Genomic DNA, 56,493 nt, shown 5'->3' on the forward strand with positions numbered 1-56,493 from the left:
GCCGCGGCTTCTTCTTGCCCATGGACTCCATGATGAACATCCTCCCGGAGCACAAGCTCCTGATCTCGGATGTCCGTCAAAACGGGGCAGGCCCAATACGCCCTTCGCCGTACTCCACGTGGCGAACTCGGTCGCCGTTAAGAAGGTCGCACCATCTCATAGTTGGCCTCCTTTTACAGGTAGTCGTGCAGGTAGCGGGCCCTGCCACCGACAGGGGAAGCGGCGGCAGGGCCGGACCCGGGCGACCTTTGCGTGCGCCACGGGCGTTGGAAGGCGTGACCGACGCGGACGTGAGGATCACACGTCGGCCTCGCCGGTCTTAGAGAGGGCGCCGGCCGATCGTGGCCACAGTCGAGTCTTCGTCGACGTCGAACGGGTCGGGATCCAGCCATCGGATCTCCGACGCGCCCAAGTGGCCGTGAACCTCGAGCAGGTCACCCACGCCCGGCCAGAAGGTCAGCGACGGGTTGCGCCCAAGCCATTTGACGGCGACCCATTGCTGCCCGTCCTGGTTCGGCGGGAACTCCACCAGCAAGGCGACGACCCCCGTACCGCTCACTCCCGATGGATCGCGATACCGATACAGCTCTCCGCGGCGCATCAATCCCGTCTCCTTCATGAGTTCCGGTGACGGCTCGACGACCCCGTCGAGCGTGTCTCAAGACTCTCGTTCGGGACCAGGACAGGAGAACCGTGTCTACGGACATTTACGGACATTTCGTGTTACGGTCTAAACGGACATATACCGACATCTACCCATAAGTAGGGGTCTGAGTGAACGAAGTTCTCCGGCGCGCGATGTACGACGCGAACCTCACCGACCTGGATCTGTCGGCACAGCTGGAGGTCGATCCGAAGACGGTGCGGAACTGGATGCACGGCCGGATCCCGCACCGCCGGACGCGTGACGCACTGACCCGACTTCTCGGGGTCGACGAGGACGTGATCTGGCCACGATCCTTGCGGGCCGAGAACGTCCACCCGGCCGAGGTCGCCGGCGTCTACCCACGACGTACCTCGATCAGTTCGCTCAACTGGCTGTCGTTCTACGAGGCGGCCACATCGGAGATAGGCATCCTCGCGTACAGCGCGCTCTTCCTCGCGGAGGACGCCCGCGTAGTACGCCTGCTGATCGAGAAGAGTCGCACGGTCCGAATCCGCATTGCGCTCGGCGCTCCGGAGAGCATGAACGTCGTCGAGCGGGGCGCTGAGGAAGAGATCGGTGAGGCGATGTCCGCGAAGATCCGGAACTCGCTCGCTCTCCTTCGACCGCTCCTGATCCAGGACGGAGTCAAACTGCGGCTTCACGACACGGTGCTCTACAACTCGATGTACCGCTCTGACGACCAATTGCTCGTCAATCAGCACGCGTACGGGATTCCCGCCGCTCAGTCGCCCGTTTTCCACTATCGGCAGTCCGTCGACAGTGAGATGTTCGACTCGTACCTGACCAGCTTCGAAGCAGTCTGGTCGCGAGGCCAGGACCGTTCCGTTATCTGACCAGACTGTCGCTCGGCCGCGCTGTCGTCGTACCGTCGGACGGATGATCACTGCGGCAGAGGCAACAGCTCTCGCTTGTCGGTTGCTCGCCGACGAGCTTCCTCGGCGATGGGCGCACACGCAGGGGGTGGCCGCCCGCGCACGCGATCTCGCGACGATCCTCGGCGATCAGGCGGAGCGTGTTGAGGTCGCTGCCGTGCTGCATGACATCGGCTACTCCTCCGTGGTGCGTTCTACAGGTTTCCATCCGCTCGACGGGGCTCGCTACCTGCGCGACGTACTCCACGCAGAGCCGATGCTCTGCCGGCTCGTTGCGCATCACACCGGCGCCCTGGTCGAGGCGGAGGAGCGTGGCATTGTCGAGCTCGCGGAAGAGTTCGCGTTACCCGACGTGCATCTGCTCGAGGCGTTGACGTACTGCGACTTGACGGCGGGCGTGGACGGTTGCCAGGTCGACGTCGAGGAGCGGCTGCGAGAGATCCTCACGCGCTATCCGCGCGAGCACGTCGTGCACCGTTCCGTTGTGCGATCCAGTCCGGCGCTACGTTCGGCGGTTCTCAACGTGGAACATCGCCTCTGCGCTTAATCGAAGTACAGCGTCGCGCCTGGCTCGAGGTAGTGGGCGATGCGGCGGCGCATCGTAGCGTTCATCTGCAGCTTCTCGAGTTCTGCCTGCGGGACCCAGCGGACCCGCGTGCTCTCGCTACTCGGTGTCGGGACGCCGCCAGTAGCCCGACCACGAAGAAGGATCGAGAACTCCTGGCGGGCCTCACCGTTGCTGGTGTACAAGATGATGTGCTTGGGGTCGGTGTAGATGCCGAGGACATCCAGGATCTCCGCATCGATGCCGGTCTCTTCCTTGGTTTCACGTACACCGGCTCGCGACATCGACTCGCCGAGGTCGATCGCGCCGCCGGGCAACGCCCAGTTGCCGTTGTCGGAGCGCTCGATCATCAGGATCTCGCCGGCTTCGTTCTCGATGACGACGTTGACCGACGGGACCATGCTGTTCGCTGCGGGCGCGTTCGGATCGTCGTAGTAGTCGATTCGCCCGGCCATCACGACTCCGTCATCGGCGTCGCGTCGTCCCAGACGCGGTCGAAGCTGTCCAGATAGTGTCGCGCAAGTTCTCCGCCGGGAATCTTGCGAAGGTGCCACACCGGTGCCTGTGCCGCGGGCAGGCCGTAGATGTGGGTGTTGACGAACAGTCTGTCGTCTGCCCGGTAGATCGAGTTGTAGAGCACGGTGCGGTGCAGTCGAAAGTCGATGCCCGGAGCATCCAGGAGGCCGCGGTACAGAACTTGTGCATTGCGGATCTTGGCGGCGAGAGCCTGACCAATGCCCTCCTCCTCGCCTCGTTCGACAACGTGTGCATCGTCTGGATCGCCCAGCAGGATTCGTATGCGGGCGCCGCCTTTGGCCTTCTTGCGAAGGATTCGCTGCAGGCCGCTGTCTTCAGCGAGGAACAGACCGGCGTAGACGAGGATGCCGATCTCGGCGTTGCCGGACTCGAAGAGCTGTCGCCAATCGTCGGCGGTGACATCCGCTCGGTGTGGATAGATGCGCACGAGCTCGCTCTCAGCCAGCGCTGCTGCTCGATCCCGCGTCAGGGTGTCCGGCCACAGGTACGACTCGTCGCGCCCCAGGCGGATCGCCAAGCGATGGCGGTTACGTGGGAACGGGACGATCTCGCCGCCGACCCACCGTTCGACGGACTTGACGTTGACTCCGAGCTCCTCTGCCAGTGCATGATGGGTCAGGCCCTGTTCGACCATGGCGGCTCGGAGTCGTTCGTTAGGCACGGGATCTAACTTAAGACATTTCAGGACATTTTGAGGCCAACCAAGACGTCCCGGAGATGTCTTCTTTTGTCGTGACGCTGTCCGGGTCCAAGCCGCGATGCTTGGCGGCATGACGAGTAGGCGTTGTCATCCACTCATTGCGCAAGGCCATGGCTGACCGTAAGCGGCAGCCGAACGAGCTGCTCCGGAAGGCGCGGGGGAGCATGTCCCAGGGACGGCTCGCGGACTTGGTCAGCGCCGAGATCTACCACCTCACAGGTCGCGCGACGGTCGTCACTTCCAAGTCGATCTCCGACTGGGAGTGTGGTTGGTACACGTGGCCGTCCGCTGATGTCCGGCAAGCGCTGGGCCGCATACTCCACAAACCCGATCCCGCGGATCTGGGCTTCTTCAAGCGACGGCTGAGCCTGCGGCAGGCGCCGGCGCCGATGTCGCTTCTCGATCTGTTGCCTGGTCATCGACTGCCGGTAGAGGCGGACACTCTTCGGCTTCCTGCCGGCCGGTCGTACTCCGGTGTCGACGTGGCGGCGCACTACTGCGAGGTTGAGTTTCCGGGGGAGGGGTGGCTCATGGTCGACCCGGGCAAGGACGCCGCACTGAATCGCCCGGATCGTCGCTCGTTGGTGATCGTCTCTGATCGTGAGCAGCACTATTACGTCTCGGACGGACGAAGGTTCGTCGACGGTGTTGGCCGTCGGCAGGGTCCGCAGCCGATCTCGTCTGCTGCGATCGTCGATGACCTGACGGTGGGCATCATCTGGGCTGCCACAAACACTGACATCGCGCTGCTGGCCGACGACGCCAGATTGGTGAGCAGTCAGGAAAGGCTGGCGCGGTACGAGGGTCGTCGTACGTCGGATGTGCCGCTCAGCGAGGTGCCGGTGCTCAACGCGGTCGCCGGGCAGTGGGTAGGGTCGAGGTTCTGCGCTCGGCACATCACCCGGAATCTGAATCAGGTGTCGGGGCAACCGTTCTTCTGGACGCGTGAGCGGCGTGGTGAGGAGGCCGCATCCTGGCTCTTCTGGCGGCACAAGTTCGAGTATCTGCGACGTACATCGCGGTGGTTTCCGCGGATGCGGAGAGGTTTCTGCATCACGGAGGCGGATGTTGCGGAGTCGCCGATGCACGAGCGTGTGCTGCTGTTGCTGGCGATCGCGTTGATGGAGGCTTTCGGGATCACCGTCGAGCTGAGCTCGGAGCCCGAGCACGCGGCGGTGGAAGGATTCGTGCTGGGCGAGGAGGCGATCGTCGCCAATTGGCTGGGCGGTGCCGGGCTTTGGTACGTCGACGCGAGCGCGCCGCCGTCGCGTCGAGCGGTCTTGCGGGATGTCGCGCGCCAGGTCTCCGTGGAGTCGCTGGTCGCGGAGTCGACTCCGGAACGGCGACTTCGAGCGATCGCCAACTACTTGAACGTGCCATGGCCGTGGTTCCAGCGCAGGTGCGAGGAGCTGGCTGTGGCCGGTGTCGATGACATCGCCCACCCACGGAGTCGCCTACTGTCGACGCAAGGCCTGAACACCGCGATTCGCTACGTCGCATACATCGACACTCTCCGAGGAGCTGAGCTTGCGCGCCGCTGAACTGACGATGGGCCGGACCTTCGCGGTCCACTTCGACCACGGTGACGACTTCTACCCGGCGCTGGCCGGCTTCTGTGCGCAGTACGGCGTGCGGCAGGGCTTCATCCCGATGTTCATCGCGGGCATGCGCGACGTCCAACTCGTCGGCACCTGCGAGAAGCTGCAAGAGCCGGACGCGCCGGTGTGGAGCGCCGTACACCTCGAGAACGTCGAGGCGATCGGCGGTGGCTCGCTGGCGTACGACGAAGATTCAGGAACTGTGCTGCCGCACATCCATGTGTCTGTTGGTCTGAAAGCGCACTCGGCTACCGCCCACACCAGCCATCTGCTCGGCGCGAAGGTCCAGTTCCTGACGGAGATGTATCTCGTCGAGGTGACTTCGCCAGCGTTCTCGCGCCCCCGGCAGCCCGATCTCTACAACGTTCCGCTGCTCGCCTTCGAGTAGTCCTGGATCCGCGAAGCCAGGTTCCACGGCGGTGATGCCGAGGCGAGTGTCGGAGTCATGAAGACGACTCGACGCCGCCGGAAGCATCGTGAATCGGCGACCTGACCCGAACGCCGTACCATCGATCGCAGAGCGGCAGCGCTTACTCGCGGTCAACCGTGCCGCGGCGATGTTCTACCGCCGACAGTTGCTCCAGGCAAAGACCGGGTGGCCGCGGAAGTACCTGACCCAGGGAGGCGCGCCCGAGGTCCTGGATCCAGGTTCGAGCTGGTCGATCGGACACGCACCCGATGCACGATCTCGCTTGACTGACGGCCTTCGCTCGCGGGGTTTCGACCTGGCAACCGTCCGGAACGCAGGCCTGGCGCTCCTGGATCCCGAAGGGCGCACGATCGACCGGTTCCGTGACCTGGTGATGTTGCCGGCGCGCAACGAGCAGTTGGAGACCGTCGGCTTCATCGGCGTTCGAGCGGACGCCGAGCCGTACTACGTATCGTCTCCCGCGAGTCAGGTTGGTCGCCGCGGAAGCGCGTTGGTTGGCGTCGCCGAACAGCTCGATCTGCTGTCCGAGGGCGCCATACCCGTCTTGGTCGACAGTCCTCTCGACGCACTTGCCATCGAGCGAGTCAGCCGACTAACTACGGGTCGCTGGGTCGGCATCCCCCTGTGCGAGACGCTCTTGTCGGCTCAACAAGCTGGCATCCTCGGGCGATACGCCGCCACCGAATCCGTCATCGTCGTCGTCGCAGACGGCAAAGCTGCTCAGCGCGCAGCCGACAGCGTGCTCGCCGATCTCAATCGGTTCTTCACCTGCGTATGGGCTGTCGAGCTGCCGACCGTCTCTCGAAAACGCGGCGACCTGCAAGCGCTACACGACAGTCTCCTGCTCACCCGGCCTCTTGCTGACTACCGGAGCCCGCAGCGCCGGAGGAAGCACCGACGCGACGAGGCTGATGTGGAGACACCTGATCGCGGGCCGGCGCTCTGACGAAAGTTGACCAGGCTCGACCGTTGAGCCTGCGTGATGCGTCCTCCTCGGCCCGCGTTGTTCCTTGAGGAGAGTGGCGATCTGCGTGATGTCGTCCGGTGAGAGCAGTTGCCCGTTGTCTTGCCGTTCTGTCATCAGGTAGACGCCGTCCCAGCGTGCAGCTCGGCGTAACGGCCTGCGGCGAGGCCAGCCCGTGGCTAGCCAGACCGGTATCCGCGGTGCCTGTACAGGGCTGGGCCGCAGCAGCGCCTCGTTGAGTTCGAAGTGGGTGCCGCTGTAGCTGAACGGTTCCCCGGTCCAGATCCCACTGATGATGTCGAGTCCTTCGTCGAGCAGTTCCGCACGAACCAGCGGATCCCACGGGTCCCCGAACGGCGTGAAGTCTTGCTCGGCGTTTCCGAGGCCGGCCGCGAAGATCAGCCGTCCGCCGCTGAACTGATCGAGCGTGGCTGCCTGCCTGGCAACTTCCCAGGGTCGCCGTCGTGGCAGCGGTGTGAGCAGGGATCCGATCGTCACATGCTCCGTCGCGAGCGCGGCCGCGGTCAGTGCGATCCATGGATCTGCGACCGGGTCCACCGAGCTGAAGATGTCCTGGACGAAGAACCCGTCCCAGCCGGCCCGCTCGGCCTCGCTCGCCAGCCGTCCCAGCAAACGTGGATCCGCATATGTCCCGTTGACCGGCACATCCAACCCGAACCGCATCGCGCTCCTCCTCTGACCCGACCTGTTGGCCCACATCGTGCCGCGTTGCCGTGCCGCGTGTGCTGGTTTGGCCATGAACGTGGTGTCCTGCTCGAAATCGGTGATGGCAACCAGCGCTCAGTCACCCTGCCACCACGCCTCGAGCAGCTCGCCGACCTGGCCGCGGACGCCGTCTGCGGAGCCGGAAGCCACAGACGAATAGCGCACGCTTCGAATATGTACTCGTTGCCAGTCAAACCGCGATGAGGAAATCAATGGCTCCTGTGGGTCGCTCGATGAATACTGCACACTTCGAATATGCACTGGTTGCCAGTCAAACAGGATGAAGGCGCCTCGTCCCTGGAACGCCTCCCCGTCGAAGGAGCCCTCACCGACCAAACCCGAGCCTTCGCCTCCATCACTTTCTGAGGTACGGGTACGGCGTGAGACGTATGCCGGTATCCGCGGCGATGACGGCCCGGTCGCCGAGCGGCTTGTCGAGGGTGACGACCGCGGTCGATGTCTTCCCGACGTCCGCACCGCCCGGGAGCAATGGACCGTGACTGCCACCGATGACGACCAAATCGTCGTACTCGACGACGTGGGCCCGGAGGTCGGTCTCATAGAGTCCGTGGCTCAACTCGAAACTGAGGGTCTTGCCGTCGACCCAGTCGAGAACGCCGACGCGGAGCAGACCCTGCTCGAGCCGGGCGAGACCGGGTAGCGGGTCGCGCCACTGCAGCGACTTGAGCACGCCCGCGGGGGCTGCGACGGCGACAACAGGTCTCGACAGGCCTCGCACCGTGAAGGACCAAGCCGGCACGGTCGCCCGGCCATGGCTGGTCTCCACGTCAGTCCTCGTCAACGAGCCGCCAGTGATCGTGAGCGTTTCGCAGCCCGGCATCCTCTTGCACATGTCGTTCGGCGGCCCGATCGCTTCGGTCAGAGCTTGCTGAGCTTCGAGCACCTGCATCGTCTCGTTCGACCCGTCCGCGAAATCGACCCGCGTCGTACCACCTTCCGCGAACTGGACCCCCTCCGCGAAGGCAACCCGCCCGGACAACCATGAGATCTTCTGCTGCCCGGTGTCGAAGCCGAGCCCCGGCGTCCGCGTCGAGTACAAGAAGATCCCGGTCACCGGCGCCGGAATCCCCGCCGCCCCCACGGCCCGCGCCACCACTCCCGCACGCTCCACAAATGCTTGTGTGGGCTGACCTCGCGGCACCAGATCACCGTCTGGTGTCTTCCACGCCGGGCGAGGAGCCGACGTGCTACTGGGCGCAGAGTCCGGAGCTGGCCCGGACCCACACCCGCCGAGGGCGAGCACCAGCACCACCCCCAACCGCACCTTCCCCACCATGGGGCCGAGTATCCGCTCCCCTTCTCGGCCCCTCAACCAGCGAGGGTCCTCAGGTGAGGTAGGTGGTACGGGTGCACGTGAGGGTATGGCTGTTGTGTAGGTGAGTAGGGCCGGCGCGGCACCCGCGATGCGGCGTGAAGCCAGAGCCGATTCGCACCGTTCGTGTGCCTGATTCCTGTCCCGCTGGTGGAACGGGGACAGGCGTTCCCGCTCCCGCCTGGCGAGAAGGCCGCCCCGAGAGGGTGGCGGCACACCATCGTCACCAGCCGCGATCAGCTGACAGCGTGGCCTGCCGGGCGAACATCGGTATCGCCTGTCGCGCGTCAGGGGTCGTCGGGATCGACCTGGACCGGCATACAACCGGTGTACCTGGGGGCGCGAACGCCGGCGTCGACGGCGGCACCCGGTTCGCCGAGCTCTGTCAGCGGTGGGGCCAGATCCGACCGATCACACTCGAGGGCCGCACAACGGGCGGCACCTGCTGTTCCGCGTGCCGCCCGGTCTCATCGTGCCGTCGGTGTCCGGCGGCACCTCGCGACTCGGCCCCGGCATCGACATCCGCGGAATGGGCCGAACCCTCGGCGGCTACCTCGCCGGGCCGGGGTCGGTCGTCGACTGCCGCGAGTACGTGATCGAGATTGAGGTCCCGATCACACGACTGCCCCGGTGGCTTGCCGCCTTGATCGGCCAGGCGGTCCCGATCGCGCCGGCGGCGAGCAGGCCGAGACAATGACATGTGACTCATCGCCTGGATCTCGACGCATCCGACGGCCCCTGGGTCGACACCCTCGTACGGCGGATCTACGTCGCCCGGTCCAGCGGCGACACCGCCGAAGCCCGACCGGCTGCTCGAATACGGCCGCGCCGAGGGCGGCGAGACGCTGGCGCGGATCGTCGACCAGCTCCTGGAGGCGCTCGACCAGCGCGACACCGCCGTACTGACCGGTGAGCCGATGGCGCCGTACGGCGTCAGCGCGGCCCCGGCCGGCGAGCTGATCTGCGACTTCTGCGCCGCGCTCGAGCCGGTCGTCTACTACGAGGTCACCGAGTTCAGCCTGATGGCACCGGGTGGGGAGTGGCTCAGCGGAGACCGGTTCTACGCGTGCCCGCCATGCCGCCGGTTCATCGACTCCGGCGACTGGAGAGGCTGCGAGCGTGGATCGGCCCAACCCATTTCGGGCTCGCGCACCGCATGATCCTGGTCGGATTCCGTAACCACCGCAGGGGCTCCGCGGTCGAGTTCCCGCCCGGCACCAACCCCGAAGCCGGCCGCTGGCCGTCGCGCCTCGATCAATCCGCTGCTGCTGGACGGCTGGGCAGATCTGAGCATCTGGGGGTACGACGCCGGCACAGGCCCTGAACCGCACCAATCACGCCGCCTGGCCCGAGCTTGATCGCACATCCCAGATCGCTCGCCGAAAGCCTGCGGATCAACCGAACTGGTCGATATCAGCCGGGGCGAGGTCGCTGCACGGCCGAACCAGACGGCGGCGCCATCGGCGGCCTGGAAGGCTTGCGTCGCGAGTGAGATCGGACTGTCCGCGACTCCAGGGCGACGCTGAGCGTACGCTCAGGCCAAGGGCTCAAATACTGCGGTAGACCAAGAGAGCTGATGACGAATCGCGCGCAGGACGGATCAGGCAACCCAGGGCGGGCTCCGAAGGAGCCGCGCTCGGGTCCGGTACCTCCCGGGATGCTGCCGACACCGTCGGAGCTGACAGCTGATGCTCTGAGCGATTGGATCGCGAAGAACCCGGATCCGGATGTCGGTGGTGTTCGGATTCTGCCGGACCTTAAGACGGTCATGGTGTATTGGAAAGGCGCACCGCCAGCCGGATTGCGGAACCTGGCGGTCACGCTCCCGATGCCCGTGACCTTCCAGGCATCGCCGTACTCGCTCGCCGACCTCGATCCGATTGCCCGGAAGGTGCTGGCCGACAACCGAGACGTCGTGAGCTCGACCGGCCCAAGCCACGACTACTCCGGCGTCAGTGTCACCTTGTGGTCAACAGCGCCGCTGAATGCCACGATCGCACGCCTCAACAAAGAAGCCAGCGTGCCGATCATCTTCGACAAAACCGCCGACCCCGTGGACCTGGCCGGCACCACCGACACCTCAGACAGCCACGCACTGGATGAGTGCGTTGAGCCCGCAAGGTGTGCAGATGTGCCTCGCTTCTTTGGGGGTGGCATGATCCGGGTCAGAGGCCTGACTCCAAGTTGGTCGAGGGTCTGCTCGACCGGTGTAGCTCTGTATGCCGGGACACACCAATACATGACCACTGCGGCACACTGCCTCCCCAGTGGCACATGGGTGAGCTATGACAACGGCGAGGTCCTAGGATCGGTAAACCAGAGCATTGGCCATTACAAACCGGACCCAGGCGACATCATGATTATCGAAACTCCTAACCTGTTTCGGATTTGGAACGGGGCATGGAACACCGACATCTCGCAGCCTGTGACGAAGATGAAGCGACCCGCGGAAGGCGTGTACGTCGCAGTGAGCGCCGGGGTGTCCGGAAACAATGCTCCACAACGGGTTGAATCGGTAGGTCGATACTGGTCGACGGAAACCGCGGAATCGGTCGGGCCAGGGTTCTTTGTTGAACCGCACGTTACCGATCGCATTTGGGGCTACGTACAGAAGGGCGATTCGGGATCACCGGTTATCCGCTCGGATTCGGCCGGGAACTTCGAAGTCCAGGGCTTCCTATCGAAAGGCCAGAACACAGTAGCAACCCCGACCAATTGCAGCCCACTCCGACATCCCGGATTCCCCCCAACCACTTCCCCGCCATCGTACTGCTACGGCGATTACTGGGCCGTCTACGCAGATATCGCAATCAACAGTTACGTCGGAGTGCATCTCAAAACCGTGAGCGATCAGGGGCCCTAACGAGCACCTCGCGGCGAATCCGTCGCATGATGTCTTCGACAACTTCCGGCCGGTGAGACGACCGGCCCGTACGTGACCCTCAAGGCGAAGGTCTACCCGGAGGTGTTGCGGCCGGTCATCGGGTTCACCGATCGGGCACAACCAACGGTTGCGCCGCTGCACAGCGAATCGCCGTACCGCGTACCGGCCGGCGACGCCGAGCCGATACCACAAGACCTGGGTACGCCGCCGTGCTCCACCGCCCCCGCGATAAACGGCCATCCCGCCTGCAAGTCCGCCGTACGGCTCGCGACCACGCTGTCTGAGCGTTCGAATTAGCCCATATCTGCTGGATTTTGAGCATTCGTCGACCACCGCCACGCCCCCGACACGCCCTGTGGATAAACGGTTTCGGTGGTGTCGGCGAACCGCCGTACTCTGATGAGCGGCCCACCGATTACGACGGGCTGTACGTGGACCAACGCCGAGCGCTGCCGGGTCCGTGTGCTCCCCTCGAAACACCATGGCAGCGGTAGGGGACCCAGGAAGTTGGGGTCCGACCGTGAGTGGTCGATACCCCTGGGGTGAAGTCCACGGGAGTGGACCGGGCGATGAATCCCCGCCCGAACCCGACAGTTAACTTCGCAGGCGTACGAGAGCTTCACCATGCCCAAGAACGGGTCCTCGGGTGGCTTCGTGCTGCCAACAGACAGCTCCGCCGCGCCCGCCGTGCCCCCCAGGCACCACGGAGCTTCTTCGCGCCCTCCAGCCCTCCGGACCGCTCCATGGGCCGCAGTACGGCGGCTCCCTCGCGCAGATGCACGCAGAGAAACCTCTATATACGCGTGGCGCGGGGGTAGGAAATGAAACGCGCCGTCCCGCAGCACGGCCGCGGCTCGTCGGCCGCGACGCTCCAGGAGTGGGTCCAGCTCGGGATCACCGAGGTCGTCGGCCTGGTCGACAAGCAGCTCGCCGTGCCCGCCCCCGAACTGCTGGCCCGGCTGCCCGAGCACGGCGTATCGAAGGACGACGGCAAGCGCCTCCAGCTGGACCCGCAGGTCCTGACCGAGGCCACTACGCAGCTACGCAACCTCGGAGTCATCGGCGAGTGGGACCACACCACCAAGGGCGGCCTGACGGTCCCGCTCTGGGTCCCCGGCGACTAGACCGGCCGCACGACCTACATCCAGCGCGCCTGCCGGCACAAAGGCATGCTCTACGCCCGCTACCGGCGCCTGGCCAGCAACAACATGGGCGAGGCTGGCAAAACGGTCCTGCGCCGCTCGCTCACCGAGGCCGGCCGCCACCTGATGCCGTGCGTCAGCGGGTTCGGCGAGTGCGGCGACCTGCTGGACGTCCCGCTGTTTGGGCCGCTCGACTCCGCCGCCACCTTGGTGATCACCGGCGCCAAGGGAGTGCCCGTGGTCTGCACGGTGCCGATGGAGATGAAGAACCGGCGCCTCACGATCTATCCGATCCACAAGGAGTGCCACCAGCTGCTGGCGAAGGCCGCCGTACTCCAGATCGAGCACCCCGACCACCCGATCGTCCCGGTGCTGGTCTGCCGCCGCGCGCACCCGCGGCTGTTCTGGATGGCCAAGGACCTCGGCTTCCTCGTCCACCAGACCGGCCGGCAATACACCCGCCTGCCCAAGGGAACCACCCCGGCCCACGTCGAAGTGCTGCGCACCGAACTCGGACTCACCGGCCTGACCGTTGTGAACGACAAGACGCCGCTGATCCGGACGTTCTTCGAGCAGACCCTGCCGAACCGGGCCCAGGCCACCGCCGCCCGGTGGAAGGCCACCGCGGCGTACGTGCTCCCGTACGCCGAACAGCTCCGGGTCGAAGGCCCGGACTCAACCCAGCGGGCGGACCTGATCCGGGAGCTACGGCAGGAAGCCGAGTGGGTCCTGGACAGCGCTGGCTGCAAGAACAACAACCTCGGCTGGTCCCTACCCGATCTGGAGGAAGTAGACGAATGAGCGACTTGCAACTGTGGGACGGCCTGATCGGCGCCCTGATCGGCGCGGCCGTCGGCGCGGTGCCGGCGGTCCTGGCGCTGCGGAGCTCGAGGAAGTCGAACGAGCTGACCGCCGCCGCGCACGAGACCGCCAAAGCCGCGACCGAGGAAGCCCGCCAAGCCACCGCGGCGATGGTCGCCAACGAGATCTCCGCAGCCGCGCTCGAGGAGGCCCGCCAGGCCAACGCGGCGGCCGTGGCGGCGAACGCGATCGCGGACAGCGCCCTGGAAGAGGCTCGGGCCGCACGCAAGATCCAGTACGACGAATGGCACCGGCAAGCAACCCCGAACATCATCCTCGAGCTGGGCCGTGAACGGCACGAACTCGGAGGACACGCGCTGAAATTCAGCTGCGACCGTGACATCGACTCAGGCGAGCTCACCCTTGCCGCCGGGTACGACGAGATGGCCATCACCGGCCTCGGAGCCAGCCCCGACGAGGAAGTCTTCAACTTCGGGCGATCGGTCACGCTGCCCCGCGGTCGAAGCCGGCACGACCGCTGTCAAAGGGATCTGGACCGGCGACCCCACCCGCGCCAACGGCCTCACCGTTCAGATCCGCTGCACGGTGACCATCGACGGCATCAGCTGGATGGTGGCCAAACCGGTGACCTTCCCGCGGATCGCGGCCGGAGCGTCGGCAGCCCTGCTGCCCCGTGATCCCGACGAACTCGACATCAGCACCGCTGGATTCTGAGACCTCGTTCGAAAGGTCAAGCGGCGATAACGATCGGCGGCAGTGCGCCTGAGACCTAAGCGCGTGGCGAGGAGGGCGGGAAGACTCGTTCTGTGGCCTACACCAGGTGTCAACTGTGCGACACGCCGCCGGACCGTGGATCGTTATCGGCGCGTGACTCCTCGTTAACCCCGTGGATGGGCGTGTCGGGCTGCGCGGTTTGCGATTCCCGGGTTCTCTTGCCTTAAGAACAACAAGCGGCTCCTCGGGGGCAACCGAGGAGCCGCTCAAATCACCCACTTGACGGGCGGGTTCACATGAAGAGTACGACTGATGCCGGCCGTTCGCTGGGACGTCGGCGCTCCGGAGGCACAGGAGTGCCGAGATGACCGCGCAGCCCGACGCGGCTGTGCAGTCCGTTCCAGCGCAGCCCGACGCTCCCGCGCAGATCAGCAAGGCGGGATGGGTCGGCCGGGTCGCCGGCGCCGCCAGTCTGCTCGGCGGCGGAACCGTCGTCGGCGTCTTCCACCCGATGGCGGGAGTTGCGGTGCTGGCGTGCGGGGCCGTCTTGACGACCCTCATCGTCATCACGGCGCTGTACGGGAACCGGACCCGGAGCCGGCGCGCGTTCCGTCTGCTCCGTCTGCTCAGGGGAACGGCTGAGCCACCGGCACCGCCGCGGGACCGGCGCGGAGCCAAGCGCTCGAAACACGCGAAGCACAAGGCGTGAACGGCCCCGCCTCCCACCATTGGGGCTCCACCCCGGTCCGGGTCTCCTGTTGACGCAGGGGCCCGGACCTCGTTATAGCCCCGGCCAGCGAGCCTGCCCGTCCCATCGATAACGGCTGTTACAGAGGGCTACATCCAGGTAGGTAGCCTTAGCCCCTCGGTGGAGTCTCCAGGAAGTCCCTGCGGCGCGATGCCACCCGGCGCAAGTACTGCCGTGGACAGGTCCACCTCGCTGCCGGAGAACCTTGCGTCGTTGAAGCTAACGGTGCCGCCGGCGAACGTTGCATCGTCGAACTTGAGTGAGCCGCCGGCGAACTTCGCGTCGGCGAAGTTGACCGCGCCGCCATTGAACGTCGCGCTGAAGAAGTCGACTATGCCGCCGGAGAGGGTTGTGCCGCTGAAGTACATGCTGCCGCCGGAGAACGTTGCGGTGCCGAGACTGATGAGGCTGCCGGAGAAGGTCGCGCCGCCGAAGTCGACTTCTCCGCCGGAGAACTCTGCGCCGAGGAAGTCGACGGCGCCGCTCGAGAACTCCGCGCTGGGGAAATACACGGTGCCGCCGGAGAATTTTGCGCCGGTGAAGGTGACGGTCTGGCGTCGTCTGGCGGGGATGTCGGAGAACTCCGCGAGGGTGAAGTCCACGACGCCGCCCGAGAAGATTGCATCGCTGAAGTCGACGGTGCCGCCCAAGAACCTCGCGTCGCGGAAGGTGACGTGAGTGCCGCGAGAGAACTCCGCGCCGCTGAAGTCGCCACTGTCGAAGACAGCCCCGGTGAAGTCGAAGCGGTACCCATTCCAGGTGGGTGGAGCATTGAGTTGCTCTTGTTCCTCGTGTTGCAAGTGTTCGTTGATGAGCCGGATGACGGTGTGTCGGACTTCCCTCTCTCCGTGGCGCCCCCCAGCTCCGTCGGCCGTAACCCTGGCACGCCGCCGCTTGACCGATGGATAAGGTCCGGTCTCGTCGGTGTCCGGGGCGTAGGGCAGGCGGAGGTACGCGCAGAGTACGTCGATGCACTGTTGTCGCTGCTCGTCCCAGTCGTCTGCGAGTCGCGCCATCGCGTAGATGCCGGCGAGCCTGACGGACGCTTGGTCGTGGCCGATGAGTTCGGCGGCGTCCTGGTAGCGGCTGCTGAACAGCCGCCGGTCGTCACGGAAACTGGCCGACTCGTCGACGCGCGCGCGGCGGTATCCAACGATTAGAGCGACGGCCGCGCCCACGCCTGCCGCCAGCCCGAGAGCGATCTTGACCATGTCGGCGAGCAGTTTCTGCTGGGCCTCTGTGGCCGCTTCGGGATGCGGATCGATGTCAAGCAGCCAGGCAAGGATCATGTAGAGCGCGACGGCGCCGGCTACCGCGGCGACGACAGCCACGGAAGCCCACAAGACCAGAGATCCCATGACCGGCGTCCGTGCCCGGTCGCGGCGTGGTCGTCCTCGCGCCTGATCGCCTGAGGTCGGCATAGTTTCCCCTCCCACAGCGCCATCCACGGTGACCGCGGCATTCCCGAATCCACCGTGCCGGGGGCCGCGACGCCATGTCTACTTGCGGCGTCGGGCCACTTCGAGGATCTGGAGAAGTGGTACTGCCGGTTGTTACAACACGGGAACAGGCTGACGAGGTTTGGCTCGGTGTGGGTGGCAACTTTCAGCGCAACCTGCTGCATCGAACTGTGTGAGGAGCAACCTGGGGCGTGGGCTGGGGGTCCTCGGTTCCTGATCGGCAGCGCGAGCCCATCTCGCTCGTGCTGAACCACACGGCCAGAGGGGGCTGAGGACATGTATCTGACCACGGGTGATTTCGAGAGTGGTCTCGGGGAGTGGCGAGCGCTCAACTACGCGGAGGACGTCAAGGCGCAGTCTGTTGAGGATCCTGATGCGGCGAAGCAGGGCCGGCACCTCATGCGGGTCAGGACCACAAGGGTGGATGGTTCGGTGGCCCACGACGTGGTGGTGCCCAACTCCGTGGTGTTCGGGGTAACCGCGTACGGAGGCGATGGCAGTCCTGCAGATGTGCGAGTGGCCAACGTATTGGTCCCGTCGCTGCAGTTCTCCGTGTGGCTGCGGTCGAGGAGTCGCCGGCGCCACGTGAAGGGTGTGGCCGCGATCTGGAACCTGTACGCCGATCCGCCGCAGAACCGGACGACCGAGTTCAGCGTCGGTCCCGAGTGGACCCAGGTGTCGGTGGGGTGGGAGGACGCGCCGGTGCCGTATCTCCAGACGGACTCGCCGACCCCGCCGTTCGAGTGGAATCCGAACTTCCGGGTTGAGCTCTACCTCAAGACCATCAACCAGGACCTGGACGTCGACGCAGCGGTCATGATCTGAGGCGCGAGCCGGGCGGCGGGAACTGGTACCGGCGGGTGTTGGAGTACCGGGAGTCGCTGGACGCGGGCAACTGTGAGCGTAGGAGCGATCCGCACTAAATCGCTGGCGCCCTCCGCCGCCCACCTGCCAGGGTGCCGGACATGACCGAGGTTGTAGTACCGCTGACCGTTCTCGATCTGACCGAAGCGGACCTACCCGCCTGCGGCTGGTACGGGACACCGACGGACCTTGCGTACGTCGCCGAGGCGATCCAGCGTGCCCGCCGAGGCGAGGTCGAGTACCTGGCCGTCTGCCCGCCTTCTGGTCTGCCAGTAGCGGTCGGTGGGGTTGACTACACCAAACCGCCCGGTGGAGCGACGATCTGGCAACTGTCGGTCCAGGCGGAGCTGCGCTCATGTGGGATCGGCTCAGTCCTGATCGGCGCGTTGGAACATCGTGCTCGAAGCCGCGGCCTCGGCTGGGTCGAATTAGGCGTGGATGACAACATGTCGCGGCCCCGTGCGTTGTACGAGCGGCTGGGTTATGTGGTGAGCGGCAGCGAGATCGGCTCGTGGGACCAAGAGGCTGCGGACGGATCGACGACCCGCTACGAAGCGCGGATTACTCTGCTGCGCAAGCAACTGACCTAGGAGTTGGTCGTGCCTGAGGTCGGGCTGCCGGGATTCCCACGTCGGGTGGCGACGTATTCGGCGTAGGTCGTGGCTGCGCCGCGGGCATGACGCTCGATGGTCTTGGTGCTGTAGCCGAGGGCGTCGGCGATGATCGCGATCGGGGCGAGCTTGGCGAGCTCGTGCAGGGTCCCGAGTCGGGCAGCGCGGGGGCTGAACAGCCGGTGCAGGCGTTCTCTGAGTGAGGCCGCACGGATGTGCCGACCCGGGCCGTAGCCGGGGAAGACCCAGTTGCTGTTCGGCTGAGCGGCGGTGTTGCTGGCCGCCGCGGCGGCCAGCAACAGGAACGGTTCGTCGAGGGGCGGCGGGATCTCGATCACGGTCTTGCCGAGCGCGATGGCGACCTTGGTGGGCTTGACCTCGACGTGATCCCAGGTCAGCGAGACGACGTCCTCGATCTGCTGGGCGAACACCACGACGAGGATCGCGGCGGCCCGGTCGCGTGTGGTGAGTTTCGTCCCGGAGCTGACCTCGGCGACCATCTGTTCCTGCTCCAGCGTCGGCATGCGCGCCGCGGTACCTTCTGGCCGGCGGAACAGGATCAGGGTGGACGTGGTCAGCTGTGCCCTTGATGGCCCAGTGCAGGAAGGGGTTGGCCTGTTCCCGGGTGGTGTTGCCGCCGGCGCGCCATCGATCGAGCTGGGTCTGACTGAGCTCGGCGAAGGCGCTGTTGTGCTCGGTGAGCCAGTTCAGCAGGGTGATCGCGACGGTCACCTGCTGTTTGGCCCGGAGGAAGGCTCCTTGGGTGACGGGTTCCGGCGAGCTGCGGAACCGGCGCTGGTGGTGCCAGATGACGTAGCGGCGGATGACGTCGCGGTGGGCTGGGTCGGTCGTGCGCTCGATCGCTGCAGTCGACCAGGTACCGAATCGGCTGAGCAGCTCGTCGCGCTTCGGCAGCGCGCCGTACTCGACAAGCAGCCCGCGGATGTAGGTCTTCGACTGCTGCCGGCCGGGGACCTGGTCGAGCAGTTCGTGCGTGAACTCGCCGGCGGCCGCGATGGCACGCAGGGTCTGCTTGACGTGGGGTTGTCGGATCCAGGTGATGCCGCTGTTCGGTCGTCCCATCGCCTTGAGAGCGTTGGCCAACGGCTTCAGTTGCTCCGAGATCACGCCGGCGGTGGGGTCGGTCAACAGGTCGTCGACCAGGTCGCCGAGCGAGCAGCGCCAGCATCGGCCTTTGGTGCGGAGCTCGGCTTCGGCGCCGCAGCCTTGGCAGTCGAGGCTGAGATGCTGCAGCCCTGAGCAGGCTCGGCACGCTGGTGCGCCGTCGACCAGGCCGGGCAAGACGCCTTCGTGGCCGCAGTTGCAGGTCCCCGTGGTCCGCTTGGCCTTGTGGCAGCAGTAGGTGCAGATCTTCCCGTCGGGCCAGTTCGCCACGAGCTCGTGGTGCTCGCCGCACCGAGCGCAGGGGCGAGGCCAGCGATCCGGGTTGCTCTGGGCGCGTGGTCTAGCCATCGCTGCTCGGGACGATCCGGACGCGGCGGGCGATCGGGTCGCCTGGCCGGACGCCGAGGTCTTCGCTGCGGCGTGGAGCGTCGGCGGTGGCCGCGGCCCGCATCTCCACGAAGGGCTCGAACAGATCCCCGGGTGTGCAGTCGAGGATGTCGCACAGGGCGGCGAAGGTCCGCGCCGGGATCCGCTCTGGGGTGCCGGTGACCAGTCGGTAGACCTGGCTCTCGGACAGGTTGATGCCGCGGGACTTGAGCAGAGCGTGCAGCTCGGTGCTCTTCCAGAGGTTGCGTTGGGCCATCAGTTGGCGCAGGTGCCACTTGAAGCCGATCCGGCGTTGTTCAGTCATGGGCGGGTCCTCCGGGTTGTCCGAGCCGGCGGGCGATCATCTGACGGACACTGCGCTGTTTGAAGTCGGCCGAGACCGACGTGTAGAGACCGGTGGTCGAGGCGTAGGCGTGGCCGACCTGCGTCTGTACGAACGCCGGGTCGTAGCCGGCCTCGATCAGATGGGTGACATAGGAGTGCCGCAGGCAGTGCAGCCCGAGCTCGTCGGGCAGCCCGGCCGCGCGACGGTAGTCCGCGAACGAGTCGCTGAGGCTGCCCAGGCAGACCCGGTGAGACCGCTCGCTGGGCCACAGCGCGCTCGAGCGCTCGGCAGTCTGAAACCGGCCGCGGCCGTCGGGACCGGTCCAGTACTCCAGCAGCGGGACGACCCAGGCGAACTCTGGGACGGTCAGCACCGTACGGCGGCGGGGTCCGGATGCGGTGGTGCCTTTGCCCCAGCGCACCGTCGCCGCGCCAAAGGGCCCGTAGTCGGGAAGGTGCGGGTTGGGGCCGAAGTCAGTGAGGTCGAGCATGGTCAGTTCTCGGCGGCGAAGGCCATAGGCGTAGCAGGTCTTGAAGGCGATCGAGTCCCGCATGGCCGGCAGCCACCGCTTCGACCCTGCGGCGTACTCGCGGTCGACGACGTCGTCGACTAGGTCGAACAGGTGCTGCAGCTCGGCTTGCGTGAACGACCGCCGCGCTGGCGGTACGGCGTCATCGGTGGTGTGGCGTGGGGTGTTCCAGTCGAAGCAGATCTGGGTCGGGATGTTGCCGAAGGTCCGTTCGCACAGGTCGCCCCACCCGTAGCCGGGGTGGGTCAGGTAGGCGCAGAACATCGACACCGCGTTGCTGTAGGAGCGCAGCGTGGTCAGGCCGATCGGCCGGCTGCGGGAGCGAAGCTCGGCGAGGAAGTCTTCGATGTCGACCGGCCGCCACGTCCACGGGTAGTCGCCGGTGAAGGCCTGGAACCGCCCGACGACCCCGGCACGAGCCTTGATCGTGTCGACCGCTAGGCCACGCGCGAGCATCTGGCTGCGCCAGCCGTCGAGGATCGCCTCGAACACTCGATCGTCGGCCCGAAACAGGCTGACATCTGGATCCCGCAGAACCCGCGGAACGAAGCCCGGAACACCGTCCACCGATCACTCCCCAGCGTGGAAACCTGCATTAAACGCAGGAAACCTACGCCGACCTGCACACTCGCAGACTGGAGCGACACACCGTCAGTTGCCGAACTCAACCACAACCCGGCCCTGACCTGCGCGCATGCCCGGATCGCGCAGGAGCGGGAGTCCTTGCATTAGATGCAACTCCCGACGATTTCCCATCGATAACGGCTGTTACCGCTGGCTGGACAGCGCGAAGGGCCACGATCGGTGGATCGTGGCCCTTCGTCTGCTGTGTCGGGTGGGCCAGGGGGTACCGGCCCCAGCGCTCGTGGGCGGATTGGCGGCTGATCCCGGCAGCAAGGCCGATGTCGGCCCAGCTGGAGCCGGCGGCGCGGGCGGCGGCGACTTCCTCGTCGAGCAGGGCGCGAGCGGCATCGACGGCCGCGGCGGCACGGCTGACACCGGCCGTGTTGGGGTCGAAGGTCACCGGCCGGTTGGGGTCGCCGTTCACATGCAGGGAGCGCCACTCCTCGCGGACGAGGCGGCCGACGACGTCGCGGTCGTCGACGAAGATGCCGACGCCATGTGGGTCGTCCAGGTCGGCGTAGATCCGGTGCTGTGACAGGTTCTCGTCGTCCTTATTGGCCACGCGTTCCCAGAACTGCCCGACCCACTGCTGTTTGCGACCGAAGTACCCGTCGTGCATCAGCCGCTCGTTCGAGACCGAGGCCGGGATGCAGTCGCACATCAGCCGCCACCCCACGACCTCGCTGACCGGGCGGTGCTCGTCCTGGCCGGTGTACTCGCCGAACTCGTCCATCAGCATGATGACTGCGCTGTCGCCGGCGAATCCGCTGGAGCGCACACCGTCGGCGAACTCCACTGCAAGGTAGCCCTCGTGCCGGGCGAGGTCGTCCGAGATCCAGCCCATCGAGTTCACATCCCATCAAGTGTCAGGATTTCCTGACACCCAGAATGTCAGGAAATCCTGACACTCGCAAGGGTTGCGGGCGTGAGCTGCTAGGCCCCTCAGAATGGTGGTTCGTCCGGCAGTACCTCCACCCAGCCCGATAGGGCGGCTGCGGGCAGGGGCAGGTTGTTCACAACGAAGAGGTCGAGGATGTCGTTGCGATCCATGAAGATGATCGACCGCCGCTGCGAGGCATCGAGTGCGTTCCCGATCCAGGCTCGGGCCTGTTTGGTAATTTCTCCGCCGGCCACGATGAACGCATGGTCGACCAGAACGCGCTTGCCGATCTCCGGGTCGAAAATCTCGTGCCCGAGCATCATCAGGGCCTGGTTGTGGATTTCGGCGACGTTCGCGTTCCCAGCGCGGGTCATGCCAGCCGCGTCGAGCTTGCCCTTCTTCGCCTGCAGGCCGAAGTAGAGAACATGCTGGGTCGGGAGCGTGAACTTCATCCAGACGTCCTTCCCGTACTCCAGGGCCTTGTCCTTGTGCCCCGTGGCAGTGACTCGGTGAAAGCCCATCTGTCGGAACAGCGGCAGCAGAACGTCCTCGATCAGCTCGTCTTCTGACGCGCCGTCCAGGTAGACACGGAGCTGCTCACGACGTTCCAGTTCGGTCGCTGAGAACGGTCGGTGCGGGTTCTGCTCCGGAGCAGTCGTGACGCTCGTGGCGACGTGCCGTAGGTAGCACTGCTTGTCCGGGGCGTAGTACGCCTCGAACCCCTCCCTGGCGAGGGAGGCGTTCAGCATCTCCAGCGCGCCGACGCGGTTCTGGTCCTCGTTGATCGCGTCCGTTGGATCCATAAGCCGCTGAATCACCCGGGCAAAGGTGAACGGAACCTTGCCTGGTCCCGGTTGCGGCTCCTCGAGGATCTTTTCGAGCGTGTCGGCCACCCAGTACTGCCGCGTCGTCCCATCGTGGGCGTAGTCGGTCTCGACGTCGCTGAAGAACTCGGTGAGGTATGAGCTGCTGCGGTACACGAAGAACGTCGACTCGGGCGGGTAGTTCCCGCAGATCATGTCGGCGATCTGCATCGCCGTCCGTCGCTTGAAGTGCATCCATCCCCCACAGAGATCTGAAGCCAGCATCACCTGGAAGCTGCATCCTCCCCCAGACAGATCCCGGTGATAACCGCCATTCTCACCGGAACCCGCCCGCCGGCGCCCCTGAAACCACGCTCAGACCGGGCCCGACACGCTCGCGCGATCCGGATCGCGATTCAGCCGTTATCACCGGCTCGCCGACGTCGCCCACCGCCGAACGGTCGGCGCCCAGCCCTACCGTGACTGTCATGCACCTGCCTACGCTGCCAATGTCGTCCTAGACCCCGGCGGCACCCTCCTGGTCGCCGGGGCGGTCGCTCGGGTATCCGTGGTGAGCCCGGTCGCGCTCGCCGACGGCGTCCTGACCGGCGAGCTTTCGCTGACCGGCCAGGTGCGCGATTTCCTGGCCGACTGCGAGTTCTCCGGCGAGGCCGCGCACACGATCCGCGCGTACCGCGGCGTCCTGGTCGGCCTCGATCGCCGACCTCGCGGTGTCGACGAGGGCCCACAAGCAGGCGAGCGTCGCGGCGTTCTGCCGCTGGGCGATCCGCCACGAGCTCGTCGTGGCGAACCCGATGGATCGCTTTGACCGGATCAGCGCCCCGGCCGGCGTCCCGCTCGAACCAGTCGCCGCTCCGTCGGCACGCTGCGCCGCTCAGTTGTCCCGCCCATCTCGGCCCATTCGCGGTGACATGGCAGGCTGGCAGGCATGTGTGGTCGATACGCCTCAGTGGCCGGTCGCGCCGATCTCCTCGAGCGTTTCGCCGTCGACGAGGGCAACGCTGACGAGCTGCGTGGCCAGGACTTCAACGTGACGTCGACGAAGGGCAACCCGGTGGTGATCGCCCGCGTTCCGCAGGACGCCGGCGAGGACGCGGAGCCGGCGCGCGAGCTCCGCGCGTTCCGTTGGGGCTTGCTGCCGTTCTGGGCGAAGGACCTGAAGGTTGGCGCGCGGATTCTCTGCACTAGTCAACTCGGGCGATGTGCGGCCGGAAGTCGCGTTTTCGTGGGCTGTTGTCGAGGACCGGTGGGCACCTGCGAACCTCGAGAATCCCGATGCCGGGTCCGGAGTGCCATCCATCTCGAGAACGTCGAGGCGATCGGCGGCGGATCGCTCGCGTGCGACGAAAAGACTGGGACCGTGCTACCGCATTCACATGTCCGTCGGTCGAGGATGTGGCTCGTTACCTCGTTGAGTGACGGCGCCCGGTTCTCGCGGCCATCGCACGCGGACCTGTACGACATCCCTCTCTTCTAGTTCGAATAGATCTTGGGTGGGCCTTAGATGTCCCTACGACTGGCGAAGGGTCCACTTCTGAGTTGCAGGCTGGCATCATCCAACAACTCGCCGGCGGCCGTTCCGGTCGCTGCCGCGCATGGCTGGGCGTTGCGCGATCAGACCGCGGCCGCAGCGCAAATTCATGAGTCAGCTGCGGAGCTGGACAATCCCCAGAGCGTTCGCTCCCGGGTCGACGATCCACGCAGCCCACGCGAAACCAAGGTCTGCGATCCCGTCGACGGTCTTCAGCCCGGGCAAGTCGTAGTCCTCGACGTCGACCCCGCGTGTCCGGAGCTCGGCCACTTCGGCCCGAAGGTCGTCGACGAACCAGGTGGCTTGAGTCTGGGTGTCCGAGGTGCCAGTCGTGCTTCTCGTGATCTCCAGCCGGGTCCCGCGACCGCAGTGGAACACGATGTCGTCCGCTCCCTCGCTCAAGATCGCCAGCCCTAGCCGCACGTGATAGAAGTCTCGCGCCGCCTCCAGGTCCTTGGCCAGCAGCACAGGATTGATCGGATAGTCGCCAAGCATGATTCGTCCTCCTTCGAGTGCCATGCTGGGGCGACCGACAGCACGGTCGCGAGAGCAGGTGCGGACCAGCATGAGTGCGTCGCCCCCTTCCGTGTCTACGGCCACTACAAAGCGTCCGCAACACCGACTCGCTGAGCGCCCGGGGCAGCTACGGGGGTCTCGCCCCGGTGGCGCACCAGCTACTGGGGCGACAGGGACCGACCAGCAGGGCACCACGGGGCCGAACCGCGCCCTGCCGAGAAGACCCCAGCGGGCCACGCTGCTGCCCCGGTATTGACTGCAGTCTGGGGTGCGGACGGCGCCGCGGCGCGACTTCGACGGCGAAGAAGCACGAGGCCCCCGGACCCAGGGCTCCCGCCCAGGACGCCACTCCATGGGGGCCGTGTGCTCACCACGCACGAAGCCGCGGAGCATCCGGCACGCGGCGTGGTCAGGTTTCGTCCATGCCGGTGACGACCCTCGTGTCGTGGGTGTCCGAGCTCGCAAGCGCGGCAGTGAGTTCGCGGCGGGAGCGGATGTTCAACTTCATGTACACGTTTCGCAGGTGCCACTCCACGGTCCGTGGGCTGAGGAACAGCCGCTCTCCGATGTCGGCGTTCGATAGGCCGTCCCGCGCGAGGCTGGCGACCTGGCGTTCCTGTGCGGTGAGTTCGTCGAACGATTCGACGTTGCGGCGGTGGACCTTCTCACCGGTCGACTCCAACTCCGAGCGGGCTCGGTCTGCGAACGCTTCCATGCCGAGGTCGGCGAACAGGTCGAACGCGGTGTGGAGTTGGTCGCGGGCCGTCAAGCGCCTGTTCTCACGGCGCAGCCACTCGCCGTAGAGCAGGTGTGCCCGGGCCAGCTCCGGCCGCAGTGGCGTCTGGGTCAATCGTTCGATGGCCTCGCAGTAGAGCTCCTCGGCCTTCGGTCCGTCGGCCGCGAGCGCCTCGCTTCGCGCCTGGATACCCTGCGCGAAGTGGGACCGGCAGAGCCGGGTGGTCCCGTCCAACCTGATCAGAGCCTTGCGTGCCAACGCCGGGTTGCCGGACCGCATCGCGCTTTCCACGAGCTCGGGCAGGATCCAGCCGAACACCCAGTGGTTCGGCGTCCCATCCAGGGCCTCGGCTGCGGCTCGAGCAGCCTCCTCGTACCGGCCCAGGCCGTTGAAGAGCACCGCAGACGCCCACCGGGCGCGGGCGGCGGTCGAGCCGTCTCCGCCGAACTGGTCGATCGCGTGCGCGATGGTGGCCGACGCCTCAGGTTCACGGCCCTGCATGGCCCGTAGCCGCAGCAGCGCGTAGGGCGGGAACCGACTTCCGGTCGCTTGCGCGACGCTGTCGAGCTCGGCGACCAGGGCCGCAGTGTCGGAGAACTCGCCTTTCCAGGCGGTGGCCATGCCCAGGTAGGTGAGGTGCACGGGCAGTGCGGCGAGTTCGCCGGCCTCCCGGACGACCTTGACGTTGCGTGTGGCGGCTGCGTACCAACCGTCGTAGTCCCAGATCGCAGCGTAGGCGCCGACAATCATCCAGCCCCACCGCAACACGTCATGGGTGGACATGGTCGCTGCGGTCTGGGTTGCCCGCGTCAGCAGCGGGTGGGCTGCCGCGTGTCCGTCGAGGGTCAGCAGGGCGAGCCCGTCCAGGAGCAGGTCGCGCGGGTTCTCGTCGGCCACTGGACTGGGCAGCGCCCGCGCTGCCTGGGAGATCTGGGGCAGGAACTCGCGTGCGGCCCGCTCTTCGCCCAAGCCGGCGGCGCCCCACGCGGTCAGGTAGGTCTCGCGCGACAGGTCCTCGTCGTACGGTTCGAGTTGGCGTGCGGCGCGCAGCAGCAGCGGTGGTGCGTCGCTCCACAGGCCCGCAGCGAACGCGACCCGGGCGCGGAGCAGGTCGCAGCGGCTGTGTTGGTAGCCGTCCATGGTCCCGGTCTCCGCGGTGGTGACCAGGTCGAGCGCCCGCTCGAAGGCGCCGGCCTTCAAGCTCGTCTCCGCGGCAGCGATGGCGCGTTCGGTCCGCAGCGTCGGGTCTTCGCTCAGCGCGACCGCCCGCTGCAGGAACGCTGCAGCAGCCGCGAGCCCACCACGCGCCCGGGCCCGGTCGGCGGACTGCTCCAACTCGGCGGCCACGTCCTCATCCGGGCCGGCCGACGCGGCGGCCCGGTGCCATGCGCGGCGGTCGGGGTCGTTCTGCTTGTTCGTCGCCTGCGCCAAGGCCAGGTGGACTGTGCGGCGGTCTTCGGCGGAGGCGGCCTGGTAGACCGCGGAGCGCGCCAGCGGGTGTCGGAAGACCACTCGGTTGTCGATGCTCAGAAGGCCCGACGCGATCGCGGAGTCCGCGGCCTCGGGTCGGATCCGCAGGCGTTCGGCAGCGTTCCACAGCAGCAGCGGGTCTCCGATCGGCTCGGCAGCGGCGATGAGCAGCAGCCGGCGCGTCTTGGCCGGCAGATCTTCCAGGCGCCGCAGGAAGCTTTCCTCGATGCGTCCTGACAGCGTGTGCTGTCCGACCAGCCCGAACCCGCCGGCCAACTGGGTGGGGGTCAGCCCGTTGGGGAGCTCGAGCAGAGCAAGCGGGTTGCCGCCGGTCTCGGCGACGATCCGGTCGCGGACCATCTCGTCGATCTTGAACGGAACGGCCGAGTCCAACAGCGCCCGGGCTTCGACGTTGCTGACACCGCGCACAACCATCTGCGGTAGGTCGGCCATCGTGTCCGGAACCGTTCGGGCCGCGAAGACGATGCCGACCCGTTCGGCCAGGAGACGGCGCGCGACAAATGCGAGCGTCGACGCCGAGTTGTAGTCCAGCCACTGGCAGTCGTCGATCACGCACAAGAGGGGTCGTTCCTCCGCCACGGCAGCGAACAGGCTCAAGGTTGCGAGGCTGACCAGGAATCGGTCCGGTGCTGCTCCGTCGCTCAGGCCGAACACGGTCGCGAGGGCGCGCCGCTGCGGGCCTGGAATGTCGTTGAGGTGGTTCAGGAGTGGCGCGCACACCTGGTGCAGGCTGGCGTAGGCCAGCTCCATCTCCGACTCGATCCCCGCCGCCCGCGTTATCGCTACGCCGTCTGCGACGCCTGTCAGGTGCCCCAGCAACGCGCTCTTGCCGATGCCGGCGTCGCCGCTGAGCACCAGGGCACGGCTCTTGCCCCGTCGGACCGCGGCAACCAGGTCGCCGAGGTAGCCGCACTCAGTCGCTCGGCCACGCAACTCGGGACCAGCCGCTACGGTTCGCACAGCCTCCACATGGATGCGGACGGCGGGCAAGGTGGAGCGTAAGAGGCTGTCGGCGGGGTTTCCGCTTGTTGGCTCTGGATCCAAGACCCGACTCCTTTCCGCGGAGGCGATAGGCGCACCCGTGTGGCAAGTCGCGGTCCAGGGCCCGAACTCCGCGGCCGCGGCTAGAGGTTCCCGGCCTTCATCTGCTCCTCGAGGTGGTCGGCCTGCCGCAACGCCAGCGCCACGATGGTCAACGTCGGGTTGGCCGCGGCGCCTGTGGTCATGACGCTGCCGTCGGAGACGAACAGGTTCGGCACGTCGTGTGCCCGCCCGTACCCGTTGACGACCCCGTCCTCGGGCCGCGCACTCATCCGTGCCGTTCCCATGTTGTGGGTGTTCGGGTACGGCGGTACGCGGAACGTCCGCGTGGATCCGACTGCCTCGTAGATGGCCTCGCCGGCCGCGTAGGCGTGTGCACGCATGGCCAGGTCGTTCGAATGATCGTCGAAGTGCACGTTCGGCACCGGCTGCCCGAACTGGTCGAGGACGTCGGTGTTGAGGGTGATGCGGTTCGTCTCCCGTGGGACGTCCTCGCCGACCAACCACATTCCGGCCATGTGGTCGTACTGCTCCATCACGGCGGCGTAGTCCCGGCCGTAGCCACCCGGGACCAGGAACGACGCCAGGAAGGCCGGGCCTAGCGACAGCGGCTCGATGTAGTAGCCGCCGACGAACCCTCGGGACGGGTCGTTGCGGGATTCGTCGGTGATGATGCCGGCCATCGTTTCGCCCCGGTACATGTGCACCGGCTGCTCGAAGGTTGCGAACACCGATCCGGTCAGGTGGCGCAGGTAGTTGCGGCCGACCTGGCCGCTGGAGTTCGCCAGTCCGTCGGGGAACTGGGACGACGCCGAGTTCAGCAGCAGGCGGGCGGTCTCGATGGCGTTCCCGGCCACGCACACCAGGCGCGCGGCCTGGACCTGCAGGTGACCGTCGAGGTCGGCATACACGACCCCAGTGACGCGCCCGGAACTGTTGTGCTCGATGCGGATCGCCATGCACCCTGGCCGCAGGTCAAGCCGGCCGGTCTTCTCCGCGAGCGGGATCTCGGCCGTCAGGGTGGACCAGTGCGCGCGGGACTTGTCGCCCTGGTAGTTGAACCCGTCCTGGATCGTGCCAGGGCGGCCAGCTCGGGGAACCGGGTTGATCGCCATGCGGCCGGTGGACACGCCGGTGTAGCCGACGCGCTTCGCCCCGTTGGCCAACACCTTGTAGTTGTTGTTCGCCGGCAGCGGCGGAATCCCGTTGGTGCGGGTCACGCCCATCCGTTCCTCGGCCTTGCCGTAGTAGGGCTCGAGGTCGGACAGCTCGATGGGCCAGTCCAGCAGACTGGTGCCCTCGATCGGGCTATGCGTCGAGAGGGTCCGGAACTCCCAGTCCTTGAGCCTCGGGCATCCGCCGGCCCAGTGCACCGTCGTGCCACCGACGGCCTTGCATGTCCACGCGGGTAATGTCGGCCAGTCGGTGGCGATCTGCCAGGATCCGGAGGTGGTGCGCGAGTCCAGCCACGCGAGCTGGGCCAGCGAGGGCCACTCGTCGTTGATAAAGTCCTCGGGCTGGTGATGCTCGCCGGCCTCAAGGAGCACCACGTTGACTCCCTTGTGGCACAGCTCGCTGGCAAGCGTGCCGCCTCCCGCGCCGGATCCGATGACGACGACCTCGGCGTCGGTCAGGGAGAAGCGGTGGGGGATGGGCTGGTCTGGGCTGTCGAAGGTCACGGTTCGTCCTCGGGGTCAGGAAGCCAGTCGAGGTCGTTGAAACCGCGGGTCAGGTAGCCGCCCTTGTCGAAGGACGGGCCTTCGTACCCGCAGAGCTCCCAGGTGCGTGTGTCGGAGTACACCTCGACTACGGCGAGGCTGCGGACGAGGTTGAAGAACTCGGTTCCCGCCTCGGATGCAACGGTGGTCAGACGCACCTCCTCAGGGAGTTCGAGAAGGTGGTCGTTGGCGGTGAGAGTGCTCAGCGCAGTGCTGATGACGGCCGCGGTGGCCGCGTCCTCGCCAGCTGCGTCGGCGAGCTTGGCCGCCACCCGCGCGTACACCTCGTCAGGCAAGGTGTCGTGCGGGTACATCGCTCGCGAGATCGACGCCACGGTCATGACAGCGTGGTCGTCCAGACGAATGGGGTCGGGCATGGTCGCTCCATCCAGGGGGTCGCTGAGCGATCAGCGACCAAATACCCCCAGGCCCTCTGGGGATGCTACTCCTCGCCCTTACGGGTGCAAAGGGGCCGCGAAACAACCAGCGAACCGCGCTCGCCGGTCCACAGCAACCGTCCGCAATCCCCGCGCTACAAGGCGAAAGCGCCCGCGGCCACGCATTCCGAGAGGGGCGGAAGGTCTAATCGTCGGCGCACCTCGGCAGGAGTGGCTCAATCGGGCGAGGCGCGCCGCCGGGCCGACCCGGGTGCCGGTGTCATGGGATGCCCGTGCTGAGCACGGGCGCATAGCCGCCACGGTCCAGACACGCTGGAAACGTCCCCCACTGCAATCCCAGTGCCATCCCAGACCGAAAGGTCCGCCATGACCGCCGAACAGTCCCGCTCAAGATCAGAGAGCCGCGCCCCTGGCTTCGAAGGCGCAACCGGGTGGCTGAACTCCACCCCACTGACCGCCCACGACCTTCTCGGGAAGGTCACCCTCGTCAACTTCTGGACCTACACCTGCGTGAACTGGCTCCGCCAGCTTCCGTACCTGCGCGCCTGGGACGCCACCTACCGCCCCCACGGCCTGGTCACCGTCGGAGTCCACACCCCCGAGTTCGGCTTCGAGCGCCGGGTGGACAACGTCGAGCTCGCGGTCCGCGAGATGGGGATCTCCTACCCGGTCGCACTCGACAGCGATTACGCCGTATGGGCCTCCTTCGCCAACCACTACTGGCCGGCGCTGTACTTCGTCGACCGCGAGGGGCGGATCAGGCACCACCACTTCGGGGAAGGCGCCTACGACCGGTCCGAGCAGGTGATTCGCGAGCTGCTCGGCGTCCACGACCTGCCCGCAGCAGCAGCCATCGAGGCTCAGGGCGCGGAGATCGCTGCGGACTGGGACCACCTGCAGTCGCCAGAGACCTACCTCGGGTCCGCGCGCAGTGACAGCTTCGCCTACCCCAGCGGCCCACGATTCGGGCAGCCGCACACACACACCGAACCCCCGCCGCTGCCGCTGAACCACTGGTCTCTGCACGGCACGTGGGCGATCGCCCAGGAGTCCTGCACCATGACTGAGGCAGCCGGGTCGCTCGTCATGCGCTTCCACGCCCGTGACCTGAACCTCGTGATGGGACCCACCGACTGCTGCGACACCGTCCACTTCCGGGTCACCCTCGACGGGCACGCGCCCGATGACGCCCACGGCGAGGACGTCGACGCCGAGGGCTTCGGCGCCGTCACCCACCAACGGCTGCACCAGCTGATCCGGCAGACCGGTCACATCGAGGACCGCACCTTCGAAATCACCTTCCTCGACCCCGCCGTGCAGGTCTTCGCCCTCACATTCGGCTGAACCCGCACCTCAGCAACGAGGAGTGACCCGCGATGGCACACCACCCAGCAAACCCCCGTGGCCGGGCCAAGAAGGCGACCACGAGCCACAGCCACACCCGGGGTCGGCGGACCCTCCCTGGGCCGGTTGCGTATGCAGTTGCCGCATACGTGATCGGCCTAGGCCTGTTCGGCTCGGTCGCACCATCCCCGCTGTACGAGACGTACATGGAGCTGTGGTCGTTCTCGACGCTGACTCTGACGCTGATCTATGCGACCTACAGTTTCGGGGTGCTGGCGACCCTGATCCTCGCCGGCAGCGTCTCTGATGATCTCGGACGCCGCCCCGTCTTGCTCGCCGCTCTCAGCGCCCTCATGGTCTCCACCTTGCTATTCATCGTCGCGAGCTCCGCCGCCTGGCTGTTCGTCGCGCGGGGCCTACAGGGCGTGGCCACCGGCGCCGCCGTCGGAACCGCCAGCGCTGCGCTGCTCGACTTCGCCGGCACGCGTGGGCCGGCCAAGGTCAGTCTCACGAACGCGGTGGTGACCACGACCGGCACCGGCCTGGGGATCCTCACCACCGCCGTGCTCGTCCAGATCGCATGGGAGCCCCAGGTCGTGCCCTACCTGATCTTCCTCGGACTGCTCGCAGCGGCAATCGTCGGGTCCTACGCGATGTCTGAACCGGTCGAGTCCACCAGGCGGTTCCGGCTCAGGCTCGAACGGCCGCACGTCCCGGCGGGCGTGCGCGGCCCGTTCATCCTCGCCAGCCTCGCAGTCATCTCGTCGTGGTCGGCCGGTGGTCTCTTCTTCTCGCTCGGACCCAGCCTGGGAACTGCGCTGTTCGAGTCGACGAACACGGTCGTCTCGGTGCTCGGCATCGTCGTACTCCTCGGCACCGCCGCGGTCGCCCAGCTCGCGTTCGGGTACACCGCACCCTGGCTGGGGGCCACCCTCGGCTCGATTGCGCTCGCGGCCGGCATCCTCGCCATTGCAGCGGCCACCCACCTCGGATCAGGTGCTACTTATCTCGTCGGATGCTCGGTCGCCGGGTTCGGCTTCGGTATCGCGTTCCTCGGCGGCCTACGCAACCTCCTCGCCGTCATCCCGCCCCCGCACCGCGCGTCGGTCATGTCTGCGTTCTACGTCGTCGCGTACGCGTCGCTGTCGATTCCCGCCGTCATCGCCGGGTTGCTGGTCAAAGACCTCGGTCTTCAGAGGACCTTCCAGATCTTCGGCGCCGTAGTGGCCGTCATCGCACTCTCTGCTGCAGTCATGGCCTGGGCGTCCCGCGGCGCGTCGGCCCGGGCTTTCCTACGCTCCGGGGACGGATCGTGAGACCCGCGCGACGCTGTCCGTGACCGGGGTGATCCATCCGGGCGCTCGGTCTACGCGACACGGTGAGCGGTGTCCTAGTCGCTGTCGGGGGGCAGGAAGTGCCGGAGGACGGCGACGAGTTCCTCGGGTCCTTGTTCGGCCACCCAGTGGCCCGTGCAGGGGATGACGGCGGCGCGGACGTGTTCGGCCGCGGGCATCATTCCCTGGGCGACCTTGTCGCCCCAGCTGAGCGAGCCGCCGATGCCCAGGACCGGGATGGTGAGTTTCGTGGTCGCGCGTTGCGCGTTCTGGTCGAGCATCTGGTCCCAGGCGCGGTAGAAGCCGAACGAGGCGCGTAGCGCGTCCTTGTCACGGTTGTAGAGGCTGATGTAGTAGTCGCGGGCGTGTGCGGGCATGTCGGTTCCGCCGCCCTGCACCTGGAACTCGTATCCGAAGAACGCGTCCGCGTGGTCGTGGACCATGTCAACGATGAGCTCGTCATCGACGCGGTTGAACGGGATGTGCCACAGCCGGTTGTTGACGGTCTCGGGGGTGAACAGCGGCGGGCCGGGTGGCACCACCCCGGGCGGTGCCGGCACCTCTGCGACCGCGAGATGGTGCACCCGGCGTGGGAAGTCGGCGGCCAGTGCGTAGGCGATCGCCAGACCAGTGTCGTGGCCGACGACCGCGAACCGCCCGTAGCCCAGCGTCGACATGAGCTCGGCCATGTCCGCGGCAAGCGTCGCAGTGTCGTACCCGGTCGCCGTCAGCTCCGTCAGGCCGATGCCGCGTTGGTCGACAGCGATCACCGTGAAGTCCCGCGCGAGGCCTGGCATCACCAGACGCCAGGCGTACCAGTTCTGCGGCCACCCGTGGATCAGCAGCAGGGGCGGGCCTTCACCCCCGACGACAACGTGCTGACGGATGCCGTTGGCCTGCACGATCCGGCTCTCGAAGGTCCAACTGAACAACGGAGGGAGCTGCGGAGCGGTCAGAACTGACCCGAACTCAGCGGCCCCAGTGCCGCTAGGAGCGCTCCCAGAGGTGTCCGCGGGCATGTTCACAGGGCCGTTCGTGGTGCCGGTCAGCACGGGGCATCTCGGGCTGTGAGCCGCGGTCACCGCCGCAGAAGGTGAGCTGGGTTGGCCTTCGCAGTGAGCGCGTGCGCACGTGTTCATTGGAAGTCCTCTCTCGACGACGACCCCGGGGATGGGCCGTCGAGATCAGGTTGGCAGCTCCAGCCGTCTCTTCCACCCGTAGTACCGCTGGCACCTACACGGGGTCGCGACCCCGGTGGACAACCCCGGGGTCACCACGGGCGCTCTTCTCCGGCCGCCTCGGCACGCTTCTTGAAACCCGGACGCAAGTCCATCCACCCAGGAGGAGCCCATGGCTACCACAGTTGACGAGCGGACCAGTGCCACAGCGGTACGACCGTTCAAGGTCGAGGTCCCGCAGGCAGACCTTGACGACCTGCGGGCCCGGATCGCCGCCACCCGATGGCCCGAGAAGGAGACCGTGGACGACCAGTCCCAGGGGCCGCAGCTCGCCACCGTGCAGGCGCTGGCGCGCTACTGGCTCGAGGAGTACGACTGGCGCAAGTGCGAGGCCAAGATCAACTCCTTCCCGCACTTCCTCACCGAGATCGACGGCCTCGACATCCACTTCATCCACGCGCGCTCGCCGCACGAGAACGCGAAGCCGCTCCTCGTCAGTCACGGGTGGCCGGGCTCGATCGTCGAGCAGCTGAAGATCATCGAGCCGCTGACCAACCCGACCAAGTACGGTGGCAGCGCCGACGACGCGTTCCACGTCATCGTCCCGTCCATGCCAGGCTACGGGTACTCCGGCAAGCCGACCGAGAAGGGCTGGGGCCCGGACCGCATTGCCGCGGCGTGGGACGTGCTGATGAAGCGCATCGGCTATGACCAGTACTTCGCGGCCGGCGGCGACTGGGGCACCATCGTCGTGGAGCTGCTGGCCGTCAACCACCCGGCCTCGGTGCTCGGCGTGCACGTCAACATGGCTGGCGTCATCCCCCCGGAGATCGACGTCCAGTTCTTCAAGAATGTCCTGGGGGCCTCCCCGGTGCTGCCCAACCTGCCCGCCGACCTCACCGACGACGAGCGCAAGTGCTGTGAGGAGCTCGACAAGGTCTGGACTGGCGGCGTCAGCTACGCCCTCCAGATGGCGGCCCGTCCGCAGGTCATTGTCGGCCAGGCCGACTCCCCGGCCGGGCTCGCCGCCTACTTGCTCGACCACGACGCCAAGAGCCTCGCGATGATTACCCGGTCGGTCAACGGCGAGCCCGAGGGCCTCACACCCAGCGACGTCCTCGACAACGTGACCCACTTCTGGTTGACGAACACCGTGGTGTCCGCCGGCCGCCTGTACGCCGAGAACACGTACTCGTTCTTCGGCGTCAAGGGCGTCACCGAGGTCCCGGTCGCCGTGAGCGTGTTCCCCGACGAGCTGTACCCGGCGCCGGAGACGTGGGCACGCAAGGCGTACCCCAAGCTCGTCCACTACAACCGGCTCCCCAAGGGCGGCCACTTCGCAGCCTGGGAGCAGCCCGAGCTGTACGTCGACGAGGTTCGGACCGGATTCCGCACGTTGCGGTAACTGCGAACCGAACACCACAACCGAACAACCCCACATGGCGCGCGCCTCGACCCGCACGCATAAGCGGGGCTGAGCGGCCCCTCCCGAGCGCCACTCACGTCGTTCAGCCCCGCACCCAGCGCACCCAGCGCACCCCAAGCAACCCCCAGCAACCCCCAGCACCCCGGTAGTCGCCGGAACGCAGCAGAACGGTTCGAGACGCCGCCGGCGCCCCCCAGACCCAAGGCCAAGGAGGTCTTGTCATGTCTCAAACGTCACCCACACCCCCACCCGACAGGTCGGACACCCCGATCACCGACATCTCTCCAAGCACGTCGACGTCCGGGGTCGCCTCGACCCGTCGAACGTTCCTGTCCCGTTCAGCCGCGGTAGCGGCCGCGGCCGCGGTGACGTCGATCGGCACCCAAGGGTTCCGCACCGCAGCGGCCGCTGTCACGCCGGCCCGCCGGACCTCAGGCGGGACGGCGGTGCGCCGGTTCCGCGTCCACGAACCCAGGAGCAAGCTCGTCGACCTCAAGAGGCGTGTCCGCGAGACCCAGTGGCCGGAGAAGGAGACCGTCGACGACCAGTCCCAGGGCCCGCAGCTCGCCACGATGCAGGCACTCGCCCACACGTGGAGCGAGCAGTACGACTGGCGGCGGTGTGAAGCCCGGATCAACTCTTTCCCGCACTACATCACCGAGATCGACGGCCTGGACTTCCATTTCATCCACGCACGCTCCAAGCACGCCAACGCGATGCCCATCGTCATCTGCCACGGCTGGCCCGGCTCGATCGTCGAGCAACTCAAGATCGTCAGCCCGCTGACCAATCCGACCGCGTACGGCGGCAGCTCCGCAGACGCGTTCCACGTCGTGGTGCCCTCGATGCCTGGCTACGGGTACTCCGGCAAGCCGACCGCGAAGGGTTGGGGCCCGGACCGGATCGGGCGTGCCTACGTCGAGCTGATGCGACGCCTGGGCTACAAAAAGTTCGTCGCCGCGGGTGGCGACTGGGGCGCGATCGTGGTCGAACTGATGGCCGTCGACGCGCCGGCGGGCCTGCTGGGCATCCACACGAACATGGCCGGCGTCGTCCCCCCGGAGATCGACTCCATGTTCCAGAAGAACCTCCTCGGAGCTGCGCCTGTGCTCCCGAACCTGCCGGCCAACCTCACCGCGGACGAGCGCATTTGCTGCGAGGAACTGGACAAAGTGTGGACCGGTGGCGTCAGCTATGCGCTGCAGATGGCCTTCCGCCCTCAGGTCATCTATGGCCAGGCCGACTCCCCGGTCGGGGTCGCGGCGTACCTGATGGACCACGACGCCAAGAGCCTGGCGATGATCACCAGGTCGATCTCCGGCGTCCGTGAGGGCCTATCGCCTTTCGACGTGCTCGACAACATCACACACTTCTGGCTGACCAACACGGTGGTGTCTGCCGGACGCTTGTACGCGGAGAACAAATTCTCGTTTTTCGGCGTCAAGGGCATCAAGAACGTCCCGGTCGCGGTGAGCGTGTTCCCCACCGAGCTCTATCCGGCCCCCGAGACGTGGGCACGGAAAGCGTTCCCGAACCTGATCCACTACAACCGGCTCCCGAAGGGCGGGCACTTCGCAGCCTGGGAGCAGCCCAAGCTCTACGTCAGCGAGGTCCGCACCGGCCTCCGATCGCTGCGCAAGAAACTCTGACCAGCAAGCACGACCGCCGGACGAAGTCCGGTGACGGTTCGACGGACACCCGCGTCGATACCGTCACCGGACTTCGCTTCGCGTAGTCACCGAAGACTGGGGCGATCCCGGCCGACCTGAGTAGAGCGGAGCGCCCCCCGGGGCGCCAGTCCTCACTGACAGGGTGGACCGTACTGCGCACTCCAATACGACATCCGTGTCGATGAGTGATCAGCAGGCAGGGAACGCGACCTGGCCGCCTGACTCGGACACCTGACCCTGGGGCCATAGCCCAGTGGTCGACCCGGGCGCTGCTTCCCGGTCGTTGGACAAGCCTGGAGGTATCCGTTAACCGCCGTACGGAGGGAGCGCAGTCATGTGGGACGCACCTGAAGAAGTCCGGAGCCGCCTCTCGCACGACCGCCCGTGTCCAGGCTGCGGCCACGCGACGCACACCTACCTCCCGTGCAGCGACACCTGCTCCTGCGACGCGGATGCGTCACCGAACGCGGATTCACTGGTCGCCTGACCGCAACGCCGACGCGTGACCGCGGAACCGCGCCTCGAGGTGTGTCTCGCTGCTCTTGGAGTCGGGCCACGGTGGGCGACCGCGTGTGTGCGAGGCGACCAACCCCGTGTTGAAGTCCGGTGCCGCCGCTGGCGCAACCGACGCGGTCGCAGGGGACCTTGGGTCACGGTCAGCCGCGTTTGCTCGAGATACGGACCTCGAGGCCGTCATTCCACCGCGAAGGGAGATGGTTCGGATGGACGAGACCGTTAAGACGGCAGTGCAGGACGACCCGGACGGACCGGTGAGCTTCGCCGGGCCCGCGCCGTCCTGGGATGCGATAGTGAACCGCCACTACGCCTTCGTGTATCGGCGGTGCCTCGTGCTCGCCCGGGACCCGCAGGATGCCGAGGACCTCGCTCAGGAGACGTTCGTCAGGGTCTTCCGGTCGTGGGCGACTTTCCGCCGCCCCGGAAACGTCGAGGCCTGGCTCAACCGCATCGCCACCAACATGTTCATCAACCTGGTCCGTCACCGCAGCCGCGCGAAGATCTACCCGTTGTTCGAGACGGATAACTCGCTCCCCGCACAGGCGACCCCTTCGGCGATCGAGCTTGTGACCGACCAGATCCTCGACACCGATATTGCTGAGGCGCTCGAGGCGGTGACTCCGAAGTTCCGCACCGTCGTTGTGCTCAACGACATCGCCGGGGTACCGCGCGACCAGATCGCCGACCTTCTCGACTTGAAGCCGGCGACGGTCAGCACCCGCTTGTACCGCGGACGTGAGCAACTGCGCGGTTCCCTCGCACACCGCCGTCGGACCGCGGGGCGACGCCGTCCAGGCCGTGCTGAGGACGCCGCGCGATGACCGACGTTACCGACCGGCCGTCTCCCGTCGACGGTGCCCCGCCGCCTAGGACGGGCCGCGCCGTCATGAGCACAGCCGGCACCAGGACGGATCGATGCGGTCGGCGACGCTACCCACCGCCGGTCCCCATGCTCCCCGCGCCCAAGCCGTACTGACTACGAGCACCGGCTGGACGTCGAGAGTCGCCGGCAGTACTGCGGCAGAAGGCGGTCGTGGCAAGAACCGGCTCCGCGAGACCCAGTGCGGCCGAGCCATCCAGCGCTCGGTCATGGTCCGCACAAGCACGAGTGATGCGTGCCAGGTCACTTGTCCCCGGCACCCCGTAGTAGGACCCAGGGGTGACACTGGGGCGTTCGACCGCGGAGCAGGGGCATGCTCATGGTGCGACCACCCGCCGCCCCTAGGAGAGGACCCGACCATGACGACTGAACCGCAGACCGCGATCCTGGCTGGAGGCTGCTTCTGGGGCGTCCAAGACCTCATCGACAAGCACCTCGGCGTCATTTCGAGCGTGGTCGGCTACACCGGCGGCGACCTCCCCAACGCGACTTACGGCAACCACCGGGGGCACGCCGAAGCCATCAAGGTCACCTTCGACTCCGACCAGCTCTCTTACCGCGAACTGCTGGAGTACTTCTTCCAGATCCACGACCCCTCGACGAAGAACCGGCAGGGCAACGACCGCGGCAGCGAGTACCGGTCCGAGATCTTCTACACCAGCGACGAGCAACGCGACGTCGCCGAGCGCACCATCGCCGACGTGGACGCGTCCGGAATCTGGCCGGGCAAGGTGGTCACGGCAGTCACCCCCGCCGGGCCCTTCTGGGACGCCGAGCCCGAGCACCAGAACTACCTGAAGCGATACCCGTCGGGATACACGTGCCACTACGAGCGGCCCAAATGGAAGCTCTCCAATGCCCGCGTTCAGTAACGTGGGGACACCGCGGGTCCGTGCCGGTACGGGACACCGTCCAGCGCAGCCGATGCACGCCGAAGACTCATGTCGAGGGACGTGAGCCTGCCGATGACACGGCGCGGTTACCTGGGCAGTTTCGCCGCGGATGGCGTCCTGACGAGAACCCTCAGGGTCGCCTGTCCGCTGCGGAAGCGTGCGTCAATTGCGAAATGGTCTGACATTACGACCGCGAGCCTCGCGAGGTGACAGCAGTGTCAACAAGCACAGAGTTCCCTGGGCCGGTCAAGTGGCTCGACGATCGCCTCGGCATCGCGAAGATCGGGAAGAAGAACCTGCGGAAGGTCTTCCCCGACCACTGGTCGTTCATGCTGGGCGAGATCGCGCTGTACAGCTTCATCATCTTGATCCTGACCGGCACGTTCCTGACGTTCTGGTTCAAGCCGTCGATGGCCGAGGTCGAGTACCAGGGCTCGTACAGCCTGCTCAAGGGTCTGCACATGTCGGAGGCCTACGCCTCCACGCTGGACATCACCTTCGACGTCCGCGGCGGTCTGCTTGTCCGCCAGATCCACCACTGGGCGGCCGTGCTGTTCATCGCCGCGATGATGGTGCACCTGCTGCGGATGTTCTTCACCGGCGCGTTCCGCAAGCCGCGCGAGCTGAACTGGCTGATCGGCTTCGGGATGCTGTTCCTGGGCATCGTCGAGGGCTTCATCGGCTACGGCCTCCCCGACGACCTGCTGTCCGGTACGGGCCTGCGGATCACCAACGGATTTGTGCTCGCCTCGCCTCTTGTAGGCACCTATCTGAACTTCTTCATCTTCGGCGGTGAGTTCCCCGGCGACGACTTCGTCTCCCGGTTCTTCATCGTCCATGTGCTGCTGATCCCGGGCATCATCCTGGCCCTGGTCACGGTGCACCTGTTCCTGGTCGTGTACCACAAGCACACGCAGTACGCCGGTCCCGGCCGGACCGAGAAGAACGTGGTCGGCTACCCGCTGTTCCCGGTGTACACGGCCAAGGCCGGCGGCTTCTTCTTCGCGGTCTTCGGCGTCACCGCGCTGATGGGCGCACTGATGCAGATCAACCCGGTCTGGCTCTACGGACCGTACAACCCGGCCGAGGTGACCGCCGGTTCGCAGCCGGACTGGTACATGGGCTGGCTGGAAGGCTCGGTGCGAATCTTCCCCGGCTTCGAGTCGACGTTCTGGGGCATCACGATCAGCTGGAACCTGCTCATCCCCGCGCTGATCGTGCCGCCGGCGTTCGTCACGCTGGTCGCGCTGTATCCGTTCATCGAGGGCTGGATCACCGGTGACAAGCGTGAGCACCACCTGCTGGACCGGCCGCGGGACGTGCCGACCCGGACCGGCATCGGCGTCGCGTTCATCACCTTCTACGCCCTGCTGTGGATCGGCGGCGGTAACGACCTGATCGCCACCCACTTCGGCATCTCGCTGAACCACGTGACGTGGTTCCTGCGGTTCGCGGTGATCCTCGGCCCGATCCTGGGCTTCTGGGTCGCGCGCCGCTGGGCGATCTCGCTGCAGCGGGCCGACCAGGACCGGCTGCTGCACGGCCTGGAGACTGGTGTGATCGTGCGCGACGCGAACGGCAAGTACACCGAGAAACACCAGCCGATCTCGACGTACGAGGCGTACGCGCTGACCGCCCGGGCCCGGGTCGTGCCGCACGAGATCGGCCCGGAGACCGACGAGAACGGCGTCCGCGCCCCGCGCCGGGCGCTGCACAAGGCCCGCGCCGCGCTGTCCCGCTTCTACTACGCCGACGCCGTCCAGAAGCCGACCGCTCAGGAGATCGAGGAGGCGCACGAGCACGCGCACGACGCCGACGAGATCCACGAGCTGACCGAGGACACGGAGACCTACCGCGAGGCTAGACATACCGAATGAGGGGACCAGCATCACATGCCCTTCTCGCCTACCCGAGAAACTCGGATCGCGCGTTGCTGAGATGCGGGACGCCGCAGAAGGTCTCTGTCGCGAAGCAGTCGAACGGCTCGACCACACCTCGTGACATGCAAATGCTCGACTGTGTGACTGCAGGTGCAAGGGACAACTCGGCATCGGCATTCGTTCTCCAACTGGCTGCAGACTGCTCAAGGCGCGTCTCGCACGTCTTCACGAGGACGCCTGCTCGTTCACGCTGGAACCGCAGCCCAGCTCATCAGCCGGGTTGACAGCAGGTGTCGACGGACCTGACCGAAGTCGGGTGTCCGTGGGGAGTGGTCCTTGGGCGGTGAGGATTTGTACATGCCGGGCAGATCTGCTCGCCTGGATCGCGCGACGCGCGACTTTCTCGACCTGGTTGGGATCTTGTGGATTCTCGCGCCGAAGCTGAAGGCCAGCCCAGCGTCTTGGACCGCCTTCCGGTTGGCGTCCGACACCGCCCCGGGGTCGGCCAGCGCACGTCGGCGCCGAAGGTCCGATATTCCAGATCGTTGTCGGAAGACGGCCTGGTGAGGTATTTGGTGCTGGCGAGCGGTTCGAATGGATCCGCGATGCCGACGTTGCTGGTCGATAAAGAGGTCCACGGTGGTGCGGAGGAGCCAGCCTCGAAGGCTCCCAGATGGCTGACGACTGGTACGAAGACCTCCTGGGTCAGGTCCTCCGCATGGGGCGATTGTGATTCAGCCGGTAGGCGTGACGACAAATCCCTGGGCGTAGAGCCGTCTCGACATGTCCTAAGCCGGGCTGGTCGTCGATACCGCGACTTTCCTTTCCTGACCAGCCTCCAAGGGTGGTACGGCGGACGGGCGCTGACTGTGTCGGAACGCCCGCCCACCGGTCTTGTGTCACGATGCGCTTGCTCGGCCGGATCGGGGATGGGCCGGCCGTAATCCAAGACCGCTTCAGGAACGTCGATCCTGACCGGTCGCACAGCGGCGTTGCTGCGCAGTTGCTCGCTCGTGAGAGCCATCTCGGCAGTCCTCGGTGCTGGGGTAGCACCTGATTGGTGCTGACCTGAAGTCTGCGCGCTTGAAGGATCCGTCGCGCCCGTACCGAGCACGAGGGCTTGCCACTGGGGCGAGCCAGCGCCTCGCCCCAGGGTTTGCAACTTGGAGGTGAGCCAAAGGTCGTCGTCCACCTTGCGGAAGAAACCCTGGTCTGTTGCAGCGATGTCGCCCCGGGGGCAGCCCCGGTGCTCGGCACGGGTGCGAAAGGTGTCGCCGGTCGCCGACTCTTGCGACCAGGACCCGACTTGAGAAGGGACGGACGACAATGAGTCAGCAAATTCAGGACTACGCTCTAATCGGGGACCTGCGCACGGCTGCTCTGGTTGGCTCCGATGGAGCGATCGACTGGCTGAGCGTGCCGCGCTTCGACTCACCCGCTATCTACGCCGCTCTTCTCGGAGATTCACGGCACGGTCAGTGGACCCTCGCGCCGGCTGCAAGTCTCCGGTCCAGCCAGCGCCGGTACCGTACCGACACCTTGATCCTGGAGACGGATTGGACTACGGCCGAGGGCCTGGTCAGGGTTACCGACCTTATGGTTCCGGGTGCTGCAACCCCCACCGTGGTGCGGGTTGTCGAGGGAATCTCCGGCACTGTCGCGATGCGCACGCGGATCGCACCACGGATGGGGTACGGGCGGCGTACGCCGAGGTTTCGCCGCTCGAAGAAGCAACTGGTTGCGGTCAGCGGCGGTCACGCGCTGAGCCTGAGTACCGATGTCGACCTCTGTGTTGTCGACGCGTCCTGGATGGGGCACTTCGTCGTCGGCCCGGGACAGCGGATCTGTTTCACCTTCAGCTACATGTCTGCAAGCGATGTTCAGCAACCCATTCAGAGCGCGGACACCGCTGTTGAGGCTACCGCGGCATTCTGGACCGAGTGGGTCAATCGAGCCACCTACAGCGGCCCCTGGACGAGCGAGGTCAAGCAGTCCCTGATGATCCTCAAGGCACTCACCTTCGCTCCGACAGGCAGCATCTTGGCTGCTGCCACTACCTCGCTGCCAGAGACGCTCGGCGGCTCCCGCAACTGGGACTACCGGTACTCGTGGTTGCGCGACGCCACCTTCACCTTGCGGGCGTTCCTCGCCACCGGCCACGTCGACGAGGTCGTCGCCTGGCGCGACTGGCTCGTACGTACTGTGCTCGACAACCCCTCGGAACCGCGGATCATGTATGCCATTGACGGCGCCAGCCACCTACCGGAAGAGATCCTCTACTGGCTTCCGGGCCATGCTGGTTCTGCGCCGGTCCGGATAGGCAATGAGGCAGCAAAGCAGCAGCAGAACGACGTCTGGGGCGAGGTGCTTGACATCCTTGCAGAGCTCCGGGACGCGGGTGTGCCGAATCACCCGGATCAGGCCATCCTGGAACAGGCTCTGTTGGTTCAGATCCAGGCGCACTGGCGAGAGCCTGACCACGGACTCTGGGAGGTCCGAGGCCCGCGCCGGCACTTCTTGCACTCCAAGCTACTCACCTGGGTCGGTATCGACCGGGCGATCCGAGGTCACGAGAGCCTCGGGATCGAGGAGCCGCAGCAACTCGCGAGCCTGTCGTGTTTGCGCCATACCGTCGCACGGGAGATCGTCGACCGGGGCTACCACGTCGGGCTGAAGGCGTTCACCCAGTCCTATGGATCCGCCAGGCTCGACGCGTCCATCCTGCTGATGCCGCGGTACGGCTTCCTTCCATGGCACGACGACCGGGTGATCGCAACCGTCGACGCGATCGAGCGTGACCTCACCTGTCACGGTCTCGTGAGGCGCTACCTCGTCGATGACGGCGTGGAGAACGTCGACGGCGTACCTGGAGGTGAGGGGACCTTCCTGGCTACCTCTTTCTGGCTGGCCGATGCGCTGCACGGTATGGGCCGCACCGACGACGCTGCCGCGCTGTTCGAGCGTCTCCTCGGACTTCGCAACGATGTGGGCCTGCTGAGCGAGGAATACGATCCAGTCACCGGTGATCACCTCGGCAACACACCCCAGGCTTTCAGCCACGCAGCCCTGGTCACAACCGCGGTCACCCTGAGCGCCTCGAGCGCCTCTACAAGTGCACGGGATGTGCAGCCAGACCTGCAGCAGAAGACCCCCACAAAGGCCGCCTAGCGACGGCAGGCGAGGTTTGTGACGTTGGGCCTGGTGGCTGGCTAGGGGACTGCACGGAGAAGATTCGCCCCGGCGGAGCCGCGCCGGCTGGCGTGTGAGGTGGCGCGACGCGTGATGTCAGATCTGGCATTGAAAGCTGCTGGACCCGGCCGAGCGGACGCCGACTTGCCGGGCGTTTCCGGTCTGGAGGCGCTGCGTGCGAGTCGGCAGGTGGTGGAGTTGCTGACCGGGGCGCGGTGGCACATGATCCGCTCACGGTCGCGCATGACCTACGGACGCCCCGTACCCCGGTCTACAGCCAGGCGCCCGATTCCCCCCCGCCGGCTCTCCCGCGCCGCCGGCCCTTCGGCGGGTCTCCCACAGTTGGACGCCGCCCACAGATTGACTGCGGCACAGTCGTGAGTGGACGTTCTGGTCGAACCACGGGCATGTTCTGGTCTGCCTGGCAGGTGACCCTGAGACGCGGGGGGCAAGACTAGACGATCCCAGTCAGCGTGCTCCTTGCCGCGGTGCTTGGCATGCCGAGGTCGACCACACTGCGTGCGCCACTGTCTGCGTTGATACGTTCAGCGCTGGCTTGTTTCTCGCGGAGTAGCCGCAGGGTGAGGTCGATGCCCTCGATTTCTCCTAACCAGCCCTCGGCTGATGCTCGGTCTCGGCGTGTTTGGAGGTCTGTTTCGAGTTCGGCCAGTCTCGGCAGCATTGCGGGTTTGATGCGGAGCAATGGGCAGCGGAGGCAGGCGTGCTCGTGTTGGCAGGGGCTGCCGTAGGGACGGTCGCAGTTGCCGAGTTCGACCTTGCGTTTGTCGAAGTGGTCCTCGAACTCTGACCACTCATTGGCGTCAACGGGACCGTACTCGTCGGCCGGGCGCAGTGCGCGACGGCGGGCGAGGAAGTCCTGGTAGTGGCGCACAGTGTCTTCCTCGAACACCGCGACGTAGCCCTGGGTGGTGGCTAGGTCGAGATGCCCGAGGAGTTTGGCGCCGATATGGATCGGCAGGCCGTTGTTGACCAGCTCGGTCGCGAACAATCGCCGGAAGTCGTGCGGTGTGAACCTCACGCTGGCAAACGCGGGTTTCGCCGCGGCGATCTGCTCGCACTGGCGGGTAATCGCCTCCCGTACGCTCTGAAGGCTCATTGCTCCGGCGCTGATCAGGGGCCGTTGGAACAGGAACGGCATCGGTGCGGACCAGACCCGCTCGTGCGGATCCCAGCGCCGTACGACCCGGATCGATCGTCCCGCCGTGGTGTGCCGGCCGATGACTGCCGCGATCACGTGGAACAGCTCCGCCGACATCGGAATCACTCGCTCCCGGTCCGTCTTCGACGGCGCGATCACCAGCAGCCCGATCAGCTCTCCGTTGGGACGCTCGTATTGGCGAATGCTCAGCTGGCTGAGCTCGAGGAGCTCCTCAATCCGAAGTCCGGTGTGCCGCAGAGTCTCGACGCAGGCCCAGGTCCAGAACGCGGCGTCCTCGGCAAGCGTCAGGTTCGTCAGCTCGCCGGGAGACGAAGTCTCCTTCACGCGGACATGGATCTGACCGCGCGCCACCATCTGCCGGTCGTGCTCGGTATCGGTGCGCTGATAGACGCAGCCGGCGTAGGTGAACTCGGCACCGGCGGGTATCTCCCCAGCGACGCCAAGCAACTCACGCAGCCTGGCGTGCTGCCGTTCGACGTGCTCAACGAGGGTGGGAAGCCACGGCTGACGCTGTCTGATGCGATCAGCGACCCGCTCCGTCACCCGTCGCTGACCAGCGCGGCTGCTGCGGCCCGTGCCGGGCGGGACCGGGCACGGCGCCGCCCACTGCGCCCACCGTTCCGGTTCCTCGACCGCCCAGCTCTGCAGATCCAGGTAAAAGCTGCGGACGGTCGCCACGATCGATTCCGGCCGGAGCCGGGCGCGTCCGTCGGAGCGGATCCTCAGCCCGGCAGCCCACTGCTCGTAGGTGCTGCTCGGCAGCCGCAGGTCCTTCTGGCTCGCGTCGATCAGCTCGATCTGCTTCCAGAACTGGCCGACCAAACGCAGCGACAGCGCGGCCCACGTGCTGTAGTCGCACTCCGGCCGCCGACGCTCCAGATACTCGATCAACACCTCGCGGATGTCGGCATTGCTGACATCGTGGCGGTCGACCAGCTCGGCCGCCGACCGCTGTCCACCGTTCAGGCAGACCTTGAGAGAGTGCGGGGCGCCCGGTCCGAAGTGACCCATGCGGTGCAGCACATCCCAGGCCGCTGCGCCGGCAAGCCGGTTCGCGTTGCCGACCGCTCTCGGGGTCACGCCGAGCCGTCCGGACTCGAATGCGTAATGCAGCAACGCCTCCGGTGTCAGGTCCCGCAGACCGATGCCCTGGCTCAGCAAGGCGTAGGTGACATCGAGAACCGCGGCTGTCCGGACCGTTGCACTGCGCCCAGAGCTGGCCACTTCCTCGAAGAACTGGTCAAGCAGCTCGTCGCCCTCCACCAGTCTGAATGTCTCCGCCAGACGCAGGATCCGGTTCGATCGCAGCGCTGCGAGCGTGGGTCGGAAGGCCCGGACACACAGCAGCGCGCGCAGCCCAGCGGTCATCACCTCCCGGCGACCGGCCCGACCGGTCGGTGGCCCGGCGACGTCGCCGACCCGTCGTCCGGCTGCGTTGAGCCCGCTGGCTTCCCACCGTCCCTGCCAGGTCTGGCCGGGGAACCCGGCAAGATGACTTAGCACCGCCCTGGCGCCGCGCCTCGGCGGCCCGGCCGCCCTGCCGTCGCCCCACGCACGGGTCACCGCGTCGGTCACCTCCTCGATTGACGCGGCTGACAGATCACCGAACCGACCGGGTCTCACCGAAGGATGAGCGGCCGGCGCCGGCAGGAGCCCAGATCGCACGATCCGGGGATCCAGTTCCCGGACAACCTTCTGATCGGCTGACGCCGCCCTCAGGTGACCGACGGCCAGCGTGGCCTCGCCTCCGGCGCGACCGTCCGCCCTAGCCACCGAACACGACCTTCACGTCGTCGGGGTCGTAGCCGGCGGGCAAACGGCGCGATGGCCGCGGCCTGATGTAGTGCTCCTGCAGCTTGTCGAACAGGTCCTCGACCCGGACCGCGGTGTAGATCCCGGTGGTGTTGATATCGGCATGGCGCAAGATCGCGCGCACCTCAGTCAGCGTCATGCCCGGGTCGTTCGCCAGCCTTGTCGCGGCCGTGTGTCGCAGATCGTGCAGCGTCCAGTCCGTCCCCAGGCGCTCATTCGCCCGTTGCATGGTGCGCCGCATCGCCCAATACGACAGTTGCCGTGGCTCACCCCGCCGGGTCCGCCATAACGGCTCTCCCTCGCCCGGCACCCCGGCCTCAGCCAGGTAGAGCGCCAGGTGCCGCAGGCTCTCCGGCGAGACAGGCACCGCCTGCCTCAGCCTGGTGCCCTTCGACACCACATGGATGAGCTGCCGACCCCAATCGACATCGGCCAATCCGATCCCGAGCAGCTCCGACGCACGAGCGCCGCTGGACACATACATCGACAGCAGCGCGCGATCTCGATCGCACCCCATCGCCGCGAACAACGCTTCCCACAGCCGATCTGACATTGCCCGTGGCAACTGCTCCGGCACCCGCTGACGCAGCCGAGACCGCCGCACCGCGGGCAACTGCTCAAGCGGACTGCGGTGAGACAGAGCCGCGCGCTGCTCACGCGACACAGGCACCGGATTCTGCACAGGGCCCGCGCAGTGGTGGGCATGGAACTCGTAAAACCGATAGACCACAGTCAGCGCGTGGTTGATGGTCCGCGGCGCATAACCCGCCACCAGCGCTCGCTTACCAGTCCTCGGATTCACCATCCCCGCCGCCGCCAACCCTACCCGCCGCATTCGCTGCGGATTCCGCGCCGACCTCATCCAGCCGACCAGCACCGCAACCTCCGACGAGGTCGCCCGATCCCAATCCACCCCCAGAACCCACAACAGCCGGAACCAACGCAGCAGATCGAACCCGTAGCTGCGGCACGTCAACGGACTCACATCACCAAGCGCCAGATCCCGCAGATACTGAACCGCCGCCGCAACCTCGACGCCGCCGGCATCAACCACGACGAACGGAGGAAACCGTCCCTCGACCGCGAGGACCTCGCCAACCCGCGGCACATCGATCCGGCCGTTCAGCAAATCTTCTCGAAGCTCGTCCACGAACCAAGACCTCCTCGTCACCAGGCGACCCGCCAGAGGATAGAGACTTGGTGCAGTCAACTCGGATGATCAACGCGCGCGCGGAGACCGTGCACGAGAAGCCCGCGTACCGGAGCGCGTTCAGATCGCGGCGGGCGCTCATCCCGGTCGACGCCTTCTACGAATGGCTCGAAACCGACCAGGTGGGTACGGCGGGCAAGAAGCTGAAGCAGCCGTTCGTGCTGCGGCCCGCAGACGGACTGACGCTGTCGTTGGCCGGCCTGTACGAGGTCTGGTACGACAAGTCGCTGCCCGACGACGACCCGAACCGGATCGTGCCGACGTACACCATCATCACCACCACCGCGACCGACAGCGTCGGCCGGATCCACGACCGGATGCCGATGGCAATCACCCCGGATCGCTGGGACGAGTGGCTGGATCCACGCAACCACGACGTCGACCAGCTCCGGAGCCTGTTGGCACCGCCGGCCGACGGCAGCCTCGACATGTACGCCGTGTCGAAGGCCGTCAACAGCGTGAAGAACAACGGCCCCGAGCTACTCGAACCTCTTCCAGCTCAGACCTGACCGGCGGTTCCGGCCGGGGCCGCGCGGCGATGGGCCCGCAGCAGCGATCGCCCAAAACTGTCGGGGGGAGCCGCTACTGTCGAAGCTGCGTGTGCGCGGCGCCCCCCGGCATCCGTTCTCGGAGAATCTTCATGAAGGAGACCGGAGTGAACGACACGATCAAGATGGTCGACGGTGGCGACGACCGGAACAAGTTCGGTCAGCGGCCGCTGTCACTTGGTGGTCCGCTGAAGGGCACGGAGGAGAAGGGGCAGCAGATCCTCCCCACGACTGGGAACCCGCCCAAGGCTGGTCAGAACACCAGCCATCTCATTGTCCCGGAGGTGCCGCTTCCGCCTCAGCCTCCGGCTGAGGACGACTGACGGCCGGTGGCCGCGTGGCGTTGATGTCCTGGTCGTGCCGCAGCTTCGCCACAAACATGGCGGAGATCTGACGGGCTGAAATAGCCACGTTCGAGACCGGGTAGTTGTGGAGGTCCTTCCCCTTTGGCCCACGCCACTTGATCGGCGGGCCGAGGATCAGTTCCCGGTCGGATGTGTCCGCACCGATGGTGCTGTAGGACATCAGCGAGCCGCTGACCCACGCCCCGTCGATTAGTCGGATCTCCACCAACATCTCGAACGCGTTGGCGTCGCGGAACAGCGCGGCCCACGCCGACATCGTCGACGGGTGCACGAAGGTGATCCTTCGCCAGGTCCAGCGCAACGCGACAAAGACCGGCCGGTGGTTCTTGATCCGGATCTGCTTGAGCCAGCCGGCGACGCGGTGCCCCCAGCGGGGCACCCTCGCACCGCGGAACAGCGTGACCATGTAGGCCACGGCGATCGCTGCGGCGAGCAGCCCGATCGCCCACCACAGCAGGGTGGCCGGATGGCAGTGCCAGTACGTGCGCGGTTGCCGGACGAGCCGGCCAAAGTCGATGTGCCGTGACCACAGCCACGACGTGGCGATGAGTACGGCCGCCTCGCTGGCGACGCTGACGGCCACCACTGCACCTGTCTCGCGGAGCACGGACGCGGTCCGTTCGGTTCCGCGGCGTTCCTTGCCGACCTGATAGGCGAAGCCCGGCAGCAGGAGGACGACGAACAGCAAGAGCCCGGTCAGTGTGGTGGGCATCGGGCCTCTCCTGTCAGTCGTTCAGCGACGGATCATTCTGACCCATCGGATCGGCCCGCAGGCGTACGCCCTGGCCCTACAAAGCGCCGTCGTGTTTATGGGTGCGGCCGCAGATCCAGTGCTCGCCGCGGCGAGCCCACCCGCGTGCGGCGAGCCACAGCGTGACGGCGTCGGAGACGTGCTCGCCGGCGGCGAGGCCGCCACCAAGCATCACCGTCGAAATGCACAGCCCACACATGATGATGCGGGCCTGGTGCGGCTGGCACTGCGAGCAGTGCCAGCGCTCGATGACCGCTGTGGCCGGCTGTGCTGGATCCGGCAGGAGCCACACGTTTGCAAGGTCGTCGCGGTGCAGCTGCAGTTCGTGTTCGCTCGAGGGGCGGTACTCGCACGTCGGGCAGGCTGAGCCACCTGGGGATCTGGGCATCGGCAACGGCTCCTCCGCCAGACCGCCGGCGGCCGCGGTCGCCGGGAGCTCAAGCGGAGCTGGTGCGCCGGGTACGGCGGGGGAGCGGAGCTCTGGGACGTACTTGTAGATGGTGGCGCGGCTGACGCCGAGCAGCCGGGCGATCGAGGACACGGTGTTGTCGGGGTTGCCGAGCAACGCCTTTGCGTGCTCGATCTGTTCCTCGTTCATCGCCGGTGGTCGGCCGAGGCGGGTGCCGCGGGCCTTGGCGGCGTCGAGGCCTTCGCGGGTGCCCTGGACGATCATCTCGCGGATGAACTCGCCGAGTGCGGCGAAGACGTGGAAGATCATCCGCCCGCCGGGGGTGGTGGTGTCGAGGGCCTCGTGCAACGACTTGAACCCGATCTCGCGCTGGCGCAGCCCGCTGACGATCTGGATCAGGTCCTGGAAGTTTCGGCCGAGCCGCCACAGCTCGGTGACCGTGACGACGTCGTTGGGGCGGGCGAATGCCAGGCAGTCCTGCAGTTCGGGCCGGTCGGCGTTCTTGCCGCTGAGCTTCTCTTGCCAGATCCGGCTGCAGCCGGCCGCGGTGAGGGCGTCGAGCTGGCGGTGCAGGTTCTGCTCCCTGGTTGACACCCGCGCGTAGCCGAGGAGCATGCCGCCGCCGATGACGCCGAGCGGGTCGGGATCGAGCGACAGGGAGGGTCGGCCTTCGAGATCGGTGGTTGTCACGCCTCGACTGTATGGAAAAGGGCATTGGGGGAGTTGTTAGACACTCCGAGTTTGCAACACGTTTTTCGACAGTCGAGGCGCGGCGTGTCGAGGTCCAGCTGCCTTGGAGGGCGGGGGTGTTGAGAATCGATCGTTTCTCAACACCGGCAACCAACGCGCGATCGACTAAATGAGAAGGCGGTGTCGAGTCTCAGCAGAAACTTCTTGACGTTCGTGGCCAGAAACGCCACTTAACTTGAAGAAGCCCTTCTGTCTACGGCGAGGCGACGATGAATGGAACCTGGACGATGGTCGTTGCGGTTGGGCCGTCATGCATCGGTCTCGCTGCCCTACTCATCAGACTGCGGTGGCAGGCTCTGCGTGACCAGCGTCGCCAGCTAACGCTGCGAGCGGTCGTCGCAGAGTCTAAGGGCGGACTGATCGAGATCGATGACGTCAGGGATGACGGCAGCCAACTGCGGGTGCGCATCACACCAGTTCCAGATCGGCGAACACCTATGCCAGAGTTGCCAACCACGACTCGCCAGCCAGGGGGAGAGTGATGAGCGACTCGGACACGCCTGAGGTTACTGAGCCGGCCGTGGCGCAACGAGGGAAAGCGCCTTCACCAGGTGTGACCTTCACCGACGCCGAGCGAGATAGGCAGTTTGAGGAGTTCTACCGGCAGAGATCAAACCTTTGATTGCATTTCTGTTCTGCCAAGGGGCAGGTCTTGCCGATGCGGCCGAGGTGGCGCAGGACACCATGACCGAGCTATACCGCGAGTGGTGGAAAATCGAGAACCCACGCGCGTGGACCCGCCGGGTTGGTCCTCGAATCTGGGTCCGGCATCGTCTGCGGCGCCGTGAGGACTTGGTCGCCGAGACCCCAGAACCTAGCCCGATCCTGCGCAACGCAGACATCGAGCATTGGGAGCACCTTCACGACATAGTGCGGGGACTGGATCAATTACCAGCGAGACAGCGGCAGGTTCTCACCTGGTCTCTGTTTGACCACACCCCCCAACGAGATCGCCGCCGAACTGCAAATGAAGCCAGGCGCGGTCCGACAGAACTTGTCCATGGCGCGACGAGCATTGAGCGCCTGGCTGAAGGGGGGCAACCGGTGAACGATCTTACGTCTGGGCCCGATGTCGACAAATGGCTAGCCGACGCCATGAAGCGCCTCCACGATGAACTTGATCTGGCCGTAGACATCGATGCTGGGCTCGCCGATGCCCGGCGTCCACGCCTACAGCACGAGATTATCCGAGCGCTTGATGGGATCATTGATCCCGACGCCGGGTTGACGCAGATTATGCCTCATGCATCCCGACAAGTGGAATCCGGTGCACCGATAAAGAAGCCTAAGCCCGCGGCAAGCCTGTTGGTGCGCGTTGTACGCGAGCTGCGTGAGTGGCGATTCCGGTTCGTTCGGTTGCGCGGCGCGGATTCAGGTTTGCATCAGCTTGGCAGTGAATTGAGCGAAAGGCCGAAGATTGATCGGCTAGTCTTTCGCAATTATGACGATCTGCTGGATTCGATGGTGACAACTGGGGTCCTGCTACGGCTGGGGGTAACTACGATCGAGCTCGCAGCTCGCATCCATTCAAGCTCGATTCGGCTCCGAACTGTGGGCGACCTGCGAATATACCGCTTCGATGCGGATGCCATCTCGAGGGAAGTAGAAGCGCTTCTAGAACTTCTTCCTGGAGAACCAGGCATGTTGCAGATTCAGGCACAAATCACACACATTGCCTGGCAAGCTAAGACCTCTCCTTTGTCGGGCAGCAAGGAAGCCGCTGGTCATGCGGCGTACGCGGCAGAACGCTCGGTTCAGGCTGTATCTGACCGCTACTTTTGGCTAGCGCTAAAGAATCTTTCGAAGTTGGTCGTGGCGCCCGCACCCAGATCTTTCTCGCGAGCTGTCGAGGCCGACCGAAAGAAGCTAGATTCAATTGTTCTTAGCCTACGCGACCACAGTATCGGCAAATGGATACGACCCACTCTGCCACAAGAATTGCAAAACTTTGCTAGACTATTCGACGCCTCAGCTGCTCGTATTGTGGACCTGGCAAGTGACATGACCGGCGCCGATCTGACGCAGGCTGATCTAAGCACTACAAATCTAACGGGAGTTATTTGGTCATCAACGACAAACTGGCCACTCGGCTGGCAAAACTGGATCGAGGAGCACTCTGCAGAAATTACGCCCAACCTGTTCAAGATTCAGGGCGGCAATAGGACCGCAGACCTCGACCGAGCGTCAACATGATGGGCCGCTGCGTGTCCATCACGGTCGCTATCCGCCCGGTCGGCGTCGCTGGCCTTGGCTGGCCGGCTTCGCCGCGGGGCCGCTGTTGAGCTGGCTCCAGCTCCGGGGCTGCGAGGCATGGCCCACGAGCGTCTTCGACGCGATCTCCGACCTGTATGCGCGGGGTGAGCCGGCCGACGCGATCACGGTCGTGGCGGAGCTGACCAAGCGCGGCGACATGGCCCGGATCGGCGGCGCGCCGTACGTGCACGCCCTGGTCGCCTCCGTCCCGCTCGCGGCGAATGCCAGCTACTACTCGCACATCGTCCGCGAGAAGGCGATCCTGCGCCGGCTGGTCGAGGCGGGAACGGAGATCGTCTAGCTCGGGTACGCTGGTGTTCCGGTAGTCGCCACGAAGGATCAGCGCCAAGTGCGCCGCTAAGCGGCCCGATTGCCCCTGAGCCAGCGCGGCATCAGCTCTAGACTCAAAGTAGTCCGTCGCGTTGGGCGACGACTCCGCATCCCTGCTGTTGGCGCCGACGGCCTCCAGGCGGGGTGAAGGTGCCCATCGGGCGCGGGAAGGACACCGAGATCACTCGCTCGCACTGCTCGCGAGCTCGCCCTACCCACTGAAGTCCTCGCATCGTCGGTGGCGGGTTTCAGTTCCACCAGTGAAAGCTGGTCGAGCTGAGGCGCGTCTGCTGAAACCCTCTCGACCAGCCCATCGCGAGAGAGGCACGAGGAATGGGACCGTTCTCCGTCCGCACCATCGTCTTGATGATCGTGGCCACCCTGGCCGGAGCCACGATCGGAGTACTCACCTATCTGGCCGGCCAGCCGGCCGCCGGCGCCATCGCGGCCGGGTTGCTCTCCGCTGGCGCGGCCCTGGGCGCAGCTCACCGATTGGTGAAAGAGGACTGAGCCAGGGATCTCTTCGCCCGCTGTCCCGTCGTACGCCCGGCCCAACATGATTGTAGGCCGCGCGTACGACGGCTCGGTGTCCAGTACGGCGGCGAGTGCCTGGGCGAGCTCGGTCCGGTGAGGGTCGCCATGGGCGAGCCGTGCCGAGCAGCCTGCAGCTACTCCAGTTCGGTGCGGTGGCCCCCATCTCGACGGCGAACCGCCGAAGCACCGCGCGGCTGGGCAGCCGCCGGCCCTGGAACCAGTCGTTGATCGTGGTCCGGCCGATCCCGGTCAGGTCCTGCAGCTCCCGAAGGGTGCGGCCGCCGTTCCGCCGGCTCCGTCAGACAGGCGCGCGCCACCTCCCAGCTCGGCAGCTGCTCGCCGCCGGCAGCGCGCCAGGTGCGCGTGCGAGAAATGCGTCTCTTCGGCCATTGCCCGGTAGTTCATACCGGCCTTGCTGCGGACACGCCGAAGCTGGATCGCGAAATCCGCCACCGGGCCGTCAGCCGGGTCGAGCTGCCGCTCCTTGCGGGGCATCCGTTACTCCCGAGGCAGGAGTAACGGCGTCGTTGACCAGCACCGACCCCGCCTTGATCGCAGCCCCGATCGCGAGGGAGACGAACAGGCCCCCACCGACGGTCGGGCTGATCTTCAGGGCTGCCAGGGCGAACCCGCGCACCACGACGAAGATCACGGTCAGCTGACACCGGTCCGCTGATCATCATCACGATCCTGGTCGTCGTCGCGGTGCGTACGCCGGAACAGGTCGACCAGCTTCCCGATGATCCCTTCGAGCGTCCGACCGAGCTGCTGAAGCACCCGGAAACCATCCGCGCGCTGATCACTAGCTTTCAGCACCACCGACAGGATCGCCACCACGCACAGCGCGAGGGTGATCAGGACCGCGACGACCACCAGGCCGACCACAGCCATGAGTACCGGGCTAGGCCCGCTTCCGGCCTCGACCCCGAGTGGGGGTCGGAGCGTATCGTTCATGGGGAACCTCTTCCTGGCTACGACGGGATTGGGTTGCGACGGCCCCCCGCCCTAATCGGGGGGCCGTCCCTGTCATGTACGGCTTTCGTACTGATCGTCACTCCAGACCGCCATCCACCAAAGCCCGGCGGTTCGAACCGCTACTGTCGCGTCGACAACAAGATCGTCTCCCCCGCCGTCCAGGCACACCCGTTTTGCGATTCGGATCCTGATCCCTCGAAACCCCTTTTAAACAAGGGGCTTTCTTCCACCGACCTCCAAAAAACTGCGCCAAAATGTGCCGATGAATCCGGACTGCGGTCTCGTCGTACGCTCCGGAGAAGGCCCCCATCGCTTCGGGCAGATGAGACCCAAGTGTGACCCAGGTAACAATGAGGTCGTCGCAATGCGAACGCGCTCAGCGTCAGTCGACCTGCAGCGCTCAAACCGGAGGCCCTGTCGAGCGGCCCGTGCCGGGTTCGAGGCGGAGTGCTTCCCAGGCGCGCCACAGGGCCGAGGGGACGCAGACGGCTTCGCCGTGTTTCCACCATTCGCTGCACCAGGCGGTCGACGCGGTGATGGGCCGCCGGTACGCCTTGATCAGGAACCGGTCGACCAACTCGGGCAGGGTCTGGAAGTACGTCTGAGACTCGGCCTCTTCGGCGGACGAGGCGTCGAGCGCGTCACCGCTGGCCGCGGCTTCCGCCTCGGGTTCGTCGACGTCGCACGGGCGGTCGATCCAGGGGATGGCCCGGACCAGGGTCGCACGCGACCCGGACGACAACACGATCGCGCGGCCGGCGGGCAGCGCGGCGAGGTCGGCGACGTCGGGGATCTGTTCGCGGTGCAGGGACAGGTTGACCGAGTGGCCATTATTGCTGGTCGACGTCGACCCGCGCAGCAGTTCGCGGTCGCCGATGATCTTGGTGAGCCGCTCGAGGAAGGCGACGTCATCGACGCCGCCACCATAGATGCGGGGGTTGGCGGCGGACCGGAGTTTCTCCATGCCGCGCTCGCCCCAGCAGGCCACGCCTTGGGCCCAGACTGCAAGATCGTGACCAGCACGATCCCGCGGGATCCGTAGTGGCTGTACAGGTCGGGGAGGTCGTTCCAGCAGCAGACGTTCGCCGCTTCGTCGAGGGCGCCGAGCATCGGCACGGGAAGCCGGCCGCCGGGCGAGGTGACGGCGTAGCCCTCGGCGGCCTTGACGAAGCCGCGGTGAGGGCGGTGACCAGCGGCCCGGCGTTGGCGGCGCCTTCGCGACAGGCTGTAGACGGTGCCGGCGCGGCGGACGAACTGGTGCGGGGTGAACTCCGGACGCGGGACCGGGCCGGGTTTGATCCAGG

Annotated in this window: 54 protein-coding genes, 4 pseudogenes and 1 riboswitch (1 of these 59 only partly in view); of the genes and pseudogenes, 32 read left to right on the forward strand and 26 right to left on the reverse strand. The window is 66.4% G+C overall.

Annotated features, from left to right (window positions below; all coding sequences use genetic code 11):
- Positions 1–319 precede the first annotated feature (319 nt).
- A complete protein-coding gene (locus ABT313_RS07820) occupies positions 320–601 on the reverse strand; it encodes a hypothetical protein (protein WP_350849913.1) in 282 nt (93 codons plus the stop codon).
- Between the two features lie 173 nt (positions 602–774).
- Between ABT313_RS07820 and ABT313_RS07825 the strand changes: the two genes are divergently transcribed.
- Together ABT313_RS07825 and ABT313_RS07830 are read left to right on the forward strand one after the other, a co-directional pair.
- Positions 775–1,500: a helix-turn-helix domain-containing protein gene (locus tag ABT313_RS07825; RefSeq protein WP_350849915.1), complete on the forward strand. Its 726-nt coding sequence runs from the start codon at positions 775–777 to the stop codon at positions 1,498–1,500.
- A gap of 43 nt (positions 1,501–1,543) precedes the next feature.
- Positions 1,544–2,086 (forward strand): HD domain-containing protein, encoded by a 543-nt coding sequence (locus tag ABT313_RS07830; protein ID WP_350849917.1) that lies wholly within the window; start codon positions 1,544–1,546, stop codon positions 2,084–2,086.
- Here ABT313_RS07830 and ABT313_RS07835 read toward each other — a convergent pair.
- Positions 2,083–2,559 carry an NUDIX hydrolase gene (locus tag ABT313_RS07835; RefSeq protein WP_350849919.1) on the reverse strand — a complete coding sequence of 159 codons (477 nt, stop codon included), beginning with the start codon at positions 2,557–2,559 and terminating at the stop codon, positions 2,083–2,085. The two genes, ABT313_RS07830 and ABT313_RS07835, sit on opposite strands and share 4 nt — an antisense overlap.
- A complete protein-coding gene (locus tag ABT313_RS07840; RefSeq protein ID WP_350849921.1) occupies positions 2,559–3,302 on the reverse strand; it encodes a helix-turn-helix domain-containing protein in 744 nt (247 codons plus the stop codon). The genes ABT313_RS07835 and ABT313_RS07840 overlap by 1 nt, the downstream gene beginning before the upstream one ends.
- A gap of 149 nt (positions 3,303–3,451) precedes the next feature.
- On the opposite strand from ABT313_RS07840, the gene ABT313_RS07845 reads away from it, so the two are divergent.
- The 3 genes from ABT313_RS07845 (at position 3,452) to ABT313_RS07855 (ending at position 6,315) form a co-directional block, all read left to right on the forward strand.
- Entirely contained in the window at positions 3,452–4,882 is a 1,431-nt protein-coding gene (locus ABT313_RS07845; protein ID WP_350849923.1) for a hypothetical protein, read from the forward strand.
- Entirely contained in the window at positions 4,869–5,327 is a 459-nt protein-coding gene (locus ABT313_RS07850) for a PPC domain-containing DNA-binding protein (RefSeq protein ID WP_350849925.1), read from the forward strand. Before ABT313_RS07845 ends, ABT313_RS07850 begins: the two co-directional genes overlap by 14 nt.
- Positions 5,328–5,496: 169 nt before the next feature.
- Complete coding sequence (locus ABT313_RS07855; protein ID WP_350849927.1) at positions 5,497–6,315, forward strand: hypothetical protein; 819 nt, start codon at positions 5,497–5,499, stop codon at positions 6,313–6,315.
- On the opposite strand, the gene ABT313_RS07860 is transcribed toward ABT313_RS07855, so the two are convergent.
- Both ABT313_RS07860 and ABT313_RS07865 read right to left on the reverse strand, forming a co-directional pair.
- On the reverse strand, positions 6,196–7,017 hold the full coding sequence (locus ABT313_RS07860; RefSeq protein WP_350849929.1) for an LLM class flavin-dependent oxidoreductase: 822 nt from the start codon (positions 7,015–7,017) through the stop codon (positions 6,196–6,198). The two genes, ABT313_RS07855 and ABT313_RS07860, sit on opposite strands and share 120 nt — an antisense overlap.
- A 397-nt stretch (positions 7,018–7,414) precedes the next feature.
- A complete protein-coding gene (locus tag ABT313_RS07865) occupies positions 7,415–8,191 on the reverse strand; it encodes a hypothetical protein (RefSeq protein WP_350849931.1) in 777 nt (258 codons plus the stop codon).
- A 449-nt stretch (positions 8,192–8,640) separates the two neighbouring features.
- Here ABT313_RS07865 and ABT313_RS07870 point away from each other — a divergent pair.
- From ABT313_RS07870 to ABT313_RS07905, 8 genes and pseudogenes are all read left to right on the forward strand, one after another.
- Positions 8,641–9,089 (forward strand): annotated as a pseudogene (locus ABT313_RS07870) (bifunctional DNA primase/polymerase).
- Between the two features lie 220 nt (positions 9,090–9,309).
- Positions 9,310–9,552, forward strand: coding sequence for a hypothetical protein (locus ABT313_RS07875; RefSeq protein ID WP_350849933.1), 243 nt, complete (start codon positions 9,310–9,312; stop codon positions 9,550–9,552).
- Positions 9,553–10,049: 497 nt separating this feature from the next.
- On the forward strand, positions 10,050–11,255 hold the full coding sequence (locus ABT313_RS07880) for a chymotrypsin family serine protease (protein WP_350849935.1): 1,206 nt from the start codon (positions 10,050–10,052) through the stop codon (positions 11,253–11,255).
- A 72-nt stretch (positions 11,256–11,327) separates the two neighbouring features.
- Entirely contained in the window at positions 11,328–11,573 is a 246-nt protein-coding gene (locus tag ABT313_RS07885; RefSeq protein ID WP_350849937.1) for a hypothetical protein, read from the forward strand.
- A 143-nt stretch (positions 11,574–11,716) separates the two neighbouring features.
- Positions 11,717–11,893: riboswitch (cyclic di-AMP (ydaO/yuaA leader) on the forward strand.
- 204 nt (positions 11,894–12,097) lie between these two features.
- Positions 12,098–12,400 carry a hypothetical protein gene (locus ABT313_RS07890; RefSeq protein WP_350849939.1) on the forward strand — a complete coding sequence of 101 codons (303 nt, stop codon included), beginning with the start codon at positions 12,098–12,100 and terminating at the stop codon, positions 12,398–12,400.
- A gap of 45 nt (positions 12,401–12,445) precedes the next feature.
- Positions 12,446–13,219, forward strand: a complete 774-nt coding sequence (locus tag ABT313_RS07895; RefSeq protein WP_350849941.1) for a hypothetical protein — start codon at positions 12,446–12,448, stop codon at positions 13,217–13,219.
- Positions 13,216–13,917: a hypothetical protein gene (locus tag ABT313_RS07900; RefSeq protein ID WP_350849943.1), complete on the forward strand. Its 702-nt coding sequence runs from the start codon at positions 13,216–13,218 to the stop codon at positions 13,915–13,917. The genes ABT313_RS07895 and ABT313_RS07900 overlap by 4 nt, the downstream gene beginning before the upstream one ends.
- Positions 13,918–14,318: 401 nt before the next feature.
- Positions 14,319–14,663 carry a hypothetical protein gene (locus tag ABT313_RS07905; RefSeq protein ID WP_350849945.1) on the forward strand — a complete coding sequence of 115 codons (345 nt, stop codon included), beginning with the start codon at positions 14,319–14,321 and terminating at the stop codon, positions 14,661–14,663.
- A 128-nt stretch (positions 14,664–14,791) separates the two neighbouring features.
- Here ABT313_RS07905 and ABT313_RS07910 read toward each other — a convergent pair whose 3' ends face one another.
- Positions 14,792–16,060, reverse strand: a complete 1,269-nt coding sequence (locus ABT313_RS07910; protein ID WP_350849947.1) for a pentapeptide repeat-containing protein — start codon at positions 16,058–16,060, stop codon at positions 14,792–14,794.
- Positions 16,061–16,678: 618 nt separating this feature from the next.
- Between ABT313_RS07910 and ABT313_RS07915 the strand changes: the two genes are divergently transcribed.
- Entirely contained in the window at positions 16,679–16,987 is a 309-nt protein-coding gene (locus ABT313_RS07915; RefSeq protein WP_350849949.1) for a hypothetical protein, read from the forward strand.
- Between the two features lie 140 nt (positions 16,988–17,127).
- Positions 17,128–17,616 (forward strand): GNAT family N-acetyltransferase, encoded by a 489-nt coding sequence (locus ABT313_RS07920; RefSeq protein ID WP_350849951.1) that lies wholly within the window; start codon positions 17,128–17,130, stop codon positions 17,614–17,616.
- On the opposite strand, the gene ABT313_RS07925 is transcribed toward ABT313_RS07920, so the two are convergent.
- A complete protein-coding gene (locus ABT313_RS07925) occupies positions 17,613–18,161 on the reverse strand; it encodes a tyrosine-type recombinase/integrase (RefSeq protein ID WP_350849953.1) in 549 nt (182 codons plus the stop codon). The genes ABT313_RS07920 and ABT313_RS07925 overlap by 4 nt on opposite strands.
- A 40-nt stretch (positions 18,162–18,201) precedes the next feature.
- Between ABT313_RS07925 and ABT313_RS07930 the strand changes: the two genes are divergently transcribed.
- Complete coding sequence (locus ABT313_RS07930) at positions 18,202–18,897, forward strand: hypothetical protein (protein WP_350849955.1); 696 nt, start codon at positions 18,202–18,204, stop codon at positions 18,895–18,897.
- A gap of 205 nt (positions 18,898–19,102) precedes the next feature.
- Here ABT313_RS07930 and ABT313_RS07935 read toward each other — a convergent pair whose 3' ends face one another.
- The 4 genes from ABT313_RS07935 to ABT313_RS07950 form a co-directional block, all read right to left on the reverse strand.
- Positions 19,103–19,453 (reverse strand): helix-turn-helix domain-containing protein, encoded by a 351-nt coding sequence (locus ABT313_RS07935; RefSeq protein ID WP_350849957.1) that lies wholly within the window; start codon positions 19,451–19,453, stop codon positions 19,103–19,105.
- The gene (locus ABT313_RS07940; RefSeq protein ID WP_350849959.1) at positions 19,446–20,570 is read right to left on the reverse strand and encodes a tyrosine-type recombinase/integrase; all 1,125 of its coding nucleotides are present in this window, start codon (positions 20,568–20,570) and stop codon (positions 19,446–19,448) included. Before ABT313_RS07940 ends, ABT313_RS07935 begins: the two co-directional genes overlap by 8 nt.
- A gap of 97 nt (positions 20,571–20,667) precedes the next feature.
- Entirely contained in the window at positions 20,668–21,471 is an 804-nt protein-coding gene (locus tag ABT313_RS07945) for a hypothetical protein (RefSeq protein ID WP_350849961.1), read from the reverse strand.
- 98 nt (positions 21,472–21,569) lie between these two features.
- Positions 21,570–22,565 carry a hypothetical protein gene (locus ABT313_RS07950; RefSeq protein ID WP_350849963.1) on the reverse strand — a complete coding sequence of 332 codons (996 nt, stop codon included), beginning with the start codon at positions 22,563–22,565 and terminating at the stop codon, positions 21,570–21,572.
- Between the two features lie 316 nt (positions 22,566–22,881).
- Here ABT313_RS07950 and ABT313_RS07955 point away from each other — a divergent pair, with 316 nt between their 5' ends.
- Together ABT313_RS07955 and ABT313_RS07960 are read left to right on the forward strand one after the other, a co-directional pair.
- Positions 22,882–23,139 (forward strand): hypothetical protein, encoded by a 258-nt coding sequence (locus tag ABT313_RS07955; RefSeq protein ID WP_350849964.1) that lies wholly within the window; start codon positions 22,882–22,884, stop codon positions 23,137–23,139.
- Positions 23,140–23,259: 120 nt separating this feature from the next.
- Positions 23,260–23,808 (forward strand): SOS response-associated peptidase family protein, encoded by a 549-nt coding sequence (locus ABT313_RS07960; RefSeq protein ID WP_350849966.1) that lies wholly within the window; start codon positions 23,260–23,262, stop codon positions 23,806–23,808.
- 168 nt (positions 23,809–23,976) lie between these two features.
- On the opposite strand, the gene ABT313_RS07965 is transcribed toward ABT313_RS07960, so the two are convergent.
- The 4 genes from ABT313_RS07965 to ABT313_RS07980 all read right to left on the reverse strand — a co-directional run bounded on the left by ABT313_RS07965 (position 23,977) and on the right by ABT313_RS07980 (position 29,741).
- Entirely contained in the window at positions 23,977–24,357 is a 381-nt protein-coding gene (locus tag ABT313_RS07965; RefSeq protein WP_350849968.1) for a VOC family protein, read from the reverse strand.
- 430 nt (positions 24,358–24,787) lie between these two features.
- Positions 24,788–27,565 (reverse strand): helix-turn-helix transcriptional regulator, encoded by a 2,778-nt coding sequence (locus ABT313_RS07970; RefSeq protein ID WP_350849970.1) that lies wholly within the window; start codon positions 27,563–27,565, stop codon positions 24,788–24,790.
- Positions 27,566–27,729: 164 nt separating this feature from the next.
- Positions 27,730–29,325, reverse strand: a complete 1,596-nt coding sequence (locus ABT313_RS07975; protein WP_350849972.1) for a GMC family oxidoreductase — start codon at positions 29,323–29,325, stop codon at positions 27,730–27,732.
- Positions 29,322–29,741 (reverse strand): hypothetical protein, encoded by a 420-nt coding sequence (locus ABT313_RS07980; protein WP_350849974.1) that lies wholly within the window; start codon positions 29,739–29,741, stop codon positions 29,322–29,324. The genes ABT313_RS07975 and ABT313_RS07980 overlap by 4 nt, the downstream gene beginning before the upstream one ends.
- Before the next feature lie 387 nt (positions 29,742–30,128).
- On the opposite strand from ABT313_RS07980, the gene ABT313_RS07985 reads away from it, so the two are divergent.
- Positions 30,129–31,106: a redoxin domain-containing protein gene (locus ABT313_RS07985; protein WP_350849976.1), complete on the forward strand. Its 978-nt coding sequence runs from the start codon at positions 30,129–30,131 to the stop codon at positions 31,104–31,106.
- Positions 31,107–31,138: 32 nt separating this feature from the next.
- Entirely contained in the window at positions 31,139–32,422 is a 1,284-nt protein-coding gene (locus tag ABT313_RS07990; protein ID WP_350849978.1) for an MFS transporter, read from the forward strand.
- Positions 32,423–32,496: 74 nt separating this feature from the next.
- Here ABT313_RS07990 and ABT313_RS07995 read toward each other — a convergent pair whose 3' ends face one another.
- Complete coding sequence (locus ABT313_RS07995) at positions 32,497–33,372, reverse strand: alpha/beta fold hydrolase (protein ID WP_350849980.1); 876 nt, start codon at positions 33,370–33,372, stop codon at positions 32,497–32,499.
- 418 nt (positions 33,373–33,790) lie between these two features.
- On the opposite strand from ABT313_RS07995, the gene ABT313_RS08000 reads away from it, so the two are divergent.
- The 7 genes and pseudogenes from ABT313_RS08000 (at position 33,791) to ABT313_RS08030 (ending at position 44,051) form a co-directional block, all read left to right on the forward strand.
- A complete protein-coding gene (locus ABT313_RS08000; RefSeq protein WP_350849982.1) occupies positions 33,791–35,023 on the forward strand; it encodes an epoxide hydrolase family protein in 1,233 nt (410 codons plus the stop codon).
- 242 nt (positions 35,024–35,265) lie between these two features.
- Entirely contained in the window at positions 35,266–36,693 is a 1,428-nt protein-coding gene (locus tag ABT313_RS08005) for an epoxide hydrolase family protein (protein ID WP_350849984.1), read from the forward strand.
- A gap of 743 nt (positions 36,694–37,436) precedes the next feature.
- Positions 37,437–38,051, forward strand: a complete 615-nt coding sequence (locus ABT313_RS08010; protein ID WP_350849986.1) for a sigma-70 family RNA polymerase sigma factor — start codon at positions 37,437–37,439, stop codon at positions 38,049–38,051.
- Positions 38,052–38,469: 418 nt separating this feature from the next.
- On the forward strand, positions 38,470–38,982 hold the full coding sequence (gene msrA / locus ABT313_RS08015) for a peptide-methionine (S)-S-oxide reductase MsrA (protein ID WP_350849988.1): 513 nt from the start codon (positions 38,470–38,472) through the stop codon (positions 38,980–38,982).
- Between the two features lie 236 nt (positions 38,983–39,218).
- On the forward strand, positions 39,219–40,880 hold the full coding sequence (qcrB, locus tag ABT313_RS08020) for a cytochrome bc1 complex cytochrome b subunit (RefSeq protein ID WP_502883948.1): 1,662 nt from the start codon (positions 39,219–39,221) through the stop codon (positions 40,878–40,880).
- Positions 40,881–42,209: 1,329 nt separating this feature from the next.
- Positions 42,210–42,626, forward strand: a pseudogene (locus tag ABT313_RS08025) (trehalase-like domain-containing protein); the annotation flags it as partial.
- A 66-nt stretch (positions 42,627–42,692) separates the two neighbouring features.
- On the forward strand, positions 42,693–44,051 hold the full coding sequence (locus tag ABT313_RS08030; protein WP_350852072.1) for a glycoside hydrolase family 15 protein: 1,359 nt from the start codon (positions 42,693–42,695) through the stop codon (positions 44,049–44,051).
- Positions 44,052–44,526: 475 nt separating this feature from the next.
- On the opposite strand, the gene ABT313_RS08035 is transcribed toward ABT313_RS08030, so the two are convergent.
- Together ABT313_RS08035 and ABT313_RS08040 are read right to left on the reverse strand one after the other, a co-directional pair.
- Positions 44,527–46,827, reverse strand: coding sequence for a tyrosine-type recombinase/integrase (locus ABT313_RS08035; protein ID WP_350849992.1), 2,301 nt, complete (start codon positions 46,825–46,827; stop codon positions 44,527–44,529).
- Positions 46,828–47,017: 190 nt separating this feature from the next.
- A complete protein-coding gene (locus ABT313_RS08040) occupies positions 47,018–48,214 on the reverse strand; it encodes a tyrosine-type recombinase/integrase (RefSeq protein WP_350849994.1) in 1,197 nt (398 codons plus the stop codon).
- 50 nt (positions 48,215–48,264) lie between these two features.
- On the opposite strand from ABT313_RS08040, the gene ABT313_RS08045 reads away from it, so the two are divergent.
- Positions 48,265–48,783, forward strand: coding sequence for an SOS response-associated peptidase (locus ABT313_RS08045; RefSeq protein ID WP_350852075.1), 519 nt, complete (start codon positions 48,265–48,267; stop codon positions 48,781–48,783).
- Between the two features lie 309 nt (positions 48,784–49,092).
- On the opposite strand, the gene ABT313_RS08050 is transcribed toward ABT313_RS08045, so the two are convergent.
- Positions 49,093–49,899: a DUF6338 family protein gene (locus ABT313_RS08050; RefSeq protein WP_350849996.1), complete on the reverse strand. Its 807-nt coding sequence runs from the start codon at positions 49,897–49,899 to the stop codon at positions 49,093–49,095.
- Positions 49,900–49,975: 76 nt separating this feature from the next.
- Positions 49,976–51,037 carry a recombinase family protein gene (locus ABT313_RS08055; protein ID WP_350849998.1) on the reverse strand — a complete coding sequence of 354 codons (1,062 nt, stop codon included), beginning with the start codon at positions 51,035–51,037 and terminating at the stop codon, positions 49,976–49,978.
- A 678-nt stretch (positions 51,038–51,715) separates the two neighbouring features.
- On the opposite strand from ABT313_RS08055, the gene ABT313_RS08060 reads away from it, so the two are divergent.
- The 3 genes from ABT313_RS08060 (at position 51,716) to ABT313_RS08070 (ending at position 54,190) form a co-directional block, all read left to right on the forward strand.
- On the forward strand, positions 51,716–53,290 hold the full coding sequence (locus ABT313_RS08060) for an RNA polymerase sigma factor (protein ID WP_350850000.1): 1,575 nt from the start codon (positions 51,716–51,718) through the stop codon (positions 53,288–53,290).
- Between the two features lie 85 nt (positions 53,291–53,375).
- Entirely contained in the window at positions 53,376–53,651 is a 276-nt protein-coding gene (locus tag ABT313_RS08065; protein WP_350850001.1) for a DnaB-like helicase N-terminal domain-containing protein, read from the forward strand.
- Between the two features lie 395 nt (positions 53,652–54,046).
- Positions 54,047–54,190, forward strand: a complete 144-nt coding sequence (locus ABT313_RS08070; protein WP_350850003.1) for a hypothetical protein — start codon at positions 54,047–54,049, stop codon at positions 54,188–54,190.
- A gap of 241 nt (positions 54,191–54,431) precedes the next feature.
- Here ABT313_RS08070 and ABT313_RS08075 read toward each other — a convergent pair.
- The 6 genes and pseudogenes from ABT313_RS08075 to ABT313_RS08100 all read right to left on the reverse strand — a co-directional run.
- A pseudogene (locus ABT313_RS08075) lies at positions 54,432–54,476 on the reverse strand (hypothetical protein); the annotation flags it as partial.
- Positions 54,464–54,709 carry a hypothetical protein gene (locus tag ABT313_RS08080; RefSeq protein ID WP_350850005.1) on the reverse strand — a complete coding sequence of 82 codons (246 nt, stop codon included), beginning with the start codon at positions 54,707–54,709 and terminating at the stop codon, positions 54,464–54,466. The pseudogene ABT313_RS08075 and the gene ABT313_RS08080, both read right to left, overlap by 13 nt.
- Positions 54,675–54,866 carry a hypothetical protein gene (locus ABT313_RS08085; RefSeq protein WP_350850006.1) on the reverse strand — a complete coding sequence of 64 codons (192 nt, stop codon included), beginning with the start codon at positions 54,864–54,866 and terminating at the stop codon, positions 54,675–54,677. The genes ABT313_RS08080 and ABT313_RS08085 overlap by 35 nt, the downstream gene beginning before the upstream one ends.
- Before the next feature lie 2 nt (positions 54,867–54,868).
- A complete protein-coding gene (locus tag ABT313_RS08090) occupies positions 54,869–55,105 on the reverse strand; it encodes a hypothetical protein (RefSeq protein WP_350850008.1) in 237 nt (78 codons plus the stop codon).
- Positions 55,106–55,589: 484 nt separating this feature from the next.
- The gene (locus ABT313_RS08095) at positions 55,590–55,934 is read right to left on the reverse strand and encodes a DUF4913 domain-containing protein (RefSeq protein WP_350852078.1); all 345 of its coding nucleotides are present in this window, start codon (positions 55,932–55,934) and stop codon (positions 55,590–55,592) included.
- Between the two features lie 78 nt (positions 55,935–56,012).
- A pseudogene (locus ABT313_RS08100) lies at positions 56,013–56,299 on the reverse strand (TraG/TraD/VirD4 family protein); the annotation flags it as partial.
- Here ABT313_RS08100 and ABT313_RS08105 point away from each other — a divergent pair.
- Positions 56,231–56,493, forward strand: the 5' portion of a protein-coding gene (locus tag ABT313_RS08105; protein WP_350852143.1) for a hypothetical protein. It continues 211 nt past the right edge of the window; 263 of the gene's 474 nt are visible here — the first part of the coding sequence; the start codon lies at positions 56,231–56,233; its stop codon lies beyond the right edge, outside the window. The pseudogene ABT313_RS08100 and the gene ABT313_RS08105 sit on opposite strands and share 69 nt — an antisense overlap.

The sequence above is a fragment of the Kribbella sp. NPDC000426 genome, from assembly GCF_040300265.1.
In the GTDB taxonomy this organism is placed as follows: Bacteria; Actinomycetota; Actinomycetes; order Propionibacteriales; family Kribbellaceae; genus Kribbella.

Bases quoted from the DNA above. Each gene is read 5' to 3' on its own strand.
- ABT313_RS07890 (WP_350849939.1), top strand. From the start codon at position 12,098: ATGAAACGCGCCGTCCCGCAGCACGGCCGCGGCTCGTCGGCCGCGACG.
- ABT313_RS07900 (WP_350849943.1), top strand. From the start codon at position 13,216: ATGAGCGACTTGCAACTGTGGGACGGCCTGATCGGCGCCCTGATCGGC.
- ABT313_RS07960 (WP_350849966.1), top strand. From the start codon at position 23,260: ATGTGTGGTCGATACGCCTCAGTGGCCGGTCGCGCCGATCTCCTCGAG.
- ABT313_RS07875 (WP_350849933.1), top strand. From the start codon at position 9,310: ATGGCGCCGTACGGCGTCAGCGCGGCCCCGGCCGGCGAGCTGATCTGC.
- ABT313_RS08080 (WP_350850005.1), bottom strand. From the start codon at position 54,709: ATGCCCCGCAAGGAGCGGCAGCTCGACCCGGCTGACGGCCCGGTGGCG.
- ABT313_RS08090 (WP_350850008.1), bottom strand. From the start codon at position 55,105: ATGGCTGTGGTCGGCCTGGTGGTCGTCGCGGTCCTGATCACCCTCGCG.
- ABT313_RS08010 (WP_350849986.1), top strand. From the start codon at position 37,437: ATGGACGAGACCGTTAAGACGGCAGTGCAGGACGACCCGGACGGACCG.
- ABT313_RS07925 (WP_350849953.1), bottom strand. From the start codon at position 18,161: ATGCCGACGCTGGAGCAGGAACAGATGGTCGCCGAGGTCAGCTCCGGG.
- ABT313_RS07835 (WP_350849919.1), bottom strand. From the start codon at position 2,559: ATGGCCGGGCGAATCGACTACTACGACGATCCGAACGCGCCCGCAGCG.
- ABT313_RS07895 (WP_350849941.1), top strand. From the start codon at position 12,446: ATGCTCTACGCCCGCTACCGGCGCCTGGCCAGCAACAACATGGGCGAG.
- ABT313_RS07980 (WP_350849974.1), bottom strand. From the start codon at position 29,741: ATGCCCGACCCCATTCGTCTGGACGACCACGCTGTCATGACCGTGGCG.
- msrA (WP_350849988.1), top strand. From the start codon at position 38,470: ATGACGACTGAACCGCAGACCGCGATCCTGGCTGGAGGCTGCTTCTGG.
- ABT313_RS08070 (WP_350850003.1), top strand. From the start codon at position 54,047: ATGATCGTGGCCACCCTGGCCGGAGCCACGATCGGAGTACTCACCTAT.
- ABT313_RS07905 (WP_350849945.1), top strand. From the start codon at position 14,319: ATGACCGCGCAGCCCGACGCGGCTGTGCAGTCCGTTCCAGCGCAGCCC.
- ABT313_RS07820 (WP_350849913.1), bottom strand. From the start codon at position 601: ATGCGCCGCGGAGAGCTGTATCGGTATCGCGATCCATCGGGAGTGAGC.
- ABT313_RS07855 (WP_350849927.1), top strand. From the start codon at position 5,497: ATGTTCTACCGCCGACAGTTGCTCCAGGCAAAGACCGGGTGGCCGCGG.
- ABT313_RS08050 (WP_350849996.1), bottom strand. From the start codon at position 49,899: ATGCCCACCACACTGACCGGGCTCTTGCTGTTCGTCGTCCTCCTGCTG.
- ABT313_RS07880 (WP_350849935.1), top strand. From the start codon at position 10,050: ATGCTGCCGACACCGTCGGAGCTGACAGCTGATGCTCTGAGCGATTGG.
- ABT313_RS07965 (WP_350849968.1), bottom strand. From the start codon at position 24,357: ATGCTTGGCGACTATCCGATCAATCCTGTGCTGCTGGCCAAGGACCTG.
- ABT313_RS07950 (WP_350849963.1), bottom strand. From the start codon at position 22,565: ATGCACTTCAAGCGACGGACGGCGATGCAGATCGCCGACATGATCTGC.
- ABT313_RS08005 (WP_350849984.1), top strand. From the start codon at position 35,266: ATGTCTCAAACGTCACCCACACCCCCACCCGACAGGTCGGACACCCCG.
- ABT313_RS07990 (WP_350849978.1), top strand. From the start codon at position 31,139: ATGGCACACCACCCAGCAAACCCCCGTGGCCGGGCCAAGAAGGCGACC.
- ABT313_RS07920 (WP_350849951.1), top strand. From the start codon at position 17,128: ATGACCGAGGTTGTAGTACCGCTGACCGTTCTCGATCTGACCGAAGCG.
- ABT313_RS08030 (WP_350852072.1), top strand. From the start codon at position 42,693: ATGGGGCACTTCGTCGTCGGCCCGGGACAGCGGATCTGTTTCACCTTC.
- ABT313_RS07935 (WP_350849957.1), bottom strand. From the start codon at position 19,453: ATGACTGAACAACGCCGGATCGGCTTCAAGTGGCACCTGCGCCAACTG.
- ABT313_RS07830 (WP_350849917.1), top strand. From the start codon at position 1,544: ATGATCACTGCGGCAGAGGCAACAGCTCTCGCTTGTCGGTTGCTCGCC.
- ABT313_RS07910 (WP_350849947.1), bottom strand. From the start codon at position 16,060: ATGGGATCTCTGGTCTTGTGGGCTTCCGTGGCTGTCGTCGCCGCGGTA.
- ABT313_RS07945 (WP_350849961.1), bottom strand. From the start codon at position 21,471: ATGGGCTGGATCTCGGACGACCTCGCCCGGCACGAGGGCTACCTTGCA.
- ABT313_RS07985 (WP_350849976.1), top strand. From the start codon at position 30,129: ATGACCGCCGAACAGTCCCGCTCAAGATCAGAGAGCCGCGCCCCTGGC.
- ABT313_RS07845 (WP_350849923.1), top strand. From the start codon at position 3,452: ATGGCTGACCGTAAGCGGCAGCCGAACGAGCTGCTCCGGAAGGCGCGG.
- ABT313_RS07860 (WP_350849929.1), bottom strand. From the start codon at position 7,017: ATGCGGTTCGGGTTGGATGTGCCGGTCAACGGGACATATGCGGATCCA.
- ABT313_RS08000 (WP_350849982.1), top strand. From the start codon at position 33,791: ATGGCTACCACAGTTGACGAGCGGACCAGTGCCACAGCGGTACGACCG.